Origin of the sequence: Laspinema palackyanum D2c (assembly GCF_025370875.1) — a bacterium.
GTDB lineage: Bacteria > Cyanobacteriota > Cyanobacteriia > Cyanobacteriales > Laspinemataceae > Laspinema > Laspinema palackyanum.
The window spans coordinates 9823-66505 of sequence record NZ_JAMXFD010000028.1; the positions used below are offsets into that span (position 1 = coordinate 9823).

The window sequence follows — 56683 nt, forward strand, 5'->3', positions numbered from 1 at the left end:
CCGTTACCCGATTGGCTGAGCTTTGACCCAGAAACCGGGGCCTTGAGTGGCACACCGGATGAGCAAGATGTGGAGAACCTAGAAATTCGGCTCACGGCGGATGATGGTCAGGGCAATCAGGTCCCGAATACCTTTGCACTGGTGGTTGATGAAGATATCGCAGAAAACCGGGCACCGGAGGTAACGATTCCTATACCGGACCAAAATGCTACAGCCGGAGAAGCATTTAGCTTTGCAATTCCCGAGGAGACCTTTACGGATCCTGAAGGGGACCCGTTAACCGTTACGGCAACCTTGGCCGATGGTTCACCGTTACCCGATTGGCTGAGCTTTGACCCAGAAACCGGGGCCTTGAGTGGCACACCGGATGAGCAAGATGTGGAGAATCTAGAAATTCGGCTCACGGCGGATGATGGTCAAGGAAATCAGGTCCCGAATACCTTTGCACTGGTGGTTGATGAAGGCATTGATGAGAATATTCGGCCAGAGGTCAACCTGAATCCGGAGGCACCCGGGGTGGATACGACAGTGACCTTTGATCCGGAAGCGGAGGGAGTGCCGATCGCCGAAAAGAGTCGGGTGACTGACCCGGATCCAGAAAATAACACCCTCACCAGTGCCACTATTGAGATCGCTAACCTGATCGACGGGGATGCGGAAGAACTCATCGTCGATACAGAAGGGACAAATATTACAGCCACCGTTGAAAATGGCGTAGTAACCCTCACCGGCGATGATGATGTAGAAAATTACGAGCGAGTGCTACAACGGATCCGGTACAACAACACCGCCGAGAACCCCGACCTCACCCCTCGTAATATCGAAATCGTAGTCAGTGATGGAATTAATCAGAGTCCGGTTGCAATTGCAACCGTAGAGTTTCCACCTCCGGCTGCTTTGGAAATCACCAAAACCGTCAGCGATCCAGAGGCGACGATTGGAGAAGAACTCAGCTATACCGTCACCTTAACGAATCAAGGGGGGACGCCCGCCACAGGAATCACGGTGACTGAATCATTACCCAACTGGCTGACCGACGTTACCTTCACGCCGACGGAAGGGAACACCTATGACCCGACTGCGGATGTTTGGACCATTCCTCGGTTAGAAGGGGGAGAAACTACAACCCTGACTATCTCGGGTATCCTCTCACGCTGGGGAACGATTCCCAATCGCGCGCAGATCACAGCCGTTGACCAAGGGCAACCGAACGCAGAGGTGGCATTTGCTGAGGCAATTTCCCCCCTTCCTGGCCCAGATATTAGCTTAAGCAACATGACATTAGGCTATGGGGGATTGGTCATTTACGGTGAGAACCCCGGTGATTTGAGCGGCAGAAATGTCTCTTCTGCTGGGGATATCAACAGCGATGGCTTTAATGACATCTTAATTGGTACGCGCTTTGGCGATCGCCCTGACGGCACCAAAAGCGCTGGGCGAGCGTATGTTCTCTTCGGTGGTCCCGACATCGGCCCCCAAATAGACTTACGGGACCTAAACGGAAGCAATGGCTTTGCAATCTACGGTGTTGACAAAGACGACGCGATCGGACGAGCAGTCAGCAATGCCGGGGATATCAACGGCGATGGCTTTGACGACATTATGGTGGCCTCGCGCTTTGCCGATGGGCCTAATAATGACAGGGAGAACGCGGGAGAAAGTTATATCATCTTTGGCGGTAATCAGTTTGATGCCCCTATAGACCTCGCTACCCTGGACGGTACCAATGGCTTTACTATTTTTGGTCGCGAAGAAGGAGACCAGAGTGGTCGGGATGTCCACGCCGGTGATATTAATGGCGATGGTGTGGATGACCTGCTGATTGGGGCGTTTAGTGCCGATGGGCCTAATAATACAAGGCCGGATGCGGGAGAAACTTATGTCATTTTTGGTGGAGCTGACACTTTTAACGCCGAGATGGACCTTGCCAACTTGGAACTCGATGGGACGAATGGGTTTACCGTGTTCGGTGCTCAGGCGGGTGAACGCAGTGGTCGATCGCCCCGGAGTGCCGGAGATATCAACGGTGATGGTTATAATGACCTGCTGATTGGCGCTCCCCAATCCGATGACGATGGCGGTGACGAGGTTGGAGCAACCTATCTTGTCTACGGGGGTCCCACTTTTAATGCCACGGTTGACCTGGCAGACATAAACGGCACTAATGGTGTCCGCATCTCGGGTATCAATGCTGGTGATTTGAGTGGCCGAGCACTGAGCAACGCGGGAGATATCAATGGCGATGGCTTGGATGACATGATTATTGGCGCTCAAGGGGCCAATGATGAAGCTGGGGAGAGTTATGTGATTTTTGGCTCCACTAACTTACCGCCTACCCTTGACCTGGGTACTCTAAATGGAACCAATGGGTTTACTATCTCCGGTATCAATGCCGGTGACTTGAGCGGCAGGTCCGTGTCTAATGCAGGAGATATCAACGGTGATGGCTATGATGACCTGATTATTAACGCTTCTTTAGCACCGGGTTTGGAGGGTGAACAGGAAGCGGGTCAAAGTTACGTTCTCTTTGGCGGCACTACCTTTAACGCATCCCTCGATTTGGAGCAGATTGATGGCACCAACGGGTTTACCCTCTATGGGATTGAGGCTAACAATCGGACCGGGCGATCGGTCAGCGCTGGCGATGTTAATGGCGACGGGTTCGATGATGTGCTCGTCGGTGCTCCGGAAGGGGATGGTCCCAACGGTACCCGGGATAATGCTGGGGAAACATACATCATGTATGGTGGCGATTTCACAGGTGCTGTCACCCAGCATGGCGGTATCGGTAACGATTCGTTGACTGGAACTGCTGCGGCAGATGTGATCATCGGCGCACAAGGGGACGATACCCTGATTGGTGGCGGGGGTGCTGACGTCATCTATGGCGGTTCTGGAAACCATCTCATCACGGTTGCTGATAGTGACTTCCGTCGCCTGGAGGGCGGCAGTGGAGAGGACTCTCTCCGTCTGGATGGGGATAATTTTGCTTTCGATTTGACGACGATTGCTGATAATCGGATTCACGACATCGAGACGATTGATCTCAATGGTGCCAACAATAGCTTGAACCTGGATCAGATTCATGTTCTTCACCTTTCGGACCGGCGCAATCGTGTGATTGTGACGGGAGAAGAGACCAACGCTGTGACTGCATCGGGCAATTGGGTTGCTGGGGCTGCTCAGGCGATCGGCAACGATACCTACAATGTTTATACCTCGGGCAAAGCCCAGTTGTGGGTGGAGGAGGCGATCGCTCAAGATGGTATTTCCGTAATCGGATGATTATCTCAGTTTGAGCGGTAATGTTCGGGGGGGTTCCTGTAAAGAGGGAACCCCCCCGATTTGCTGATGTTTAATGTTAAGAGACTCAAAAAAACAGACCTCCAGGCGATCGCGAATCAATCCACAACCTGGGCTCCTGGTTCCGAGGGCGATCGCCCTTGATACTCGGAGTTGATTGGGGTTGAATAGACCGATTTTAACCGTTCTTACGGGGTGATTTGATTGGGGGTATCGGGATTAGCCGGGGATTCCTCTCCCGTCGGGAAAGAAGCCACCAATAGTCCAAACAGGACCGCCCCAATCAGCAGTAAAAATCCACCAATCATTTGGGCTTGTCTGACCAGTTTTCGTCCCGTAGGAGTTTCCGTAAAATTGGCCTCTTCGTGAGAGATGGCTTCCTCTGCCACCTGGCGATCGCGTGGGGTTGGGTTTCTAGGTCGATTATTCATCAAACGTTGTCCCTCTATTTTATCTAAGAATTTACTCTTAGTTTCTCTAGTTGAACCCCCCCTGTCATCTATCCCCAGAGTAATTTTAAAAACCCAATTCGGTCATCTTGACCCTAATTTAATCTAATTAAAATTTTCTTTCAAGTTAATAAATTTGATAAAATTGTGTTGAAATTTATACGGAAAATTACAATTTTATAGGGCAGTATCATTACAGTTTAATATGATTTACGCAATTCAATTTATGGGTAATTCGCCAATCGTCCGCCGTATAGATTGTTTTTTGTGTAAATGAATTAAAAAATCTGCGGCTTTATTTAAATCAATAACTTCAACAAAAAATGATAAATTTTACCCAATATTGTAGCATAGAAAGTTTTATATCTAGCTCTTAATTTGTGATAAATTTTGTGATAAGTATTTTCAAAACTTGCTCTAAATCTACTATTCATCTGCCACTTTTTCATCCAAAGCTTGGCGAGCAATTCGGGTGACGTAAAGCGTCACGGCAATAGTAGCGATTAAGCCCAAGATACGAATGCCCCATTGAATACTTGGATTAGTCGGTTGATTTTCTGTACCAATTCTTGCCAAATCCCCAGCTAAAGAGCCAATATAAACATACATCACCGTTCCGGGAATCATGCCAATTGAACCCAAACTATAGTCTTTCAAAGAAACCCCCGTAATCCCAAAGGCATAATTCAATAGATTAAAGGGAAAAATGGGGGAAAGACGAGTCAGGAGGACGATTTTTAACCCTTCTCTGGCAACCGCTTTATCAATCGCCGCAAATTTTTGATTGCCCTCAATTTTTTGGCTAATCCACCCTCTTGCCAGATAGCGCCCGACTAAAAAAGCTGCGATCGCCCCCAAAGTTGCCCCAACAAAAACGTACACCGAACCCAGTACCACCCCAAACACGACTCCTGCACCCAACGTCAGAATCGACCCCGGTAAAAAGGCAACCGTTGCCGCAATATAAATGGCGATAAATGCAATACCACCTACCACCCCCAAACCTTCAATCCAAGTTAACGCATTCAGGAACAGTTGTTGCAGGTTGAATCCGTCTGACCCTCCCCCACTTTCTGCCAAGGCAGGCGTGGTCATTAAAAAATAGGTAACTGCACTTATTCCCACCCAAGACATCCTCTTAATTCTTCTCTGTGATTATATCCGATTTGGGGGCATATTCATTGTTTTAGCAGCATCCGCCGCCGGTGTAATACCAAGTCGATTCAGTAATCATCATGAGATTGGCAGGAAATTTCTGTCCTAAATTTGCAGCAGTTTTGTCACAAACTGCCACTGGAATGCCTCGTTGCAGTAAATGTCCCGCGCCATCATCTAACATCGCTTCTTCTCCGGCATAAATGGCAGTTTTGCCGGTAAAAACACAAGCGCCATCATCAGGAATTGGCACTTTGAAGGAGACAGAATCTAAACTTTCTAAGAGTAGGGGTTCATCCAGATTATAATTCTGAGTATCCAACAGGCGATAAGGACGACGGGCGCGAATTTCGATTTGACCAAACCCGACCCCAATCAAGTGTTGAATGTACTCTTCGTAAGAGAGTGCACCGGATAAGCAAAGGGCGCGTAATCGTTCATCTTGTTGGAGATGAGGAGGAATGGGACGGGTGGCGATCGGGTCACTCATAATCAATCTTCCCCCGGGTTTCAAGACGCGATATGCTTCGGATAATGCCTGTTGCAAATCCGCCGGTTCAAAGATATTAAACAAACAGTTTTGTGCTACTACATCCACGGAAGCATCCGGCACGGGTAAGGCAAACGCATCTCCCGCCAAAATTTGTACAAATTCCGGATTAAACCAGGCATTTTCTTTTGCAGCAATCTGTAAATTTCGCGTCGCCGCTTCCCGCATTTCTGACACGGGATCGACAGCAATCACTCCTCCCGGTTGACGACAGAAATAAGCAAACTGAAGGGCTTCGATGCCACCGCCGACGCCAATATAAAGAACCCTGGGTTCTCCAAATAACTCGGTGGGATGAACCGTTGAACCACAGCCATAGTTCATCTGCTGCATGATTTTGGGAATTTTTAATCCCGGTAATTGCAGCGGTGGAGTGCTAACACAACAGAGTCCCTCTTGCGGGGTTTCGGCAGCTTCGGCGTAGAATTGGGCAGTTGTTTCTAAATAGCTCATAAATTAGGTTGAGGTGAATAAAAAAATCAGCAATTAATTCAAAAATAGCCGATTAACGGAGATAGTTCAACTGAATTTGGTTAATAGCTTCAGTAGGGATTGAGTGCGAGGGGTGAGTAAGGTGCGCCGATAGGCATCGGCAGCTTTTTTAATCGCTTCTGCCTGAGTGGGATAGGGATGAATCACGGTGGATAAGGCACTGAGTCCCTGTTTAGTGGCGATCGCCAAGGTGATTTCACTAATCATTTCCCCAGCATGACGCGCCACAATGGTTGCCCCTAGAATTTGGTCAGAACCGCGTTTATGGAGGATTTTGACAAACCCTTCCGTTTCCCCATCCGCCAAAGCGCGATCGACGTTACTCAAAGGAATGGTAATCGTATTGGTTTCTAAACCCTTCTCTTGCGCATCCTTCTCATACAATCCCACATGAGCAATCTCTGGATCAGTATAGGTCACCCAAGGCATCACTAAACTACTCAGTTTACTTCGTCCTAACCCAAAAGGAGAAAACAAGGTATTTTTAATCACAATTCGCGCCGCTGCATCCGCTGCATGAGTAAATTTCCAGTTCATGCAAATGTCACCCGCCGCATAAATGCGCGGATTGGTGGTTTGCAAATAGTCATCCACAACCACACCCCGACGGGCATCATAATTAACCCCAACCGCCTCTAAATTCAAGCCATCAACATTGGGAGTCCGTCCAGCCCCAACTAGAATTTCATCTACAACTACGGTGTTAATTTTATCATTTTGCCGGTAATGGATGATTTTACCAGCATTGGTTGTTTCCACCTTTTCTAAAGTGCAATCTAGAACTAACTTCAGATTGTCCTGTAATAACTGTTGTTGGACTATTTCCGCCGCATCGGCATCTTCGCGATCAAGCAGATGTCCATGCTTATGAAATAAAGTAACTTGACTGCCAAGGCGTTGAAATGCCTGGGCGAGTTCGCATCCAATAGGACCTCCCCCAATCACCGCTAATCGAGGGGGACATTCGGTGAGGGAAAAGACAGTTTCATTGGTTAAATAACCAGATTCTGCTAATCCAGGGATTTCAGGACGAGTGGCACGAGCACCGGTGGCGATTACTGCTTTTTTAAATGGGAGGCGGGTTGTTTTAACGGCGATCGCGCCACTCTCCACAAACTCAGCCCGTCCTAAAAATACATCAATGCCTAAATTCCGAAACCGTTCCGCAGAATCATGATGGCTAATTCCCGCCCGAATGCGCCGCATTCGCTGCATCACTGCCGCAAAATCAATATCAATAACATCTGGAGACTGAATCCCAAATGCAGTCGCCTCTCGCATCTGCGCCACCACCCGGGATGAGCGAATTAGACATTTAGAGGGGACACAACCGACATTCAGGCAATCCCCCCCCATCAAGCTTTTTTCAATCAGGGCAACTTTTAATCCCAAACCTAACCCGGCAGCACCTGCCGCCACCACCAGTCCAGCAGTTCCCGCGCCAATCACAACTAAATCATAACGGTCCACAGGGGAAGGATTGACCCAATCGATGGGATGAACATGAGACATTAGGGATTGATTGTACTCATCTAACGGTTGGAGAGCTGGTGCTTGTTCAATTGAAATGGTCATTTAGGGATTAATTTGTTAAATTTAAGAGATGACAAAGGGCAAACACCTAGCAACATATCCGGTGTTTAAATCATTATGACAATAACATTTAATTTGGTTGACCATCTTGCTCCCTAAGACTCCTCGCCAGCAAGATGCTCCGACTCATGCCTAAACAGACGGCTTGCACAATTCCGAAAAGCCCCCGTTGCATCGTAAGATTGGGGTCTGGAGACAATTCGGCAAGCAGTTGATTCGTCTCAACCGACTTAAACTCAACCGAAAATAGACCCAATTATTTGCAGCCGGAAATATTTTGGCATAATGGAATTTCTGCCTGGAGGTTTGGCGAAATAGCCAGTCCCTTGCTTGAACCGGCGGCAGTGGCTCTCATTCAGAGGGAAACTTCATCAACCGCGTAAGCTGGGGATTTGACTCAGGATATGCTGGAGTTTCTCAATCCTTTCCACATCCCAGACCCCCGAATCTCAATAAAAACAACACTCAGGAGCGATTCATGGTTCAAACGGTTATTACTCCATTTTCTCATAAAATCGGTTCCCCTTTAACGAAAAATGAAATTACAGTTTTACAAATTAATTTAGGAAAGCGCTGTAACCAGGCTTGCATTCACTGTCATGTAGAAGCCGGACCCAATCGCACCGAAGAACTTTCCTCGGAAGTCTGTGACCAACTAATTGAATTAATTCATCGCTTTGATTCGATTCAAACCGTAGACATCACCGGGGGCGCACCGGAAATGAACTATGGATTTAAGCCCTTAGTTGAGGCATCTCGTGCGACGAAAAAACAGGTAATTGTTCGTTCCAACCTGACAATATTTTTTGAAAAAGGTTTTGCCGACTTACCTGCCTATTTTGCCCAACATCAATTACAAGTTGTGGCATCGCTTCCTTGCTATTTATCTAAAAATGTTGATAAAATGCGGGGTAATGGGGTTTATGAACGCTCCATTCAAGGGATAAAGTTACTCAATGAGTTAGGCTATGGCTCAGATCCTCAGTTAATTTTAAACTTAGTCTATAATCCATCTCTACCCACCTCTCGCGACCAATTTTATTTACCCCCACCCCAAGAGAAATTAGAAGCCGATTATAAAACTTACTTGGCTGAACATTACGGCATAAGATTTAACCAGTTGTTGACCATCACAAATTTACCCATTGGCCGCACCAAGTTATATCTCCAACGCCAACAACTTCATCAACCTTACTTACAGTTCCTAGAGGATAACTTCAATCTCGAAACTGTTCCCCATCTGATGTGTCGCAATGAACTGTCTATCGACTATTTAGGCAATATTTATGACTGCGATTTTAATCAAATGGAAGGCATTCCGGCAAAAACGGCCAATGGCGAAACCCTCACCGTAGCAAAACTATTATCCGCAGGCCGTTTAGATTTACTCACCGAGGTAAAAACCGCTACCTTCTGTTACGGATGCACCGCTGGATGTGGATCGAGTTGTGGCGGCGCTTTGGTAGACTGACAAACCGAGTTGGCAAGGTATTAGTAGGTCTGTCGTTTCTATCCCGCCAGCGACCATCAAAGCCCTAACTCGGGGTGTTATCCCCTAGTTACCGGATAACACCCATCAGACCCGAGTTAGACCGCAAGTGCTGGACCAAAGGCTGCTGAGGATAGTTATAATGCTATTATATTGCCTGTCGCGGTAGTAGCTTACAACTTGTCTGTAGGGCGGTTGCTTAATAGTACACCCAGGACCCAAAAATTTATTTTCTACCATAGAAAACCTATAATTCACGTTTAACTTACCCATTTTGATGATATGCACGAAGTCTTTATCGACTTAGATGAACTGATATTACGATGCAGAGACAAGGTATCGAGAAAATTTATTCAAGAAGCCGTTTCCTGTTATCGTGCTGGTGCATTTCGTTCTTGTATTGTGGCAACCTGGAATGCAGTAGTTTTTGACTTTCTACACAAGCTGAGAGAGTTAGAGCTTTTTGGAGATAAAGAAGCGGAGAGATTACTCCAAGAATTTGATAAATTTAGAAGTTCAGGTAATAAGTTTAAAGAGCTTTGGAAATTTGAGTCTGACATTCCAGAAGTGGCGCTCACAAAATTTGAGTTAATTTCAACTGTAGAGCAATCAGATATTAAAAGGTTGTTTGAAGACCGCAGCCGATGTGCTCATCCTTCCATGACTTCTTTAGAGGAGCCATTTGAAGCAACAGCCGAACTAGCACGTTACCACTTGAGAAGTGCAGTAACCCATCTTTTAGCGCGTCCACCTGTCCAAGGACGTGCTGCTCGTGATAGAATTTTTCAGGATATTGAATCAGAATACTTTCCAACAGATCCAGAATCAGCAAGTAAATATTTTCAAAAAGGTCCTTTGGCTCGTGCTCGATTGACTTTAGTCAGAGATATCGTTCTTGGCTTGACAACAGACTTATTAATAAAAGAGCGCTCAGAAGATGAGAAATTACGTCAATTTTCCGCTCTGAATGCTGTATCAATTATGTATCCTCAACAAACCAGAGATATATTAAATGATAAATTATCTGATATTATCATTAATAAAGTTACAGACGAAAAGTGGGATAAAACCATTATTTATCTGGGCAGCATTACGGCTTGGGACTTCCTGAGTGAACCCTGTAGATTAAAAGCACAATCTTATATAGATAAACTTGAAATTTATCAAGCCAATCAAAGTTTTTTAACAAAATTTTATAAACCAAAGGAATTGTCAGAAAAATTTTTATTGATATTAATAAAAGCCTCTCAAATAGAGTTTTTAAAAGAATTAGTAATCCAAAAATTTCATATCCCTTTAATGGATTTACTTTCATTAAAGGAAATTTGCAAGGATGAAGTCTTTAAAGAAAAGATAATCCTTCCTATTCTACGAGATTTATCTTTGCAAGCTACTTTAGATGAGTTACTATCAATGATAGCTGATTCTTCATTCAGCTCAGATGAAACCATTAAATTTTATATAAATAACAAAATTAAGGACTCTTCTCTAAAGGAATTAATAGAGATTTTATATTATCCCAACCTAGAGCAGTGGGTTTTTGATCTAATCGATTCTGAGTTAGAGGTGAAGATCTCTAAAAGCTATGCTTCAAATTCAGAAAATTTACTTTTATCAAAAAACATAGAGCCATTAATAGAGTTAAAATCTGTTTATAAATATTTAAAATGTGAATTTAAAACGAATGTAATAGATTTAATTAATAAATCTGTTTATCAATCGTTTGAAGAAGTATCATTTAATGATTTTTTATCTTTGCCCCGACAATATTGGAATGTAATTGACGAGGAGCAAATTAAAGTTTTACTAAAAAATAATACTGGAGCTTTAATCAATAAATTTGTAAATTCTAACAGATTTGACTCTGCTGAAACACATTCTATAATGATAGTTAAAATTGCTGAAAACTTAACTCCAGAGCAATGGAAGAATATTTTAGAAGCTTTTTTTGAAAATGATCAGATTTACTTTTCATGGAATTGCTATAAAAATTTTGAAGAATTATTTAAAAAATCTTGTAACCTGAGTAAGGAATTTAGGGAGCATTTAAAGCCTTACTGGATAACTTTTCGCGATGAGCTGAACAGGCTCGATTGGAATCCTAAAAACAGCCCAAAGCAACTTGTTTCTAATAGTAAAAGCCTAAAGGAATTGATCAACAATTATTACGGCTAATACATTCTCCAGTAGTTTGATACACCTAATTTAACAGGTTTGCTTGGAGACAGTCAAGCTCCTGGACCCAGACTAGATGAAATCGATCTGTCTGATTGTCTCAAATTGATAGAAGCAAATTTACTTTTAGCACTTAACCTGGGGGGTCTTTTACTCTCGCCCAAGTGGATGAAGTGTTGTTGAACACTCTGTCAATAATCTACCCTCAAAACAAATACTCAAAAACCGGGTTTCTAACTGTAGGGCTGTTCATGGAAACGAAGGGTCAGAAATCAGGTTTTTGAGCCGCCATTTCCGAAGGGCCAAAACTGAGTCCCTGTAACATCCATTATCCTCTATAGTTTTCCACAGCTTTCGGGAATTCATCCCTTTACCCCAATGAGGATAAACTTATTTTTTCTAGGATTCGGTATCTATTTTTACCGTTGCCCTTCAAAACTCTCTAAAAAGTTTTAAAAAAAATGGATAAACTCCCTAAAAATTTTTTGCTATTTTTTACTGAAAAAATATACGGATAAGGAAGGACATATCGGTCAATATAAATAGAAAAAGCATTCCTTCAATCCAGCCAAAAATGTAGAAAATCTGCCATTTGGAGGATTTCATCCCGACCCCAAAAGATTAAAAATTGAAAAGGGGACTGGCTACGATCGCCTTTAATCCCCACGGATCATTAGATCGCGCCACCCCCACCATAACCCGGTATCAACTAGCGAAATCGGCAGAAAATGACGTAAGAAATTAGCGGAGGAACCGAATCATGTACGAGCGAACCCTTGCCAACCTTCCCAGTAGACGACGACAGAATTCTCATGGCTTCAAAGCGGCCCTAGAACGCCACAATTCAGGATGGATACCTAGGGATGGACAGGAATCGACCGATCGCCAGCGTACACTCACAGAGGCGATCGCCCTCTATCACTCCACCGATCGCCAAACCACTCGGTTTTTAGCCACCGTTCTACAGGAAATGGAAAACGTCCAGGGCAACCCTACAGCCCTTTACCCCACCTTGGCAAGGCATGACGAACTCCTCAGCGATCGCTTTGCTGAACGTCTCTCTCGGGTTGTCATCGGCATTTTACCCACTCTGAACCAAAAACAAGCCATTGAGTTGGCTACAGTCCTGGTTAATCTAGGCGGCCAAATTTGGAACTATTCCGAAGGGAAAAAAGCCCACTTTATCGAAATTGCGATCGCCTGTGGTGAAACGGCCCTCCCCATGTTGCCCTGCAGTCGCCTCCAATCCCACCGCTGGGGAGCCACCCATGATAATCTCGCATTGGCTTATAGTGAGCGCTTACAGGGCGATCGCCTCGATAATCTCGCCCGGTCCTTCTCTCATTATCAACAGGCTGCAGAAGTCTTTATCCGTCACCCCTTTCCTCAACAGTGGCGGCATCTAATGTCTCGACTCTAACAACATCGTAGCGATCGCCGCATCCAGTGGATCACCCTGCTGAGGCGATCGCCCACAAAAAAAGCGAGAACTGGTTTCTCGCTTTTTGTTGCAAAGATAGCCGATAATTTGCCATCCTCAATATCCCAAAACGGTTAATTTGTCAACTACACCGTTGTGGTCGTCGAAGCAGCAAGTTCCTCTAACCGTTCCTGCTGATCCTGACTGATGCAAGATTGAATCACTTCCTCGATATCCCCTTCCAGGGTACTCATCAGAGTAAAATTCTGGCCCAGGCGGTGATCCGTAACCCGGTTATCCTTGTAATTGTAAGTGCGAATCTTTTCCGATCGCGCACCTGTTCCCACCTGCGATCGGCGCATCGAAGTCACCGCTTCCTGTTGTTCCGCCAACTTCAAATCGTACAACTTCGCCCGCAGAATCTGCATGGCTCGTTCCCGGTTTTGAAGCTGCGATCGCTCCTCCGTACAGAAAATCCGGATCCCCGTCGGCTTGTGGAACAAATCCACCGCCGTCTCCACCTTGTTAACGTTTTGACCCCCAGCGCCACCCGATCGCGCCGTCGTCAGTTCAATCTCCTTCGGGTCAATATGGATCTCCACCTCATCCACCTCCGGCATCACCGCAACCGTTGCCGTAGAAGTATGAACTCGACCTCCAGCTTCCGTCAGGGGGACCCGTTGCACCCGATGCACTCCCGCTTCAAACTTGAGCTTGCTATAAACCTGCTCTCCCTGAATTTCCAGGATCGCTTCTTTAAATCCACCCATATCCGCCGTGGACTCACTCAACATCTTCACGCGCCACCCTTGGGTTTCGGCATAGCGCGAATACATCCGCACCAAATCTCCCGCCCAAATACTGGCTTCATCGCCCCCAGTTCCAGCCCGAATTTCTAGCATGATGTTTTTATCATCATTCGGGTCCCGAGGCAGCAGCAAAACCTTCAGCCTGGTTTCAAGCTGGGTTAACTGCTCATCCAGTTCCGCTACTTCCAAGGCTGCCATCTGTTGCAATTCCAGATCGCTACTGGCTTCCTTGAGGACCTGCCTTGCGCCAATCAACTCCGCTTCCGTATTTTTCCAATTTTCATAAGTATTCACCACTGCCTCCAAAGAGGAGCGGGCTTTTGCCACTTTTTGAAACTCGTTCGGGTCTCTGGCGATATCGGGATCCGCCATCCGTCGAGTCAATTCGTGAAAAGTTTGTTCAACAGATTTTAATTTATCGAGTAGATAAGTTTCGGCCATAGAGCAGTCCTCAGTCTAGAAAGTAGGGAGCGCGTGGATTTCTAGCGGTTAGCTGATTAAACCATAGCAAAATATCAATTTGCTATTCCTCACAGCTAACAGCTAAAATACCCGAGCTACTTTTTAGTATTTTGACCGCCATCTCCACTGGTCGAGGTCATCCCGTACTTCCGACGGAAGCGTTCAATCCGTCCTTCAGTATCGATCACCTTTTGGGTGCCGGTATAGTAAGGATGATTTCCGGACCAGACATCTACATGAATTTCCGGCTTAGTCGAACCCACGGTCATGACAACTTCACCGTTGCAAATGACTTTAGCTTCTGGATACCATTCTGGATGAATTCCTGGTTTTGGCATGGTTTTGTTCTCCTTGAACCCGTCGCTTGTTCTGTTTTATTTTAGCTTTCTATGTCATTTGTCATTTGTCCTTTGGGAAAGACTAAGAACCAATGACCAAGAACCAATGACCAATGACCACTGACCAATGACCAACGACCATTGACCAATGACCTTACCGCTTGGAGTATTGAGGGGCCTTCCGAGCTTTGCGAAGACCATATTTTTTCCGTTCTTTGGCACGAGGGTCCCGGGTGAGATAGCCTTCCACCTTGAGAGGATGGCGATTTTCAGGATCGAGTTCGCACAGCGCACGAGCGACGCCTAAACGAATCGATTCCGATTGTCCCGTTAACCCACCGCCCCGGACATTCACCAGGACGTCATATTCATTTTCCAGTCCGAGGGTTTCCAGGGGGGCTTTGGTTGCACCCAGGTACCCGGCGTTGTACTGGAGATAGATTTCTGCTGTTTTGCCATTGATGGTCACGGTGCCGTTACCCGGAACGAGGCGCACTCGGGCGACGGAAGATTTCCGACGGCCCGTACCCCAATACATAACGCGGCCACTTTGTTGGATTCCTTGCATTAAGAATTACCTCCTGGAATAGTGTTGATGGTCAAAGTTTCAGGTTTTTGAGCGGCGTGAGGATGCTCACTCCCGGCATACACATTCAACTTGGTGAACAACTGACGTCCCAAGCTATTTTTGGGTAGCATTCCCTTGACTGCTTGCTCGATGATTCTCTCGGGCAAGCGATTTTGCAGTTTGGCAAAGGTCTCGGTTTTCATGCCGCCCGGTCTACCGGAATGGCGGCGGTAGAGTTTTTGGGTGCGTTTTTTGCCGGTGACTTCAATTTTTTCAGCGTTGACCACGATCACAAAATCACCTGTATCCATGTGAGGGGTATAGGTGGGTTTATTTTTACCGCGCAGGATGCGGGCGATTTCCACAGCCAACCGACCCAGACGCTGGTTGGCGGCATCGATGACATACCACTTTTGCTCGATGGAGCCTTGTGGTGGAAGGTAGGTTTTGTTCATGGTTAGTTTGTAGGTATCAGTTATCAATGAGCTGGGCTAATGGGTTGCAAAGGAGGCGACTACCTCAATGATGCCCCTTGCTTCGCCGGACCTTGGACTGAATATTGAATGAAAGCTCTATGGCAGCTTCATAACGGAGGGACTCAGGACAAACTCTGGCATCGTATCCCACCAAATGTCAGGGGGAAAGGGAGATTCAGGATAGGCCACTCGCAATAAGCATAGACCTTGGGCGGGGGAAGCATATTTAACTTCGGAGCGACGCTCATTCACCCACAGGTCTTTGAAGGATGAAGGGTCTCGCTCCGATGTCCCGACCTCAACCAGCAAGCCAACCAGTAGCCGCATCATCCCATAGAGGAACCCATTGGCTTGCACTTCGATCTGAACGAATGGACCCTGGCGATCGCATTTGGCTTCCTGTACCTCTACCCAGGAATGCTGGCGCTGCGACCCAGCCCGGTGAAAGGCTGCCAAATGATGATGACCCACCAAAGGGTTCAGGGCTTCTTGAATCAAAGATTCATCCAGGGGTGCATAATAATAATGCCAAGAAAACGGGCGCACGAACAAGTTCGGTTGCTTGTCGGTATAGAGGATGTATCGATAACGACGGGAAACCGCCGAAAATCGAGCGTGCCACTGGGAGTCTACCGCCGCCGATGCCCGGATCAAAATATCGTTGGGGAGACGGCTATTGAGTAGCCCCGCCCATCGCTCCGGTGGAATCGGACTGCTGGCTTCAAAATGAGCCACTTGAGCGGCTGCATGAACCCCTGTATCCGTTCTTCCGGCAGCAATCACGCGAGTGGGTTGCTTGAGGACCCCGGCCAGTACGGTTTCGATTTCCTCCTGTACCGTCCTTTGGTTTGGTTGCCGTTGCCACCCATGAAAATGAGTGCCCAGGTATTGAATGACCAGGGCAATTCTTTGGGTCAGCATCGTAGGATTGGAGGATTTATAGGAAACATGAGGGTTTAGCGCGAAGATTTTAGAATTAAAAAGACTAAAACCTGGGCGTCTAAAAATCCTGAGATTCGCTTAGACTAGCTCGATAATTGCCATGTCGGCATTGTCTCCTCTGCGGGAAACCGTTCTCATGATTCGAGTGTAACCGCCTTGGCGATTTCCATATCTCTCTTGAGCTTTTTCAAACAGGGCATGAACGAGCTGTTTATCATACACATAACCCATCGCTTGACGACGAGCGGGTAAGGACCCATCTTTGGCTAAGGTAATCATCCGTTCAGCTTCGGAGCGAACGGCTTTAGCTCGAACTTTAGTGGTCGTGATGCGACCATGACGAAGTAGCTCTGTAGTCAGCGCTCTGAGCAAAGCTTTACGCTGATCGGCAGGCTTACCTAATAGGGGAACGCGACAACGGTGGCGCATAATCAAGTATCAACGATGTAAGTTGAACGATAAAGGATGAACTATAAATTATAAGCGCTTACCCTGACTTTAGGGAAGTCAAAAGTGTGAAGTGTAAAGGATGAAGTCAGAGGGTTTCAGACTTTACACTTAACACTTGACACTTGGCCGCTTAAGTGCTGGTTTTAGCTGACTTTTCTTGGGGCAAGGTAATCCCTAAGCGCTTTTGCAATGCTTCGATGACTTCTTCTGCCGACTTTTGACCGAAGTTTTTGATTTCTAAGAGATCTTCTTGACTGTAGTCGAGTAGATCAGCGACTGAGTTAATTTGCGCCCGTTTGAGACAGTTGTAAGCTCGCACGGAAAGTTGCAATTCTTCAATCGGAATTTGACTGGTCGGGTCGGCTTCGGTCGGCGATTCTTCGAGCATTGACTCGATCGTGATATCTTTGAGTGGAGAAAACAGATCCACTAGGATGCTGGCCGATTGACTCAACGCCTCTTGGGGCGAAATTGAGCCATTGGTCCAGATTTCCATGATCAATCGGTCTTTCTCCAAAGAGCCGCCTACCCGTGCATCTTCAACACTGTAGTTGACCTTGCGAACGGGCATAAATACAGCATCTATCAACAGAAAGTCTAAAGCCGCGTTTTCATCTCGACTCCGGTCCACTGCTCGATATCCTTTGCCCTTTTCCACCCGAAATTCCATTTCTAAGGTAGAACCCTCGGCAACGGTGGCTATATACTGGTTGGGATCCATCGACTCGACCTCTGAGGGTAAATCAAACCGACCTGCCGTTACCGTTGCAGGACCTTGAACCAGTAATCGTCCGATTTGCGGTTGCGGTGAGTAGCTTTTGAGGACGACTTCCTTCATGTTCAGTAAAATTTCCAGAACATCTTCTCGGACGCCATCAATTGTGGCAAACTCATGATTGACACCGGCAATTCGGACGGCGCTTACGGCTGTCCCTTCCAAGTTAGAAAGTAGCACTCTGCGCAGGGCATTCCCTACCGTTGTGCCTTGACCCCGTTCTAACGGTTCCAGTAAGAATTTGCCATACTGGGACTGGTCTCTTTCGGTGTTTGACTCTACACACTCAATCTGAAACTGCGCCACGGAGTGACCTCCCTTCTCCTCGATCCATCGAAGGCCAGTTTAGCCTCCCTCGTTTAATGCTGACTCGCTCCTCATTGACTGAGGATTTGACTATCACTCGGAGTGATGATTCAGGAGTTATTTGTTTTAAATCCCTCATCTCCACTCAATCCTGATGTCCGAATCTTGTTTGTCTGACTTCGTTTTTTCCAAGGCTAATTGAGCCAATGTTTAAACTCTACGGCGCTTGGGTGGACGGCAGCCATTGTGCGGAATGGGGGTAACGTCCCGAATCAAGGTGATTTCTAGGCCCGCACCTTGGAGGGCACGGATGGCAGTTTCTCGGCCTGAGCCGGGACCACTAACCATGACCTCAATTTGACGCATTCCCTGCTCAACTGCACGGCGTGCTGCGTTCTCGGCTGCGGTTTGAGCGGCAAAGGGAGTTCCTTTTTTCGCGCCTTTAAAGCCACTAGAACCACTGGTTGCCCAAGAAATTACTTCTCCGCTAGGATCGGTAATTGTGACAATGGTGTTATTAAAGGTGGACTGAATGTAACCCACGCCATTAGGCACATTCCTTTTTTGCTTCCGCGAGCCAGTTTTTTTGGTTGTTTGTCGCGCCATATCGATCGCAATAGTGAAGGTTTAAATGACTGAGAGTCAGTAAGAAGTTCGGCTCGATGAAGCCGAACCTGATTCGAGATTGAATCGTTCTTACTTCTTGGAAGGGGCTTTTTTCTTGCCTGCCACGGTGCGCCTTCCGCCTCGACGGGTTCGGGCATTGGTCCGAGTTCTTTGTCCCCGCACCGGGAGTCCCATGCGATGACGGCGACCCCGATAGCAGCCGATGTCCATCAAACGCTTGATGTTCATGGACTCTAAGCGTCTGAGATCCCCCTCGACTTCGTAATTTTTTTCTAAGTCTTCCCGGAGGGTGGTGACTTCGGCATCGGTTAAATCTTTGACTCGGGTATCTGGATTGACTCCAGTCCGCTCCAAAATTTTTTGGGCTCGCGTTGGCCCAATCCCATAAATGTATCGTAGACCTATCTCAACTCGCTTATCGCGAGGAAGATCTACTCCGGCAATTCGTGCCACGCTTGTTTTCTCCCTCTTACTGGTTAGTATGTTTCTACAACGGTAAGCTATTCTAAATGCCAGAATTTAGGGCATTTGAATGGATTGGACGGGTTTTAATTTAACCCTGACGTTGTTTGTGCTTTGGATTGGAACAAATCACCATGACTCGACCGCGACGACGAATGACGCGGCACTTCTCGCAAATCTTCTTGACGGATGCTCGGACTTTCATTTCTCTTTGAGCAGCGCTACAAACTTCATATTATATCAATTTTTGTCAGAAATGACAAAAATAGGACCGACTTGTTTTTATCAGGATTTTTAGGGATAAGCTAGAAAGAATCCTTACTTCTTACGAAGACGGTAGGTGATGCGACCTTTGGTTAAGTCGTAGGGGGTCAGTTCTACTTTGACGCGATCGCCGGGAAGAATTTTGATGTAATTCCGGCGAATTTTCCCCGAGATGTGAGCGAGTACGTTAAACCCATTATCTAGGTCTACCCGAAACATCGCATTCGGGAGGGATTCAGTCACCGTCCCTTCCATCTCGATTAGATCTTGTTTAGCCAAGTTTTTTTTACCTCAATGCTAGAAATACAGTCAAGAGCGCTCGGGCGATCCATCGCGATCACAAGGCGATCGCACTGAAGAAAGATTTTTCACGAATAGCTGAGTGAGCAGCCCGTCACATATCTTAGCAAAAATCGCGCCGGATCGACCCAGGCCCGGGGGAAGTTACACCAGTCACTACCACTGGAAACAGCAGCGATCGTAACTGAGTAACTCCGGCATTTGAACCCCGTTTCCCGGTGGCATTTTTTTCAACTGGTGACTACTTTTTTCAGAATCGCCGCAACTGCCTCGATAGGCGAATTGCCATTGATAGCAATCAGCCGACCCCGCTCTCGATAATAGTCAATCACCGGAATCGTTTGGGCATAATACACCCGTAAACGACGGGCAATAGTCTCATCCCCATCATCGCTGCGTCCTCGGCCATGTAACCGATCAATCAACTGTTTGTCGGGGACTTCCAAACTAATGGCTGACTTACACTCTTGCTGAATATCATCCAGAAGATGATCTAAAAACTCAGCTTGAGCCACATTCCGGGGAAACCCATCCAAAATCCATCCCGTTTGAGTGGCATCCGGTTGAGTTAGGCGATCGCGAATTAGATCTAACAGCAGCGAATCCGGGACCAACTCCCCACGCTCCATATAAGCCTTAGCCTGATTTCCCAGATCAGTCTGTTGCTCAACGGCGGCCCTCAAGATATCCCCCGTTGAAATATGGGGAATATGATGAGATTCGGAGAGGATCTGAGCTTGAGTTCCCTTCCCCGCTCCAGGAGGACCCAAAAAAATTAGTCTTGTCACTATTGCTTCACCATTCCTTCATAGCGCTGGGAGATCACATAGGTTTGAATTTGTTTGGCCGTATCGATCGCCACCCCCACCAGAATCAGCAGAGAAGTTGCTCCAAACCCCTGGAAAGTCCGCACACCCGTGGCACTTTCTACAGCAGTTGGGACGATCGCCACCATCCCCAGAAAAATCGCTCCCAAAAACGTTAATCGGTTCAGTACCCGCTCCACATATTCCGTCGTCGCCCTTCCTGGACGAATCCCCGGAATACTAGCCCCCATTTTCTTCAAATTTTGAGCCATATCTACGGGATTGACAATCAATGAAGCGTAGAAATAGCTAAAAAACAGAATTAACGTCAAATAAAACGCCCCATAAACAAAAGGAGCTGGACCATTTGGACTCAAATAAGACGAAATGGTAATCAGCAACTCATTCTTCGTAAATTGAGCCAAAGAAGCTGGCAAAATTAACACGGCCGATGCAAAAATAATCGGCATCACCCCCCCTTGATTTAACCGCAAAGGAAGATAGCTACTTTTTTCCCGGTAAAGCTTCCGTCCGACCTGACGACGGGCCGAAATAATCGGAATTCGTCGGGTCCCTTCTTGGACAAAAACAATCCCAACAATCGTAATTAAAAAGACCAGCATCAGAATCAAAACCGGACCAACAATCGCTTGGTCTTCCCGAGCCTGGGCCAGAGTTTGTCCCAAAGAATTCGGGAGAACCGCCACAATATTGACAAAAATCAATAAAGAAGCGCCATTGCCCACCCCGCGTTCCGTAATCAGCTCAGATACCCACATCACAAACATGGAGCCAGTGGTCAATGCCACCGCAGTTTGGACGTAGAATAAAACACCTGGATCCGGGGTTTCGGCAAAAGCGCCAACCCACAGAGCAATGCCGGTACTTTGCAGCAATGCCCATCCCAAGGCGACATACCGAGTAATCTGAGAGATTTTGCGCCGACCTGCTTCCCCTTCATTTTTTTGTAAATCTTCTAAAGAAGGAAGAGCTGAGGTCAGTAATTGCATAATAATGGAGGCATTAATATAAGGCAGGATCCCTAGGGCAAAAATCCCTAAAGCTCGCAAGCCACCCCCAGAAAACAGGTCCAAAAAACCAATCAGCGGGCTGCCATCAATATTGGCCTGAAATGCCTCACGATTAATCCCAGGAACTGGAATCCAAATGCCTAAGCGCACCAAAACTAACATACCAATGGTGAGGAGCAGCCGACCTCGCAGGCCCGCTGCTCTAGCCATCTGCATGAAAGTCTCCTGAGCGGTTGGTGCTTTATCTCGACTAACAACCATTAAGGAGTACCTCTACTGTTCATTGCAGCGCTCCGTGTCCTTGTCTAGGATCAATGCCCGTAAGGTCATATCACCTGATAGATTTGGCATCACTGGTTTCACAAGTTCCACCGGCAGCTTCAATCTTGGCTTTAGCCCCTGCGGTAAACGCAGCAGCTTTTACATTCAGCGGAACATTCAGTTCCCCATCTCCCAAGATTTTCAGCGGCCCATCATTGGTGGTGACAATGCCCGCTTCCATCAGGGACGCTAACGTCACTTCACTGTTAGCGGCCAATGATGCCAACTTACTTACGTTAATCGTAGTGTATTCTTTGCGATTGACGAGCGGAAAGTGCTTGAGCTTAGGCAAACGGCGGTACAGGGGCTGTTGTCCCCCTTCAAACCCAGGACGGGTGCTACCCCCGGCTCTAGCTTTTTGACCTCTCATCCCTTTACCGGCGCTGGCCCCTTGACCGGCAGAAATACCGCGAGCCAAACGCCGTTTGCGTTTTTTAGACCCGGCCTTGGGTCCTATTTCATGAATTCTCATTTTTCTCCCCTGTGTCTGTAACTTGACTCGGTTCAGGCTGATGGCAATGGATTAGGCGTACAGCTTGTCAACGGAAATGCCACGCTCATCAGCGACTTCAGACAAGGTTCGCAGACTCACGAGGGCGTCGATCGCAGCTCTAGCATTGTTCAGGGGGTTGTTAGACCCCAACTGTTTGGCAAGAATATTGCGAACTCCGGCTAATTCGAGGACGGTCCGCACTGCACCCCCGGCAATTACCCCGGTCCCTGGTGCGGCTGGACGCATCATCACTTTGGCTCCGGTGGCACTGCCATCGACACGGTGAGGAATGGAGTTAGCTTTGGTCAGGGGCACTTCAATCAGGTGCTTTTTGCCATCGGCGACGCCTTTTTTGACGGCGCTGATCACGTCACTGGCTTTACCCACACCGACTCCGACTTGACCGCGTTCGTTACCGACGACAACGATCGCCCGGAAGCTGAGTTTTTTACCACCTTTGACGACTTTGGTAACCCGGCGAATCTGTACGACCCGCTCTTGCCAATCTGTTTCTTTTTCCCGAGTGCGGGCGTTTTTTTTACGACGTTCTGCCATAGTTTTTTGTCAGGAATGATTGTTGCTATTCGTTCGGGGTTGGTGCGTTTGCGGTCGCTCGGTGTTGATCGCTCTTGTGGACGAAATTATCCCGTGCGACGGGCAACGCGCCACTGCCGAAACTTAGGCGACTTTAGAACTTTTTAGAACTCTAAACCCGCTTCACGGGCCGCTTCTGCGAGGGCTTTAACCCGACCGTGGTACAGGTTACCACCGCGATCAAAGACGACCTTTTGAATGCCTTTTTCCCGGGCGCGATCGGCGATTAGTTTGCCGACTTTGGCCGATGCATCACAAGTGGCTCCGGTTTCTAATTCGGCTTTCAATGCCGGATCAAGGGTGGATGCAGCCGCTAGGGTTTGGTGTTGGGTATCGTCAATCACTTGAGCATAAATATGCTGGTGAGAGCGAAATACAGATAACCGAGGACGTTCTGGGGTGCCGATGACCCGACGTCGCACGCGCCGATGACGGCGTTCAATAGATTCACTGCGAGTCAGCTTCATAGTTTATTTCTTCCCTGTCTTCCCTGCCTTGCGTCTGACTTGTTCGCCTGCATAGCGAATTCCCTTACCTTTATAGGGTTCGGGGGGACGGACGTCCCTAATTTTGGCGGCAGTATTGCCGACAATTTCTTTGTTGATGCCGCTGATAATCACGTTGGTGTTATTTTCAACGGCGACAGAGATGCCTTCGGGGGGGTTAATTTCTACGGGGTTGCTATACCCAACGTTGAGAATTAGGTTGCGCCCTTGGACTTGAGCACGATAGCCCACCCCTTGAATTTCCAGTCGTTTTTGAAATCCTTCGGAGACCCCTTGAACCATGTTGGCGATCAAGGTACGGCACAATCCATGACGTTGACGGGCGGCGCGAGACTCGTCCCGACGGGTGACTTGGATGCTTTCGCCTTCTTGTTCAATGATGACTTCAGCGGGTAGCTCTCGGGAAAGTTCGCCTTTTGGCCCCTTAACGGAAACCTTTTGCCCATCAATGGATACAACGACTTTGGCCGGTATATTAATGGGGCGTTTACCAATACGAGACATAGTTTTCCTCTTTCTTTACTTGTCGAGATTTAAGCCGTAAGGTCAGAATTGAAGGGGGCAGGGTGCTGCTTCCCCTTGCAGTAGATTCTTCGACCGATTCACGGAAAAAATCTCAAACTACCAGACATAGCAAAGCACTTCACCGCCTACACCTTGACGACGGGCGTCTCGGTCGGTCATGATGCCCGATGAGGTGGAAATGATGGCAATTCCAATGCCGCCTAATACGCGAGGTAATTCTTTCCGATTGGAATAGACTCGCAAACCGGGCTTACTGACCCGTTTTAAGGCTTTGATAATAGGTTGACGATTTTTGCCTTTGTATTTCAAGGCGATCGCCAGTTTTTTATCGACCCCTTCCCCAACTTCTTCAAATTCGGCAATAAAGCCTTCTTCTTGAAGAACTTTGGCAATGGAACGGGTCATGTTTGTGGATAGAACTTCTGTTTTTTGGTGCCGTGCTAGGCTTGCATTGCGGATGCGTGTTAGCATGTCTGCAATCGTGTCGTTAGCCGCCATTTTTCGCTCCTTATTCCCCTGTTAATTATCCTTCTTTGAAGGGCATTCCCATTTCTTTGAGTAAGGCGCGGCCCTCTTCATCCGTTGTTGCGGTTGTGATGATGGATATGTCCATACCCCGAATTTGGTCAATCCGGTCATACTCTACTTCTGGAAAGATTAATTGTTCTCTGACGCCCAAGGTGTAATTGCCTCGCCCGTCAAAGCTTTTGGGACTAATGCCGCGAAAGTCCCGAATCCGAGGTAGTGCTAAACTGATCAGGCGATCAAGGAAAGAATACATCCGATCGCCCCGGAGGGTGACCATCATTCCCACAGGCATTCCTTGACGGATTTTAAAGCCTGCGATCGCCTTTTTCGCCCGCGTCACCACGGGTTTTTGTCCCGCAATTGTAGCGATTTCGGCCAAAGATGATTCTAGCGCTTTCGCATTGCTAGACGCTTCCCCTAAGCCTCTGTTAATGGTGATTTTCACCACTTTGGGCACCTGATGGATATTTTGGTATTTAAACTGTTCCATCAGTTTGGGGACGATCGTTTCTTGGTACCGCGTTTTGAGTTGAGTGGTCATGAGTTTTACATCCTTAATCCCTGGTCTTGGTCAGGGCATCCTTATTTTTGAAGATATAGAGCGGTGGGGTAGGGCAAGAATCCCTTACCCTTCGTCCCTTGCCTAATCAATAATTTCCCCGGTTTTTTTGAGCATTCGCACCTTCCGTCCGTCATCGGTGAAGGTGTAACAAATCCGGCTTGCCACTTTTTGCTTTTCAGAATAAAGCATGACATTTGAGCTATGAATGGGAGATTCAAAAGTCTCAATCCGACCCGATTCTCCTTCTTGCTGAGGTTTAACGTGCTTTGTCTTCACGTTAACGCCTTTCACAATTACTGTGCTCTTAGTCGGAAAGGTTTTTATGATTTCTCCAACCTTTCCTTTTTCTTTCCCGGCAATAATCTGCACCGTATCGCCGGTTTTGACGTGCATTTTATAGCGGGTCAGGGGAATGTTCCGTTGTTTTTTAGCCATTTACAGCACCTCCGGCGCTAAGGATACGATTTTGGTGTAATTTTTATCGCGCAATTCGCGAGCAACCGGGCCAAAAACGCGGGTTCCCTTGGGGTTACCATCGGGGTTAACAATCACGGCGGCATTGTCATCAAAGCGAATGCTCATCCCACTATCGCGACGTAATCCTTTGCGGGTGCGAACTACAACCGCACGCACCACATCAGATTTTTTAATCGGCATATTGGGAATAGCATCCTTGACAACGGCGATAATCACGTCACCAACGCCTGCATAGCGGCGGTTGCCCCCGAGGACGCGAATACACATTAACCGTTTAGCACCGCTATTATCGGCAACGTTGAGATACGACTCTTGTTGAATCACCTTCAGTCTCCGTGGTTCTTAGATTTGGGCGGCACTATTGAGAATCTCAATCACTTGCCAGTGTTTTGTGCGACTGAGGGGGCGAGTTTCCTGGATGCGGACGCGATCGCCCTCTTGGCATTGATTTTCCTCATCATGCGCTTTGTAGCGCTTGGTTTTGACGACAATTTTGCCGTACTTCGGATGAGGGCTTCTATTTTCGATCGCCACCACGACGGTTTTATCCATCTTGTTGCTGACGACTACACCAACTCTTTCTTTAACTGCCATGTCACTTAATTTGTTATTCGGCGGTGGATTCGGCGTTAGCCCGTTTGCGTGCGCCTTCCAGTGTGAGCAACTGAGACAGTTGGTGTCTCTTGTGCTTGAACAGGTGGGTTTTTTCCAACCGGCGCGTAGCTTGTTGCAGTCTGAGCGTAAATAATTCCCGCTTCAGGCTCAAAATCTGCTCGTTGACTTCCTCATCGCTCAAGTTGGCGATGTCTGCCATTTTGGGAAAAGCCATTCTCTTACTCCCCTTCTCGCGAAATGAACTTGGTTTTAATCGGTAGCTTGTAATCCGCCAACCGCATGGCTTCCCGGGCGGTTGCTTCAGGAACGCCACCAATTTCAAACATAATGCGACCGGGTTTGACCACAGCCACCCAAAATTCAGGAGACCCCTTACCGGAACCCATCCGGGTTTCTGCCGGACGCATGGTCACAGGTTTATCTGGGAAGATGCGAATCCAGATCTTGCCACCCCGACGGATATACCGGGTCATGGCTCGACGGCTGGCTTCAATTTGGCGGGAGGTAATCCAACAAGGTTCTAAGGCTTGTAGGGCGAATTCACCGAAGTTAATTTCATTACCCCGAGTCGCCAGTCCTCGCATCCGCCCGCGCTGTTGCTTGCGAAATTTCGTTCTTCTAGGACTTAACATGATGTGGTAATCGGTAATGGTTCATAGAGCCTGCAAGGGAGGCGATAGCGTGCGGGCGAGCCTTGGCTTGCCGTTGGTTCAAGCGTTCGCTCCCTACCATTGCTGAATCTCTTACCCTTCATTGGAGCGGTCTTCAAATTGCTGACGGCGTTTTTTGCCGCCTCGGGGCCGAGGACCTGCACTGGCTGCTGCGGCAACCTCCAGTTCTTGTCCGGGGATGATTTCTCCCTTGAAGGTCCACACTTTGACGCCGAGAATTCCATAAATGGTACTGGCAGTGCGGTAGGAGTAATCAATATCGGCCCGTAAGGTATGCAGAGGCACTCTCCCTTCCCGAGTCCACTCGGTCCGAGCAATTTCTGCACCGTTGAGACGTCCGCTGACTTGGATTTTGATGCCTTCAACGCCAGCTTTTTGAGCGCGTTGAATGGCTTGGCGCACGACGCGACGGAAGGAAACCCGTCGTTCGAGTTGGCTGGCAATGTATTCAGCAATCAAGGTGGCATCGGCATCCACTCGGGCCACTTCCACAACATTGATGCGGATTTGGCGGTTGCTGCCTAGCATTTCTTGCAGTCCGGTCCGTAAGGACTCGATACCACTGCCACCGCGACCCACAACCACGCCCGGGCGGGCGGTGCGAACTTCCAGGTCGATCTGATCGGCTTTGCGCTCGACCCGAACGTCGGAAATGCCCGCGTTGTTTAGGGTGCTGTGGACATATTGGCGAATTTTGTAGTCTTCTTCTAAAAGTTCGGGGTAGCGATTGCTATCCGCGAACCACCGGGAGCGGTGTTCTTTGGTCACACCAAGCCGGAAACCCGTTGGGTGTATTTTCTGTCCCACGTTCTGTGCGTCCTCTACTTACCGTAAAAACTAACCCGTGTTTCGTAAACCGTGAAGTCAAGACTCGCGGCTCACTTGGCACGTTTACGTTTGCTGTTCTATTCGTCGTCAAGCTCGGGAGCGACGGCAACGGTGATGTGACAGGTCGGCTTGCGAATCATATAAGCCCGTCCCTGCGCCCGAGGCCGGAATCGCTTGAGAACCGGGCCACCATCGGCATAAGCTTGAGAAACCCATAAGGTGGCTGGATCGAGTCCGCTGTTATGCTCTGCGTTGGCTGCTGCCGATCGCAGAACTTTACGAATCGGATCGCAAGCACGATAGGGCATGAATTCGAGGATGATCAGCGCTTCGCGATAGGAGCGACCTCGAATTTGGTCCAGGACTCGCCGTACTTTGTACGGAGACATCCGAATATAACGCGCGATCGCTTTGACTTCTGTTGAGGTATCAATAGCCATTATGTTTCTCCGTTGTCCAAAGTCCTTTGTCGTTTGTCGTTTGTCCTTTGTTGTTATTAAAGAACGTTTGACATCAGACTCCGAACTGGCGCGTGCCGCTCTACTTTTTATCGCCGTTGACTTTTTTTATCGCCTTTGGCGTGTCCCCGGAAGGTCCGAGTCGGGGCAAATTCCCCTAATTTATGTCCAATCATCTGTTCGTTGATATAGACCGGAACGTGCTGACGTCCGTTATGGACCGCGATCGTGTGCCCGAGCATATCAGGAATGATGGTCGAAGCTCGTGACCAAGTTTTAATGACATCTTTTTTGCCGGTGGCATTCAATGCTTCGATTTTACTCAGCAAATGATCGGCTACAAAAGGTCCTTTTTTCAGTGAACGACTCATAAGTCAGTGATAATTTCTCAAAAATGAACCCAGAAGAATTAAAGAATAAAGTATTAATTCGTTTATTCTCAACTCTTTTGTCTTGATGATTAAGACTGCCGACCGCCCTTGCCGCGCTTGGAGGTTTTCCGACGCTTGCGGACGATTAAGGCGTTACTTAATTTTTTCTTCTTGCGGGTCTTCCCACCTAAAGCAGGTTTACCCCAAGGTGAAACTGGCCCACTTCTACCAATCGGTGCTCGTCCTTCACCCCCACCATGTGGGTGGTCTACGGGGTTCATGACGCTGCCTCTAACTTCGGGACGGCGACCGGACCAACGTTTCCGGCCTGCTTTACCGAGGCTGATGTTTCTAACGTCGATGTTGCCGACTTGTCCGATGGTGGCGTAGCACTCTTTCCGGAACATCCGAACTTCACCGGAGGGTAATTTCAGGGTGACGAAATCCCCTTCTTTGGCTTGCACCTGAGCCCCTGCACCAGCGGAACGCACGACTTGTGCACCGCGACCGGGGGTCATTTCGACGTTATGAACGACCGTACCCAAAGGCATCTTTTCCAGGGGAAGGGCGTTACCCACTTCGATGGGCGAGTCCGGTCCGGAGATGATATGAGTGCCAACTTGTAATCCTAAAGGATGTAGGATGTAGCGCTTTTCACCATCCTGATAGAAGAGGAGGGCGATCCGGGCGTTACGGTTGGGGTCATATTCGATTTCAGCGACTTTGGCGGGAATATTATGTTTATCCCGACGAAAGTCGATTTGCCGATAGAGGCGTTTGTGTCCGCCCCCGCGATGACGGCAGGTGATCACGCCGCGATTGTTCCGACCTTTTTTCCGGTGCTTTGACTTGGTTAGGGATTTTTCGGGAGTGTCGCGGGTGATTTCGTCAAACTCGGAGACACTGTACTGGCGTGTGCCAGGTGTGTAGGGCCGATAAGTACGGATACCCATAATTTAAAGTTTTGGTAACACTGCTTGATTTGCCATTGAATCCCATAAGCGCTTGGTGCAAGTCCAGTGGGGAGGGTGGGGGTACCGCCCACTCCTAACCCGGTATGGGTTACACTTCTGGGAAGAAAATGTTTTGCAGGGAATCACCCTCGGCTAAGGTCACGATCGCTCTCTTATAATGAGGCTTATACCCGACAAACTTCCCAACTCTGCGCTTTTTCGGGGGTCTGTGCATGGTATTGACGCTGACGACTTTAACCTCAAATAGGTGTTCGATCGCTGCTTTGATTTGCGGTTTGGTGGATTTGGCATCTACGTCAAAGACGTATTTGTTCTGCTCCATCAGCAGGGTCGCTTTTTCGGTAACGATTGGCGTCCGGACCAAATCGGCCAGCTTTCTGAGATTATCTTCAGCCACCGTAAACCTCCTGAACTTGGGCGAGTGCTGCTGCTGTGGTGACGATTTTATCAGCGGCAAGTAGGTCGTACACATTTAACTGGTTGACGGCAAGCAGTTTGATGGTCTCTACGTTACGGGCTGACAAATAAACGTTGTCGTCTCGTTGGTCAACGATTAACAATACTTTCGAGTCTGGCTCGACACCCCACCGGGCGATCGCACTGAGGAGATCTTTGGTCTTCGGACGGGGCAGTTTACCTGCCAATTCCTCGACGACGATTAGGTCTTCGCTGCGGCTGATGAGCGCTGTTCTCAAGGCGAGTTGGCGCTCTTTGCGATTCATTTTGACTTCATAATCTCTGGGTTTGGGTCCAAAGATGACGCCGCCGCCTCTCCATAACGGAGAACGAATTGAACCGGCCCGCGCTCGGCCTGTCCCTTTTTGTCTCCAGGGCTTTCTACCCCCCCCTCTGACTTCCGCCCGGGTTTTGGTCGATGCCGTTCCCTGACGCGCCTGGTTCAGTTGCCGCGTTACCGCTCGATGCAAGATATGCTTGGCGTTCTCTTCAGAAGCAACTCGCAAATCAATGCTCGCTTCGGCAACGGTATCGCCTTCCCAGTTTCTGACTACACAATTAACCATATCTCTCTATTCCCGTTTTCTATGCTTTATGAATGGGGAATTCATTCTTTTTTCACCGGGCTGCTATTTAGCTCGGCCTACATAATTGGCTGGCTTAATATTAAGCAGTGCACCGGGTTTTCCCGGAAGCGCTCCCTTAATCAGCAGCAGGTTTTTTTCCGCATCCACTCGCACAATTTGTAATTGGCGAGTTGTGACTTGGGTTCCACCTAAACGACCGGCCATCCGTTTCCCTGGATAAACACGCCCCGGAGTCGTACCTGCACCTGTAGAACCGGGTGCTCGATGGTTTTTTGAACCGTGGGACATGGGTCCGCGTTTGAAGTTATGCCGTTTTTGATATCCGGCAAACCCCCGACCGATACTGAGTCCGGTCACATCGACAATCTGGTTAGCAGTGAATCCTTCTACGGTCATTTGCTGTCCCAGTTCAAAGCTGCTGACATCATCAATGCGATATTCACGCAGGTGACGCAGCGGAGGCGCTGATGATTTGACGAGATGTCCCAGTTCCGGCTTATTAATGGCCTTGGTGGTGGTTTCGCCATATCCGACCTGAATGGCGGTGTAGCCATCGGTCTGTTTCGATTTGATTTGTGTCACGGTGCATGGACCCGCTTGGACGACGGTTACGGGAATTGCTCTCCCTTCTTCGTCAAAGACTTGGGTCATGCCGAGTTTTGTGCCCAGAATACCGACAGCCACGGGTTTATGGTCTCCCCTTACTTAAGCACTACAAGTTTCTCGGATCCTGATGAGTTCACCTAAGAACTCGGATCCGAATCGGGTTTCGACGCCAAACCAGTCCAAAGGTTGCCTCCAACAGCACAGCAGGAGACCTTCAGGCTTCTAGGAAGCCTTTAACTACCTTCGGGCTAGGTTTGATGAGTTGGTCCGTTAGGGTGAGCGGTTGCTCGTTTGTGTTGCCTTTGACCGCACAGACTTAAGCAATGATTTACTCAGTATCTCTGCGAGGCACTCGATCGCTCTAGCGGGTCAGACATCGTTTCGGAGTGCAGACTGGCTAGGGGCGATCGCAACTAAATTTAGCTTTTCTCAACTTTCCGCTAAGGAGTAGTTGTCACTCTGTTGGTCTGGACTAACCACTATAGCGCAAAATCGGCTTTTGGGCCGCACTGGGTTTCCAATTTGAGAGCTTTGGCTTAAATTTAGCGACAATTTAATACTATAGCCGATGTTAAATACCTTGTCTAGTCCGAATTAAATAAAAATTCGAGAAATTTTTTATTTTTTTTCTGGGATCCCCGGGTTTGAAGTCAGAGACCGATGACAAGGCCCCGATGACAAGGGACCAGGGACATAAGACATCAGACCAAATCTATTCTAATCCCTCCCAGGGATTAAACTATACTTTTTTAAAAAGCCTGATTGCGGTAGAAAGAGAACTTGTGGCCCGGATATCACCCATCGGGAGGTGCGGGGTTTGATGGGTGCATGAGCCTGGATACTTTAACAACGGATCAACAATCAGTATTAGGAGCAAATCATTATGGCACTGATTATCACGGGCAAAAAATTCATTCGCGATCTGGAACAGAACGGGTCCTTAGCGCTGTATGTGCCTTTGGAAGGGGGATTTGAGGGTCGCTATCAGCGGCGAGTTAGAGCCTCTGGTTATATCAACATCACGCTATCCGCCCGAGGATTAGGAGATTTAGCGGCCTATTTAACCGGGGTGCATGGGGTTCGTCCACCGCATCTGGGCAAAAAAGACATCCGCACTTATTTTATTCCACCCATCGTGACCTCGCAATTGGAGCAGTTACCCCCTAAATCTAAAGGGTTGGTGGTGTGGTTGATTGATGGAATCGTGCTGTCTAATCAGGAGTTGTCCTATTTGACGGAGTTGCCGAAGATTGAACCGCGCGTGAAAGTGGTGGTGGAAGTGGGGGGCGATCGCACGGTCACCTGGAATCCCCTGAAGGATCTGTTGGTTCCCGCTCGCGCCAGCTAAGATCAGGGATCATTTGCCTTGTCTTATATGTAGACGCGAGCGATCGCGTCTTTTTTAATCCTGGGCGATTTCCCGGTTTGGAGGGCTTTGAGTTAAGCTATGAACAAGAGGGGAGTGGGGCGATCGCCCCCGGATGACTGAGACGATCGCAGCACTCCTCATCTGAATTGTTTGCACAGACTTAGGGCTATTCTGATGCTAGATAACCGCGACTATACACTGATTATTGACAAAAGTGGCAGTATGTCCACCCCGGACCAACGAGGGGGACGAACCCGATGGCAAGAAGCACAGGAGTCTACCCTAGCATTAGCCCGAAAATGCGAAGAGTTAGACCCCGACGGCATTACAGTTTACGTTTTTTCAGGCCGGTTTAAGCGCTACGACAATGTAACAGCAGCTAAAGTTGAGCAGATTTTCCAGGAAAATGAGCCTGCGGGTCGCACCGACTTAGCTGGGGTTTTACAAGATGCGCTGAATAATTACTTTAAACGCAAAGCTGCGGGTCAAACCCAAGCGAATGGGGAAACGATTTTAGCCATCACCGATGGGGAACCGGACGATCGCAAAGCGGTGATGAAAGTGATTATTGAAGCCTCTCGCCGCATTGATAAAGATGAAGAATTGGCGATTTCTTTCATTCAAATTGGCAATGATCGCACCGCAACTCAATTTCTCAAAGCCCTGGATGATGATTTAGTCAATGCCGGGGCTAAGTTTGATATTGTGGATACTTTAACGATTGATGAGATGGAAGACATGACTTTGACTGAAGTTTTGATGAATGCCATCATTGATTAATGGATAAGCAGCTTGTCCTCCACCCAGGCTGGGCTGCCTGCGATCGCCTCACTCATAAAACTTAATGAACTGAGGAAAATCTCCAGTGAAGATGGGCCTGATTTCTGAAAAATTAGGACAATTTATCTGATGTGAGATAAACCTATCAAGTCGCTTTCATTCGATGTAGTTTAATTGATTCAGTAGAAAAATATCATGGTAGACAATCGCGATTATACTCTAATTATCGATAAAAGTGGCAGTATGTCCATCCCGGATCAACCAGGGGGTAAAACGCGATGGCAAGTGGCTCAAGAGTCCACCCTAGCCTTAGCTCGAAAATGTGAAGAATTTGACCCGGATGGGATTACCATTTATGTGTTTTCTGGCCGATTTCAACGCTACGATAATGTGACCGCAGCCAAGGTGGATCAGATTTATCAAGAAAATGAGCCGATGGGACGGACTAACTTAGCTGCGGTTCTCCAAGATGCGGTGAATCAGTATTTTCAGCGCAAATCATCCGGTCAAACGAAACCCAATGGAGAAACCATTCTCGTGGTGACTGATGGGGAACCCGACGATCGCAAAGCGGTGATGGAAGTAATTATTAAAGCCACCCGCCAGATGGACCGAGATGAAGAATTAGCCATTTCCATGATTCAAGTTGGAAATGATGCTCAAGCGACGCGCTTTTTAAAGGCGTTGGATGATGATTTGCAAGGCGTTGGAGCCAAATTTGACATTGTAGATACGATTACGATGGATGATATGGAAGAAACGCCTTTGAAAGAGGTTCTCTTGCGGGCGATCGTCGATTAAGTTACGGTCATCTTATTCTCCTACCGCTTTCTCCTACGGCTGCGGCGGAAATTTTACCCTTTTTGAGCTTAAAACAACCCAACAATTATGTTAGAAAATCGAGATTATACGTTGATTGTGGATAAAAGCGGTAGTATGATGACTCCCGAGGGAAGCGGGGGAAAAACCCGCTGGTCCTCAGCAGAAGAGTCTACCTTTGCTTTGGCGGCGAAATGCGAACAGTTAGATCCCGATGGGATTACGGTCTATGTGTTTTCTGGGCGGTTTCAACGCTATGATAATGTAACTTCAGCAAAAGTTGCCCAAATTTTCCAAGAAAATGAACCTTCGGGAAGAACCGATTTGGCATCGGTTTTAAAAGATGCGGTGAATCAGTATTTTAAAAAGAAAGCGTCCGGTGAGGCGAAATCCGGTGAAACAATTCTGGTGGTTACTGATGGAGAACCGGACGATCGCAAGGCGGTGATGCGGGTGATTGTGGAGGCAACTCATCAGATGGACCGGGATGAAGAATTAGCCATTTCCATGATTCAGGTGGGAAATGATGCTCAAGCGACTCGATTTTTAAAGGCACTAGATGATGATTTGCAAGGCGTGGGAGCCAAGTTTGACATTGTAGATACGATTACGATGGAGGATATAGAAGAAACGCCTTTGAAAGAGGTTCTCTTACGGGCGATCGCCGATTAAGTTACGGTGCTCTCATCCTCTTACCGCTGCGGCGGAAATCCTAACCTTTTTGAGCTTAAAACAATAAAACAATTATGTTGGAAAATCGAGATTACACCTTGATTGTGGATAAAAGCGGGAGTATGATGACCACCGATGGTGGCGCGACCAAAACCCGCTGGTCCTCGGCAGAAGAATCTACCTTTGCTTTGGCGGCGAAATGCGAACAGTTAGATGCCGATGGGATTACGGTCTATCTGTTTTCCGGGCGCTTTCAACGCTATGATAATGTAACTTCGGCGAAAGTTGCCCAAATTTTCCAAGAAAATGAACCTTCGGGAAGAACCGATTTGGCATCGGTTTTAAAAGATGCGGTGAATCATTATTTTAAAAAGAAAGCGTCCGGTGAGGCGAAATCCGGTGAAACAATTCTGGTGGTTACCGATGGAGAACCGGACGATCGCAAGGCGGTGATGAAAGTGATTATAGAGGCGACTCGTCAGATGGAACAGGATGAAGAGTTAGCCATTTCTATGATTCAGGTGGGAAATGATACCCAAGCTACGCGATTTTTAAAAGCCTTGGATGATGAGTTGCAAGGGGTAGGGGCGAAGTTTGATATCGTCGATACAATTACGATTGAGGACATGGAGGATTACACCCTGTCGGAGGTGTTGCTGAAGGCGATCGGGGATTAGATTTCAACAGTGCCCTTCTTGACCTCCTTCCCAGGTTATCCCTGGGAAGGCTCCAGTTGGAGGCTCGGGATCCTGTTTGTAAAAGGTACTTTCTTAAATCTGCAACCCCTTACCCCTTCTCTAGTTCGGGGTACAGTCAAGGTTAGAAACCGGGTTTTTCAGGAAATTTCTGCCATTTAGCACTCAATCTTAGCCAAAAACCCGGTTTCTTGTCCTTGGGCTTTAATCCTGAACCGATAAAAAGATTGAATATTGTATTTAAAATAAAAGAAACGGGAGTCGTCCTAAGTTGTTCGATTAGGAGAGGAATTAAGGGTATGGATCCAATTGAGAAGTTATTAGAGCAAATCAAGGCAGAGAATCAGACGCCGAGGCCACAATCTCTGGAGCAAGTGGAGGCAAAACCGGCAGCCAAAGCTGGCCCTTCTCCAACGGCCAATCCGCCCAAGTTGATGTATAATTTAGATAGTTTGTTAGAGAAAGTTCAGTCGGAAGCGAAGGAACCCAAAGTGCAGCCCTCCTTGAATGTTAAGCCGATAGAGATTGAATGGGAGTCAACTTCTAAGGGACTGGGTGGACATTTAGACCAGTTATTTGGGGATGTCAAGCAGGAGTTGGAGGCCCAAGAACAGGCGGAACAACTCAAACGAGAACAAGAACGCCAGGAAGAGGCGAAAAAACTGGAACGTCTCAAGCAGAAACAGCGTGAAGGGTTAGCCAAACGAGCACAGGAGTGGTTGAAGAAGCTAGATCCTTATTCTGATGAAGGGTTTTGGTTCGGACAGTTTGCGGAACATTATTCCTCGAAGTTGGAGGCGGCGATCGCCTATTTAGAGGCAAACCCGTCCGAGAAAAAGGGGGAGGGATAGAGGCATTTTCCCGGCCGGTGAAAGGAATTCCCACGCTAGATATAGAGTCAAAAGAGTGGGATTTACCTAAATCTGGAAAGAAAGCCCAGTCGCCCTCAACCTGGAGTTACTACCGGAACAGCGTTAACCCATTCCTGCCAACTATTCCCCTAGAAATAAATTGGTGCAAGCCCTCCCAATATGTAACTGCTCGCATTAGCATAGAGGTGTGAGCAACTTGAACGACCCGTTAACATCCCTATCTGAAGGCCATTGGTTTAAGCTAATCTGCGGTGCCAGTTTTCAGCATTTGCAGTTTGTGCGAAATATTACTTTGGCCTATTGCCTAGCTGGTGCGGACTGTATTGATGTTGCCGCAGATCCAGCGGTGATTGCTGCTGCCAACGAGGCGATCAAAAAGGCTGTCACCCTCGGACAAGTCGCTCAAAAGCGAGGCAGTCGCCATCATTTCGCGAAGAGGCAAGTACCTCGACCCTTACTGATGGTGAGCTTAAATGATGGGGAAGACCCGCATTTTAGAAAAGCAGAATTTAATCCCCAAAAGTGTCCTCCGGATTGTCCTCGACCTTGCGAAAGTATTTGTCCAGCGCAGGCGATCGCCTTTCCCCCATCAGCCTTAACCCTTGCACCCAAACCCGGTGATTTATCCTTTAAGACCACTCCAAATTCACCGGAGTTTCAGCAGAAGGTTGGGGTCATAGAAGACCGTTGCTATGGATGCGGACGATGCCTCCCCGTTTGTCCGATCGGACAAATTGTCACCCGTTCGTATGTCTCGACACCGACAGCGATCGCCCCATCGGTGTTATCTAAAGGCGTCAACGCTGTAGAAATTCATACGCAAGTGGGTCGAATCGAGGATTTTAAACGCCTGTGGAGTGCAATCGCCCCTGAAGTCAACCAGCTTAAGGTCGTTGCCATTAGCTGTCCCGACGGGGAAAACCTGATTGATTACCTCTGGTCCATTTATCACGCCATCTCTCCGGTCCCCTGTGCGCTGATCTGGCAAACCGACGGACGTCCGATGAGCGGAGATATCGGCATCGGGACCACTCGCGCTGCCATCAAATTAGGCCAAAAAGTTTTAGCTGCGGGTTTACCGGGATTCGTCCAACTCGCCGGGGGTACCAATCAGCATACGGTTTCTAAACTCAAATCAATGGGATTGTTGCGCCAGGGTCGAGTTACGGCGAAAGAGGATTCAACCCACTCCTATCTTTCTGGAGTTGCTTATGGCAGCTATGCTCGCGTCCTCTTATCCCCCATTTTAGAACGGGTGGAACAACAGTGGGGAGAGACTTTCTCCGGGAGTTACGCCCTAGAAGACTCCCCGGATTTACTGTGGGAAGCTGTAGATTTAGCTGATTCCCTTGTTTCTGAGATCAAATTTGGCTTACAATTACAGAATACTACAAATAATACAAGCCCATGATAAACCACCCTTAATGGATTTCCAACGTTTGACTCCTCCATTTTCTGTTTTTACCTTTTTGTCCTGCTCAGTTATCGACGCCAGAATTTATGGTTAATTCTCAGGGAAATCAACCGATTGACAACCCGATCCAACCCCAAGCGCAGAGTGGAGTGGAAAACGTCGATCTCGGAAGAACGCAGATTACCGATGATCTCAGCCAGTTGCTGGAAATTCTGCCTGAAACCATTCGCGAACACTTAACAACCCACTCATCTCTGAGTAGCTTAATTGAAGTGGTGATGGATTTGGGACGGCTTCCGGAAGCGCGTTTTCCCAATAAAGCGGAATATATCAGCGATATCCCCGTCACTCGTTCGGACCTCAAATATGCGATCGAGCGAGTCGGTCACTTTAGCGGAGATAATCGCGCCGGTATTGAACAAACCCTGCACCGGATCAGCGCCATTCGCAATCGCACTGGGGAAATTATCGGCTTAACTTGCCGGGTGGGACGGTCTGTCTTCGGCACGATTCACATGATCCGCGATTTAGTCGAAAGCGGACAATCCATTTTAATGTTAGGCCGTCCGGGGGTGGGGAAAACGACGGCATTGCGCGAAATTGCGCGGGTGTTGGCGGATGAACTGCACAAACGGGTGGTGATTATCGATACCTCCAACGAAATTGCTGGAGATGGGGATATTCCGCATCCGGCGATCGGGCGGGCGCGACGGATGCAAGTGGCGGCACCGGAATTTCAACATAAGGTGATGATTGAGGCAGTGGAAAACCATATGCCGGAAGTGATTGTCATCGATGAAATCGGGACCGAACTGGAAGCATTAGCGGCCCGAACTATTGCGGAACGCGGGGTGCAGTTGGTCGGAACCGCCCACGGTAACCAGATTGAAAACTTGATTAAAAACCCCACCCTGTGCGATTTGGTGGGGGGAATTCAGTCCGTGACCCTCGGTGATGAAGAGGCGCGGCGTCGGGGGTCTCAGAAAACGGTTTTAGAACGCAAAGCACCTCCGACTTTTGAAATTGCGGTGGAAATGAGTGAACGGAAGCGCTGGGTGGTTCATGAACGGGTGGCGGAAACCGTAGATACTTTACTGCGGGGACGTCAGCCGGATCTCCAAGTGCGGACGGTGAGCGAAAGCGGGAAAGTAACGATTACCAAGGAGTTACAGCCGCAAACTCCCACAACCACAACCAAAACGACTGCAGCGGTGCGTCCGTTTGGGAGTGCGGGATTGCGCGCCAGTGGGAAGATGCAGCCGTTACCCTTGCAAACTTTGCCGGAGTTGGGGCGCAGACCCCAGGCGGTGCCCGAGGAAAAGTCCTTTGAGCAGATGCTGAATGAGTCGTTGTATCCCAGCGATCGCTTTGCTTCTGCGGCAGATTATGGGTTTGAGGAAATCTCACCCTTGGCGGGCCCGAATGGGGAAGATTTGCCGTTGCACGTCTATCCTTATGGGGTGAGTCGTCATCAGTTGGATCAGGTGATTCGTACTCTGGCCCTGCCGGTGGTGGTGACGAAGGATATTGATAGTGCGGATGTGGTGTTGGCGGTGCGATCGCACGTTAAAAACCATTCTAAGTTGCGGCAAATGTCCAAAAACCGCCAGGTTCCAATTTTCACGATTAATTCCAGCAGTGTTCCGAAAATTGCTCATTCCTTACGCCGGATGTTGCATTTAGAGGAAGGCAGTACGCCGGAACTATCCGATGTGTCTCTGTTTGCCCATAGTGGTAGCGATGATGAAATCGAGGCCCTGGAAGAAGCGCGTCTGGCAGTAGAACAGATTGTGATTCCCAAGGGACAGCCGGTGGAACTGTTACCCCGTGGGGGTCAAGTCCGCAAGATGCAGCATGAGTTGGTGGAACATTATCGGTTAAAGTCTTGCAGTTTTGGTGATGAACCCAATCGCCGTCTGCGGATTTATCCAGCATAAACCGTTGTCCCGACTCCGTGAAAAAACGCCTCTCCTGTTCTAGGAAAGGCGTTTTTTTGGTTTCCTACTAAATCCGGGGGTCTTGGGTGCAAATCTGCGGGATAGGAGGGCGATCGCCAGGGAAGGTGCTTGGACTGATGGGGTTCTGGTCCCCCAAAAAGGCCCCTTATATTACAGTTCGCAACAATCAATGACTCTTCCCGATGAAATGGCTTTAATAGAGACAGAACCTCAAGCCAGTTCCCCAGGTAACTCATGACGACTTGCTCAATTAATTTGCAACAGTGCGAAGAAAATTTACTCAGTTGGAAGTCTGCGGTGAATCATACGGCGATCGTGATGGAAACAGACGATCGCGGGCGAATTACCGAGGTGAATGATAAATTTATAGAAATCTCCGGATATAGTCGCCAGGAAAGTCTTGATCGCACCCCCGCAATGCTTAATTCTGGCTTTCACCCACCGGAATTTTTTACCCAACTCTGGCAGGCGATCTCTCAAGGTCAAGTGTGGCGCGGTGAAATAAAAAACAAACGCAAAGATGGCTCAGTTTATTGGGTAGATACAACCCTTACTCCGATTCTGAATAGCGAGGGAATTCCCCACAAATATATTGCCCTTCAATTGGACATCACGTCCCAAAAGGAAACCGAAGAAAAATTGACCTTTACTCAACGAAGGTTCCAGCAATTGGCAGCTAACTTACCCGGCGTGATTTATCAATTCCTGATGTGTCCCGATGGAACGGTATTTTTTCCTTACATGAGTCCGGGATGTCGGGATTTTTTTGAAATTGATCCGGAGTCAATTGAAAAGAATGCCCAGGTATTAGTTAACCTAATTCACCCGGATGATTTCCCCAGTTTTTCTAGTTCAGTCGCTATTTCGGCTGAAACCTTAGAACCCTGGCACTGGGAGGGTCGATTTATTAACCCCTCGGGTAAAGTGGTCTGGATTGAGGGTCATTCTCGACCAGAAAAGCAAGAAAATGGGGATATTTTATGGGATGGATTGCTGATTGAAATTACTGAGCGTAAAATTGCCCTAGAAGCCCTCAGACAGTCCGAACAAAGACTGGGATTACATTTCCAGCAAACGCCTCTAGCGGTGATTGAATGGGATTTGAATTTTGAGGTAATGGACTGGAATCCGGCGGCGGAAAAAATGTTTGGGTATTCCAAACATGAAGCGTTGAACCATCATGCAGTGGAACTGCTTGTTCCGGAAAGCGCCAGAGAGCAAGTTGACCAAGTTTTTCAGGCGTTGTTACAGCAAACTGGGGGGACGCGCAGCACGAATGAAAATTTTACGAAGTCCGGGGAAATTATGGTCTGTGAATGGTATAACACGCCGCTGATTGACCCGAATGGGACGGCAATTGGGGTGGCTTCTTTGGTGGAGGATATCACGGAGCGTCAGCACTATCAAGATGCACTGAAAGCGGCGAATGAAGCGTTAGAACAGCGGGTGGAGGAGCGCACGGGACAGTTACAGGAGGCGATCGCCAAGTTGCAAGGAGAAATGGCGTCGCGGGAATTGGCGGAAGAGAAATATCGCAGCATTTTTGAAAATGCGATTATGGGGATTTTTCAGACAACTCAGGCGGGGGAATATATCAGTGCAAATCCAGCTTTGGCGAGGATTTACGGGTATGAGTCACCCCAGGAACTGATGCAGGAACTGCGGAATGTGGATGATCAACTCTATGTAGAGAAAAATCGTCGGAATGAGTTTATTGAGGCGATCGCTCAAAATGGAAAAATTTCTGATTTTGAGTCTCAGGTTTACTGCAAAAATGGCGGAATTATTTGGATTGCCGAGAATGCACGGGCGGTCCGAGATGAGACGGGAATGTTACTTTATTATGAGGGAACGGTAGAAGAGATTACGAAGCGCAAGCAGACTGAGGCAGCATTGCGGCGATCGGAGGAACGGTTACAGGAAAAAGCGTTGCGAGAAGCGTTGCTCAATCAACTCACGGAACAGATTCGCCAATCCTTGGATTTAGAGACTATTTTGGCAACAACGGTGGAAGAAATTCGGGAGTTGTTGCAAATTGAACTCTGTTATTTTAGTTGGTATCGACCGAATGGAATGCCTGGGGAGGGAATGCGATCGCCGCTGCAATCCCAGGATTGTCTGGTCCTGAATTGGGAAACGGTGAAAGCAGCGCGATCGCCGGGGGTAGTGAGTCCGTTAGGATTCTATGCTGTGAGTGAATCTTGGTCCCATCAATGTTTGCAACTCCAACCGATTCGCATTGATGGGGTGGAATCCTATCCCGATAAAACGGTGGTAGAGATTTTTCGCGCCTGGGGGTTTAAATCGGTGCTTTGCTTGCCGTTACAGACGCATTCGGGTCAAGTGGGGGTTTTAAGTTGCGTCCATTGTAGCCGGGAACGGACTTGGAATGAGAGCGAAGTCGTGTTAATGCACTCAATTAGCGATCGCCTCACCATTGCGATCGACCAAGCGCAACTCTACGCTCAATCTCGCGCAGCAGCGCAGCAAGCGCGGGACCAAGCGCAACGTCTTGAACAAGCATTATATCAACTCACCGAAACCCAAACTCAACTGATTCAAACGGAAAAAATGTCCAGTTTAGGCCAAATGGTGGCCGGAATTGCCCATGAAATTAATAACCCGGTTACCTTCATTCATGGGAACGCCATTCACGCCTATCAGTATTTTAAAGAACTTCTACCCCTGCTCAAACTCTATCAGCACTACTATCCAGAACCAGTTCCGGAAATCCGCGATTTACTTGAAGAACTGGATTTACCCTTTATCTTAGATGATTTGCCGAAAGCCCTCCATTCGATGAAGTTGGGAACCGAACGAATTCGCCAAATTGTTTTATCGTTGCGAAATTTTTCTCGGTTAGATGAATCCCAAAAAAAGCCGGTTGATATTCATGAAGGCATTGACAATACCTTGTTAATTTTACAACACCGAATGTCTCAGATTCAAGTGGTGAAAGGATACGGAAACTTACCGTTAATTGAGTGTTATCCGGGACAATTAAACCAAGTGTTTATGAACATTCTTGCCAATGCGATCGATGCGGTGGAAGAAGGCAAAGGATTAGCTGTAAAAACGGGAAATAGTAAATTTTCAGAGGCCAACTCAACTGCCCAAAATCCCTCTCCCACCATTAGTATTCACACTGAACTCACCGAGGATGATTTTGTCGTAATTCGGATTAAAGACAATGGTTCCGGACTGACGGAAACGGTAAAAAATCGCTTATTTGACCCATTTTTTACCACCAAGCCAGTGGGTAAAGGCACTGGCTTAGGATTGTCGATTAGCTATCAAATTATTGTGGAAAAACATCGGGGAATTTTAGACTGTCAGTCCCAACCGGGACGGGGGTCCGAGTTTGTGATTAAGATTCCCAGAACAACGGGTAATAAATAAGTCGAGACTAAAGGCTGCACTCTCGTTGAGTCACCTCATGGCGATAGCGAAACATATCCCGCAGACGTGCATCTACAAACCACCCCAACATCAAATCAGGAACCCACCCACCGGGTATGGCATAATCGATCGCATCAATTAACCGAGTTTTCCCATTTTCCGCGATAAATTCATGACGATGAATCCATTGCTCCATCGGTCCTTCCACTTGTTCATCAATAAACAATTGATAGGGTTCACAAACTGTATGCCGCGCCAGCCAAGGTACAGGAATCGGGCCTAAAAAAATTTTAAACTCGGAAATCGCCCCCACTTCTAAACCCCCTTCCCGACGGACAATTTCCACCGGCTGCCAAGGGGGAGTTAGCTGTTGTAAAATATCCGGTCTTTCATGAAAGTTCCAGACCACTTCTACGGGAGCATTAATTAGACTAGAATACTTGAAATGTAGCATAAATCACGGGTGTTTTTTAGTTAACTTTCGGGTTCGCTGCTGATTTCAACATCTAGGGTGTCTTCATCGATCTGCAAGTATAAAACATTCGGTTGGCAGCAAATTTGACAATCTTCGACATAAGTCTGATAACTTCCTGCACTCAAATCCACAAAAATTACATTATCTTCGCCACAATAAGCACAATAATATTCGGCTGTAGTTTGCATAAAGTGGGATTGTCATAAAAATCATGAATGATTTAATGTTAACATCAATTATTTAATTCAGTTCGGATAGAGATGCACCCCAAATTTTGCCAGAGATGCAGTCTATATGAGCGATCGCTTTTCTGATGGGCTTTATTTTTCCCCGGCAACTGCTGTACTCTAAGGAGATCATCCTCAATAGTTTTCTGATGGTGCCATTGGACTCTAACCCTTACGCGATCGCCTTCCATACTAGCAGTCCCGAACTGGGTCTAGCGTTGAGCAATTTTGCGGAAACCCACCGCTGCCAAACCTGGGAGATGGGGCGATCGCTTGCCACCCACCTGCATTCCTATCTTGCCGAGTTTATCTCCCCTCAGACTTGGCAGGATTTCGCCTTTCTTGCCGTTGCCAAAGGACCGGGTAGCTTTACCGGGACCCGGATTGGCGTCGTCACCGCCCGAATTCTCGCCCAGCAACTCTCTATTCCCTTATTTGCCATTTCTAGTTTAGCGGCAGTCGCCTGGTCCCAAACTCGCCATCAGACGGACCACCAACCGAGGGCGATCGCCCTGCAAATGCCCGCCCAACGGGGTCAGCTGTTCACCGCCATTTATGAAATCACACCCACCGCCGCCCTTCCCCTGCTGGCAGATACCGTTCTGACTCCACAACAATGGGAAGAGACTCTCGCTGCTTGCGATCGTCCCTATCAACTCATCCAAGTCCCAGAAAATTTAGGGTCTACGGTGTCCAGTCTTTTGGAACTCGCCCATTTGGAATGGCAACAGGGGAAACGCCCGCGCAGTTCCGAGGCCCTGCCCTTTTATGGACAGCATCCAGTGGACCAGTAAAGGCGATCGGCAACAACAAAACCGCCTGTTGCAGCTTTATCGGTATAGCCGAGGTTAGAAACCGGGGTTCTGTCAAAAACCTGGGGCAATTCGCAACAATTTGGGCGAGAACCCCGGTTTCTTGTCCAGTTTATTTTAATTTTTCATACTATAAATTTAGCCCGCGCCGGGCTCTGGGGAACCCTGAGCTAGTCGAAGGGTCGAAGCACGGGCCCTTCGACGGAGCTGCGGGACAGGCTTTGTTTGTAGAGCCCCACCCTTGAGGGTGCGGGGCCAGGGCCGTTATTTCTTACTCTGGAGAACCAGGAGGTACAGTTGCTGCCCCTTTCTGCTTCGCCCGGTCTTCGCGTTTTTTGCGGTCTGCCGCTAAAATGTCATCCATGACACTGCGCGCTTGAATCATTTTCTCTAAATTGCTTCGGTAGAGGTCGAGGTCTTTAGAGAGTTTATCTGGAGGCAGATTCAGCGCAGTACAGATGCTCTGAACCGCATCTTGACGGGATTTTTCGTTTTTCACCAGTTCTAAGTCAGCTTGTTCGAGAAGGGTAAACAGACCCACGGCAAACAACCGGCTGTACTTAAAGTTGGGTTTAGCGGCGATCGCCCCGAGGAGACCTTGGAAATCTCCTTCCATTTCGGGCCGGGGGGAACGACTGAGTAACGCCACCATTTCCTCACCAGAATGGCGACTGGCTATTTCCTCTAACCATTGGGCATCTTGCCGATACTTCTGGGGATCAGCTTCTAACCCCTTGCAGATGCCATTAAAAATCGAAATTTTATCCTCTTCAGGTCGATATCCTTGCATAAATCGGTCAAAGGTGGTTACGACTCCGAGGGCATAAATGGGGTCATAATTAAAATCCACATTCACCGACAGCAAGTGCATTTCCACCATCAATTCTTCGACGACCCGTCGATAAATCGAGTTAATCGGACGGGTGTGAATGGTATAGAAGGCTCGCTTGGTATCTGATACGGTGCGGACGTTATTCACGGGGTGCGTTTTTAAGGAGAACTTCCTTTCATTTTCTCTCGTAAACGCACTTTTGCCAACCAACATCCGGGGGATCGCCCTAGGGATCTGGCCCACCATGCTTTAAAATGCAAAATCAACCGGAGAGTTCCGGTGGGATTTTTCATGAAAACTTTGCAATTTTTAAATTAAAGATGACCCTGACATCGGAGTTAATCGCCCTGGGGCAATACTTAGCGGGGGAATTTGATAATCGAGAACAGGCGATCGCTGACCCGGCATGGTATGTCCATCTGCACCTCTGGCAGCGTCCGGTTCCAGTCCAATTATTTCCTGAACCCAGTCTGACCCTATTTGCCGAACAAGCTAATATTCTCCATCTCGATCGCCCCTATCGGCCTCGAATCATGCAACTGCGACAACTTCCCCAAGGTGACAGTCCACCCCAGTTAGAAGTGCAGTATTTCATGCTCAAAGACCCGAATCAATTCCGGGGGGCTGGTCGCCAACCCCATCTCCTCAAACAGCTAAATCCGGCACAAGTAGAACTCTTGCCCGGATGTACCCTCACCGTCAGCCAGAAATGCTTAACTGACGGGACCTATCATTTTGCTGCATCCTTGCCCTCGGGAGCAAGATGCTGCTTTCCCTATCAAGGAGAAACTCGCCAAGTGGAACTCGGTTTCGAGGCATCCCCGACTGAACTATTCAGCTTTGACAAAGGCATCGACCCCAATACGGGAAAAGCCTTGTGGGGGGCCGTGTTAGGGCCATTCCACTTCACCAAGCGTCACGATTTTTCCGGGGAACTCGTCGGACTCGTAAGATGAAAGCCGCAGAGCGTTGAGAAGTGCCGGGGATGCCAAACCTAGTCAGAAATTGTCCGGCCCGTTTCTCCAATCCCCTTCCCGCATTAAGTCGCCATGCTCCGGGGTCCTGCTTCCAGCGCTTCTTCTTCGGTTTCGTAGATTTCAAAGACTGAATCCATCATCGTGACTTCAAAAACCAATTTGGCCTCTGGATGCACGTTACAAATACGGAAACTGCCTTTAACCTTGTCCGCATCTCGCATCCCTGCTACTAGCGACGTCAGACCAGAACTATCAATAAAGTTAACCTGCCCTAAATTAACGACAATATGACGACTCAGTTTAGAAATGCACTCCTGTAATTTGAGGCGAAATTGCCACGCGGTGGTAATGTCTAGGCGACCCGTTGGGGCCAATACAATCACCGTTGTTCCATCCTGGGTCGTATGGGTTTTTTGCTCGATATGAATCACAGGCCCTCCCTCAATACGCTAGTTGCCTACCTCGCTTTCGTAGTTTAGCAAAATCGGAGCCATTGCCCCGATTGAGCTTGACCGAAATTAGCCAAACTGGCTGCTAGAAAAATAGCACAGCGGGGGTTCAAACGATTGGCGGCCTCATAGCTAAAGTCGGTTAAAAACCGACTAAAAACGTTAGCCCCTAAGACTTTCAGTCGGTTTCAACCGACTTAATCTGTTAGGCGGGGGTTTAAACCCCCGCCAGGTGTTGCCTTTAATTACCCGTCCACTCCGCCCAATTTTGCGGTTTCAAAAAGGTTTCGTAGAGTTCCGCTTCTGGGGTGTTCGGTTCTGGTTGATAGCAGTATTCCCAACGAACCAAAGGCGGCAGAGACATTAAAATCGACTCGGTGCGCCCATTGGTCTGGAGTCCAAAAATCGTGCCGCGATCGTACACCAGGTTAAATTCGACATACCGTCCCCGGCGATACAGTTGGAAATTGCGTTCGCGATCGCTATATTCCATGCCCGAACGACGCTCAACAATGGGCCGATAAGCGGGTAAAAACGATCGCCCGCAATCTTGAGCAAAGGCAAACAACGCTTCCCAACTGCGCTGGGGAGGGGTGCCAATTTGGCGACTATATTCCGCTGCGGGTCCTGTGGGGTCTGGGCCGCGATAGAGTTCGCTTTGACCATCTTGGTAGTCGAAAAACAGGCCACCCACCCCTCGGGTTTCGTCGCGATGCTTCAGGTAAAAATATTCATCACACCAGAGTTTGAAAACCTTGTAATACTCATCATGGTGGCGATCGCAAGTTGCTTTCAAGGTTTTGTGAAAATGGGCCGCATCTTCAGCAAATGGATAATAAGGCGTCAAATCGGCCCCGCCTCCAAACCACCACACCGGCCCTGCTTCAAAATATCGATAGTTTAAATGAACCGTGGGAACGTAAGGATTGCGGGGGTGCAACACCATCGAAGTCCCCGTGGCATAGAAGCGATGGCCTTCAGCCTCGGGACGTTGTTTTAAAATAGAAGGCGGCAGATGATCGCCCCACACTTCAGAAAAATTCACGCCCCCTTGTTCAAAGATGTTGCCCTCGCGCATCACCCGAGAACGGCCCCCGCCCCCTTCCGGGCGGTCCCAAGAATCTTCTTTAAATGTGCCAAGGCCATCGAGTTCTGCCAACCCTTGACAAATTTCATCTTGTAGCGACTGCATAAACTGACTGACTCGTTCTTTCGAGTCATCCGGTGGCAAATTCTGAGTAGAGGTGGCCTCAAAAGTCGAAGAAACTGTCATAATGTCAAATTATTTTCTGCTGCGGGATAGAGATCTGCCTGTCAAGAGCGATCGAAATCTCAGCGGTGGATAACGCGATCGCACCCTTGATGAAATCTTTAGCCCTTCTCTCGATCAAGCTGACCGACTCTTGGAAAAATCCTATCTTAATCTCTGCCCTTATCCACTGCCTTTAAAAATTCTACATATTACTACAAAAAAAGATACATTAGGAAAACACCTAGTGTTTCAGCAGGCAACTCGTTCTAGGGGAAGCAAACAACCCAGGCGATCGGGCAGTAATTGCGCCTTCCCAACCGGGAAACCACAGCCACTCAACGAGCCAAAACTCAACCCCGACCTTCCCCTAAAATAACGACTGTCTGCCTGATCCGTCCGAGAGAGGAGAAACAGGCAAACCAATGACTCAACCCCTAACGTCCCAAGCTGTCTTAGAAGTCTTGCAACCCGTGCAAGACCCCGAACTCCAAAAGAGCTTGGTAGACCTGAACATGATTCGCAACGTCAAAATTGACCAAGGCAACGTCAGCTTTACCTTAGTCCTGACCACCCCCGCCTGTCCCTTGCGAGAATTTATCGTCGAAGACTGCCAAAAAGCCGTCCGCACCTTACCCGGAGTCGAAGAAGTCAGCATCGAAGTTACCGCTGAAACTCCGCAACAGAAATCCCTCCCCGATCGCCAAGGCATCGCCGGAGTTAAAAATATCCTCGCCATCTCCAGTGGCAAAGGCGGCGTCGGCAAAAGCACGATCGCCGTTAACGTTGCCGTTTCCCTCGCCCAATCCGGGGCCAAAGTCGGACTCCTCGATGCCGATATCTATGGTCCCAACGACCCCACCATGCTCGGACTCGGCGATGCTCAAGTCATGGTCCGCCAAGGTCCCCAAGGAGATGTCCTCGAACCAGCCTTTAATCACGGCGTGAAATTAGTCTCAATGGCCTTTTTAATCGACAAGGACCAACCCGTCGTCTGGCGCGGTCCCATGTTAAACGGCGTGATTCGGCAGTTTCTCTATCAAGTTGATTGGGGAGAACTCGACTACCTGATCGTAGATATGCCTCCCGGAACCGGCGATGCCCAACTAACAATGGCTCAATCCGTCCCAATGGCAGGAGTCGTGATTGTCACCACCCCCCAAACCGTCGCCTTGTTGGATTCCCGGAAAGGGTTAAAAATGTTCCAACAATTAAACGTGCCGGTCCTAGGAATTGTCGAAAATATGAGCTATTTCATCCCGCCCGATATGCCCGACAAAAAATACGATATCTTTGGCTCGGGAGGGGGACAAAAAACCGCCGATGAACTGGGGGTTCCCTTATTAGGGTGCGTCCCCTTAGAAATTCCCCTGCGCGAGGGCGGGGATAACGGCGTCCCGATCGCCATTTCTGCCCCAGATTCCCCCTCCGCCAAAGCTCTGAGGGAAATTGCCAACCGAATTGCCGGTAAAGTGTCTGTCGTAGCCCTAGCCTAAGCGTAGATAGAACAAACCAACCCCATCTCCCCTGTTGTTGGTCTTATTTCACTGGTCTGATGTCTGATGTCTTATGTCAGTGGTCATCATAGGGATAGATGGGAGAGGAAACGACTTCAGTCGTTACGACACCAAACATCTCCCCCATCTCCCCCATCTCCCCCATCCGCCCCATCAACCAATGACATAAGACATAAGACATAAAACCCACCTCCCCCATTACCCCCTTGAAATATGTTTCAAAAGTCCGTAAGTCGATCGCGTTGGAGAGCCTGGGTACAACCCTGGCTAGAGTTTGACGGGCCCTTATTGATCTTGCCGGTCGCCTTAACTATATTTGGCGGGATTATGATCCGCAGTACCGAACTCCACCTCGGGTGGACCGACTGGTGGCAACACTGGTTGGTGGGAGGAATTGGACTGCTTTTGGCTGTGAGTTTAGCGCGATGGCCCTACGATAGCCTGATTCAATTAAAGTGGGTGATTTATGGTGTGACCAATATATCCCTACTAGCGGTTATGTTTATTGGGACCACTGCTCTGGGTGCACAGCGTTGGATTACCATCGGTGGATTTAACATTCAACCGTCAGAATTTGCCAAAATAGGGATGATTATTACCCTAGCGGCACTCTTGCATGAACGGCCCCCCGATACTCTGGGTTCTATGTTCAAAACCCTAGCAATTACTGCGGTACCTTGGGGCTTAGTCTTCATCCAACCCGATTTAGGGACCTCCCTAGTCTTTGGAGTGATTACCCTGGGAATGCTGTATTGGGGCAACACCAATCCGGGTTGGATCATCCTCATGATATCCCCCCTCGTAGCCACGTTTCTGTTTAGCCTTTATTTACCAGGATGGTTTGCTTGGACTGGCTTAATGGCTTTAATTGGCTGGCGTACCTTACCCTGGCCTTTTTTAGGGGCGTTGGGAACGGTGGTGATGAACCTGATTGTGGGTCGAATCGGGAGCCTATTATGGAACATCCTCAAAGATTATCAAAAAGAACGATTGACCACCTTCCTCACCCCGGAAAAAGACCCCCTCGGGGCTGGATATCACCTGATCCAATCTCGGATCGCCATTGGATCTGGGGGACTGCATGGGCGGGGACTTTATAATGGAACCCAAACCCAGCTTAACTTTATCCCGGAACAACATACTGACTTCATCTTCTCCGCCATTGGCGAAGAATTTGGATTTATCGGGTCGATGGTGATCCTCCTGTCCTTTTGGTTCATTTGCCTGCGCCTAGTCTTGGTTGCCCAAAATGCGAAAGATACCTTTGGCGGATTGTTGGCGATCGGGGTTTTATCGATGATTGTGTTTCAGGTGGTGGTGAATATTGGCATGACCATTGGACTCGCGCCGGTGACGGGGATTCCCCTCCCTTGGCTGAGTTACGGTCGCTCCGCCTTGCTGACCAATTTTATTGCCCTGGGTTTGGTTGAATCTGTCGCCTATCATCGGGAAAAAACGAAGAAAAAGTTTTAGGATCCGGTGATTTTGGCGAACCCTTGACGAATGACTCCAAAACCATTCACCATAACGGATGAGGACTCAGTTTCCCTGAGTCGTCAGCAGAATCCCTTAACTCTAAGCATCTGGAAAACATTATGATTTTGCCTGGATCGGCTGTTCGTGTTAAAAATCCCGATGATACTTACTACGACTTTCAAGGACAAGTGCAACGCCTCACCGATGGTAGGGCGGCTGTCCTGTTTGAAGGTGGAAATTGGGATAAATTAGTCACCTTTCGCCTCTCGGAACTTGAACCTGTAGATGCCACTGCAGGGCGCAAAAAAAGCAAATAGTTGACGCTAAATCATCGTTCAGGGTTGATGAGATTTGACTCTTCAACCCTGTATTTTTTCTCCCATTAAAGATATTTTAAACTTTAAGTAATTATGCGTCTACCTTTACCGCAATTTGCCCATGAACATCGTCACCCGGACCATATTGCTGAGGTGATTGAAACGGCAACAACGGAATTTTTAGCCCAATGTTTAGACCCAGAAGAGTTAAATTTTCCTTTAATGCCGCCCTTTGGTAGCTGGGTGAAATCTTTGGATGAAGAGTCAGGAAATCAGATTTATGGGGTGGTTTATTTTGCCACGACCAGTCCAATTGATTCGGTACATCGGGCTAGGGCGCTGGGTTTGTCTTTAGAAGGTTTAAGGGAACAGCAACCCCAGATTTTTGCCATGCTTAAAACCGAGTTTCGGGCTGCGATCGCCGGGTTTTGTCCCCACATTGACAACCCAAATGGATCACGCCGTCCCACAGGAGTTGTCTATCAATATATTCCCCCCCGTCCCCCGCAAATTCACCAAGCCGTCTATCGCTGTCAACCCTCAGAAATTGTTCACTTTACCCAACAATTTGATTTTCTCCGCACCCTCTTACAAGTTCCCGGTGCACCCGTAGACGCCCTGACTGCCGCAGCCATTCGCGAGGTGTATCAATTACGCGGTGCCGATCGCGATTGGTTAGTCCAAGCCGGACGCACTCTGAGCGTTTTACTCAAGGATGATTACGATCGCCTCCGCCTAATTTTAAGTCAAATTCATCCCTAGATAAATTTCCAGGATGGGTGAGTTTGTAACGCACCCTGAAGGGTGCGGGTATTTGGATTAAAACTTCGTTACATTTTGTTACAAATTGGTTAAAATCGAGAAGCAGACTCCTCTTGCGGTTAATGGCGAGAGTCGCACTGCGCCTTCTCAACAAACCTCTCGATAGTTAAACCGATTTATGTTTTATCCCGACTACGATCCGCCCTTGTTCTTAAAAAATGGGCTGGCCATGACCCTGCATACTGCCTTAGTCGCAAGTCGAGAGTGGGAACAGGCGATCGCCGACCCCGAACCCCCCTATCAGGAAACCCACTTTACTGGCGCAGGAGGAGTCCCCATTTATGGCTGGGTGGCCATTCCCGATCGCCCTCGCGGAACCATTGTTGCCACCTATGGCATCACGGGAGAACTTCCCCAACAGTGGTTTCTGAGAGTTCTGGGACGGAAAGCCTTTGCCCGAGGTTATGCAGTCGTCTTCTTTGACTGGCGTGCTCATGGCAAAACCGCTGAATTATCTCCCACCCTGACTTCCGATGGACTGTATGAGGGGGAAGATTTTGTCAGGATTGCGGCAAAAGCTAAATCAATGGGATGTCCAGGACCTTTCTGGTTTCTCGGATATTCCCTCGGGGGACAATTGGCGCTATGGGGAGTCAAAGCGGCCCAGTCGATCGCCGATTGGGGAAAAGATTTAGATTTGGACCCCTCGGAACTAGGGGGTGGGGCGGTGATTTGTCCAAACCTGGATTCTAATCGGTCCCTGTCTTATTTAGTGAAACAACCCTTTGGGAAGTATTTGGAGAAGGCGATCGCCAAGGAGTTGAAGAAACTCGCCTGGAAACTGCATCAGAGGCATCCGAATGACATTGACCCCGAGGCGATCGCCCGCGCTAATAGCATTTGGGGATTTGACCATGAATTGGTGATTTCCCGCCTCGGGTTTGCCTCAGTCGAGGAGTATTACGCCGCCAGCAGTCCCCTGGGAATTCTGCCGGAGTTCACCAAACCCACCTTGATTTTGTATGCGGCAGATGACCCGATGTTTCATCCGGCGATTGTGCCCGAGTTAAAGGAAATTTGCGACAGTAACTCGGCGATCGAGCTTTTGCTAACTCGGTATGGGGGTCATGTGGGCTATGTCAGTAATTTAGCTACCCAGAAAAAAGCCGGAGATAGCGATCGCTGGTGGGGGTGGAATCGCGTCTTAGACTGGTGCGATCGCCAAGGGGAGGGATGCGCTGAGACAATCACTCAGGGGCGATCGGCCCTCAACCCGAGTTTATCCGGGGTTACCAAGGGTTAGGGCGTCGGTCCCCTCTTCAAAATAAGGGACAAGAAACCCGGTTTCTGGCGCAGATTTGGTCCGAATGGGGATAAATTTTCTACAGAAACCGGGTTTCCAACCGCTAGGGAACTGATGCCCTAGTTAGAGTTACCGCAGATGCGATCGAGGGCACGTTTGCCGCCCCATCGTTCTACCAATTGGTCATCGTACTCGTCGGAGACTTCCAAAACTGCATTCACCGAGGATTCCAGTTCTTTTTTATCGCAAGTGGATCCCACAATACTATGCTCAAACAGGATATCACCCTTCCCATCGATGCCAAAAGCCCCGAAAATCATATTGCTATTCTGTTCTAGGAGAAAGCGCATCAGATCCGCAGTCAGTTCCGCCTCCGTCACCACATAGGCGCGGGTATTGATTACGGAGTCCTCTTCTCCCCAGGGTAAAATCAGGACTTCCACCAGGGCGGAACCCATAAATAGCCCCAATCCGGGGATATCTTGGCGAGCACAGGGAAATTTGCCAAACAATTCTTGCATCCAGAGGGCGACTTTGTGATAACAGGCTTCTTGTGCTGAGGTTTGAAATTGCATTTGGATTCTCCTTCTTAGTTAGAGTCGCTATTGAGTGCTTTGTCTTATCTTCCCAGGTTGGGTGACTCAGTTTTTAGGATGAAGCCACCTTTAATGATGGAATAACTGGAGTATCGGGGTGAAAAACAGCGGATGCGATCGCAATCACAGGAGTAGGGTAAAGTATTTCACTTGGGTTGGAGGATGGCGATCGCACAGGACCGTTCAAAATCCGCTGATAATACAACAAGTCAACCGGGAAATCACTGAATCTCCCTACTTTAATTCAAGTTTTCATCGAGGCTTTAACCATGAGTACATTTGCTCCCACCCACAAACTGATTGCCCCTGCTGGAGAAGAAACCCCTGTGATGCTTTTTTCCCAGAGTGAAAGCCACAAATACCAGGTGATGAGCGAAATTGAGTATCTCGAAGGCAGCGAAGCGATCTATGAGTGGCACCCCTCCCAGGGGGTGACGTACCGAGGATTTGTACTCAATGGTTTAAAAATTCTGCCCTTAGAAGTCAGTCAAGGGTGGCAATATTCTGAGGCGAACTCGGCGGCGAAATAGGGGGAAGGGGGTGGCAAGTTTAGAAGAGATTGGGCGATCTATGATTCCAATAAAATAGCCCGCTTAAAGGCGGGCTTTGTTCCGTTAACAGCAGATTGAAACCTGCCATCACCTCATTCATGGCTTACCCATAAGACTCTTCCGGTTCCATTCCCGTTGGTTTCAAAACCGGCTGCTTAGAAATGGATAACATTTGTAAAAAGGTAAAGGTCAAATACATCGGATTCAGTAACAAATAGCGCTTCCACAACCGTCCCGGTTCCTGAATCAATCGGTAGAACCATTCCAGTCCCCGTTTCTGCATCCAAGGCGGTGCCTGAGATACGGTCCCCGCATGAAAATCAAACGCGGCACCGACTGCCATCAAGGGCATGGATAAATGATTGTGATACTCATAAACCCAAACTTCTTGACGAGGACAACCTAACCCGACAAAGGTAATGGTTGCACCGCTATTGTTGATCCGATTAACCACTTCCTCCTTTTCTTCGGGAGTTAAGCGGCGAAATTTAGAGGGTTCTGCACCTACAACTTTTAACCCGGGAAACTTAATCGGTAATTTCTCCAATAAGAGGTCCAAGGTTTCCTGTTTGCTGCCGTAAAAATACACCGGCAATCCTTCCATTGCAGCCGCTTCTAGGACCTTTAAAGTTAAGGTGGGACCATAGACGCGATCGGGTAGCTTAATCCCATGAATCCAGTTAAGCGCCCACCGAACTGGCTGTCCATCGGGGGTTACCAAGTCAAATGCATTTAAGCGGCGACGATGAACGGGATCTGAAAAACCTGTCATCACCCCATGAACCGCCAAAGCAGTCATTGCTAGAGGCGATCGCGCCTTCGCTGCATTAATAATCGCTTCCACCCCATATTCATAATCAATAGCCGATATTTCAACCCCGAGTACCGGGTATTTCCCTCGATTAATCACCCCAATCACCTCATAGTAAGAAATCGGTAAGTTTTAATCCCTAGCAATTAGCGCGGAGGCTAATTGCTAATTTTTTTAGTAGAAGACCCTGAAAAGATTTTCTCAGATTTTAACGCTTCAGTCCCAATAATCCCAGACTAACCCTGCCAACGAGACTGGTTAAAGTCGTAGATTTCTTGAAAAATATCTCTGACACTAGGATAGCTTAATTTCCACTCGGGATAGTGGGATTTGAACTTACTTAAATCGCTGATATACCAGATATGATCCCCCATGCGGTTGGTCTCAGTGTAGCTGGTTTCCATCTTCTTGCCGGTAATCTCCTCACACATTTGGATCCCTTCCATAACCGAGGTATTACTCTCGCGACCCCCACCCAAGTTGTACACTTCAGCAGTCCGAGGTTTTTTGAAAAAGGTGTCCATCGCCAGGATGACATCAGTACAGTGGATGACATCGCGGACTTGTTTGCCTTTATAGCCGATCACGGTGTAAGGCGTCCCTGTCATGGCGCATCTCATCAAATAAGAGGGGAACCCATGCAATTGAGCCCCAGAATGTTGGGGTCCACTGAGGACTCCACCCCGAAACACCGCACTTTTAATATTAAAATAGCGCCCATACTCTTGGACCAACAGATCTCCGGCAGCTTTCGAGGCCCCAAACAGAGAATGCATACTTTGGTCAATGCTCATGTCTTCGGGGATCCCGTTTTGGTAGGGGTGAGAGGGGTCCAGTTCCCAGCGAGTTTCTTGTTCAACCAGGGGTAAAGTATTGGGGCGATCGCCATACACCTTATTGGTGGAACAATGGGCAAACACCGCCTCGGGACAAAACTGCCGGGTTGCCTCTAGCAAAACCAGGGTTCCATTGGCATTAATCGAGAAATCCGTAAAAGGTTCCTTCGCCGCCCAATCATGGGAGGGTTGCGCTGCCGTATGGACAATCAGGGCGATATCTGATTTGTACTTAGAAAAAATCCCATTAATGGCTTCGGGATTGCGGATATCAACTTCGTTATGTTCGTACTGAGCCCCGAGTTCTTTGCTGATTCGTTCTCGGTTCCAACTGGTAGAGGCTTCCTGTCCAAAGAAGTATTGACGCATATCATTGTCAATCCCGATGACTTTGTAACCGGCTTTTCCATAAAACAGGGCAGCCTCGGAACCAATCAATCCGCCGGATCCTGTTACGATAACTACAGACATTCTGTTCTCCTGCTGTGTTGAGTTTTTAGGCGATCGGCCAGTGGTGTTGCTGGCGCTTATTCCACCCTAGATTATAGGGAGGTGCGGGATACTCGTCACCCGGTTACCCAGGGCTTCTTCTGCCTAATTTATTCTAGGGGCGATCGCTAATTTTCCAAGTCTAGGCTTAATTGCCACTCGAACGGTGCAAAACTTGAGTATAGACAGACTTGGTTTTTTCGGCTAATTTT

General features: G+C 48.3%; 67 protein-coding genes (1 of these 67 cut by a window edge). 21 read left to right on the top strand and 46 right to left on the bottom strand.

Translation table 11 applies throughout. The annotated features are described in order from the left end of the window. Positions 1-3285 (top strand): putative Ig domain-containing protein (locus NG795_RS23210; protein WP_367291005.1); only part of this gene is annotated, 3285 nt, incomplete at its 5' end. A 206-nt stretch (positions 3286-3491) separates the two neighbouring features. On the opposite strand, the gene NG795_RS23215 is transcribed toward NG795_RS23210, so the two are convergent. The 4 genes from NG795_RS23215 to NG795_RS23230 form a co-directional block, all read right to left on the bottom strand. After that, complete coding sequence (locus tag NG795_RS23215; RefSeq protein WP_367291006.1) at positions 3492-3734, bottom strand: hypothetical protein; 243 nt, start codon at positions 3732-3734, stop codon at positions 3492-3494. Between the two features lie 444 nt (positions 3735-4178). Continuing rightward, a complete protein-coding gene (locus NG795_RS23220) occupies positions 4179-4847 on the bottom strand; it encodes a TVP38/TMEM64 family protein (RefSeq protein ID WP_367291076.1) in 669 nt (222 codons plus the stop codon). A 91-nt stretch (positions 4848-4938) separates the two neighbouring features. Beyond that, on the bottom strand, positions 4939-5910 hold the full coding sequence (gene arsM, locus NG795_RS23225) for an arsenosugar biosynthesis arsenite methyltransferase ArsM (protein WP_367291007.1): 972 nt from the start codon (positions 5908-5910) through the stop codon (positions 4939-4941). Between the two features lie 66 nt (positions 5911-5976). Further along, positions 5977-7524 (bottom strand): mercuric reductase, encoded by a 1548-nt coding sequence (locus tag NG795_RS23230; RefSeq protein WP_367291008.1) that lies wholly within the window; start codon positions 7522-7524, stop codon positions 5977-5979. A gap of 496 nt (positions 7525-8020) precedes the next feature. Here NG795_RS23230 and arsS point away from each other — a divergent pair, with 496 nt between their 5' ends. The 3 genes from arsS (at position 8021) to NG795_RS23245 (ending at position 12626) form a co-directional block, all read left to right on the top strand. Beyond that, complete coding sequence (gene arsS / locus NG795_RS23235; protein WP_367291009.1) at positions 8021-9013, top strand: arsenosugar biosynthesis radical SAM (seleno)protein ArsS; 993 nt, start codon at positions 8021-8023, stop codon at positions 9011-9013. A 300-nt stretch (positions 9014-9313) separates the two neighbouring features. Next, positions 9314-11206 (top strand): hypothetical protein, encoded by a 1893-nt coding sequence (locus tag NG795_RS23240; protein ID WP_367291010.1) that lies wholly within the window; start codon positions 9314-9316, stop codon positions 11204-11206. A gap of 760 nt (positions 11207-11966) precedes the next feature. Beyond that, positions 11967-12626 carry a hypothetical protein gene (locus NG795_RS23245; RefSeq protein ID WP_367291011.1) on the top strand — a complete coding sequence of 220 codons (660 nt, stop codon included), beginning with the start codon at positions 11967-11969 and terminating at the stop codon, positions 12624-12626. A 146-nt stretch (positions 12627-12772) separates the two neighbouring features. On the opposite strand, the gene prfA is transcribed toward NG795_RS23245, so the two are convergent. The 31 genes from prfA to rplC all read right to left on the bottom strand — a co-directional run bounded on the left by prfA (position 12773) and on the right by rplC (position 30892). Then, a complete protein-coding gene (gene prfA / locus NG795_RS23250; RefSeq protein WP_367291012.1) occupies positions 12773-13876 on the bottom strand; it encodes a peptide chain release factor 1 in 1104 nt (367 codons plus the stop codon). A 116-nt stretch (positions 13877-13992) separates the two neighbouring features. Then, positions 13993-14235, bottom strand: coding sequence for a 50S ribosomal protein L31 (gene rpmE, locus NG795_RS23255; RefSeq protein ID WP_367291013.1), 243 nt, complete (start codon positions 14233-14235; stop codon positions 13993-13995). Positions 14236-14389: 154 nt separating this feature from the next. Next, on the bottom strand, positions 14390-14803 hold the full coding sequence (gene rpsI / locus NG795_RS23260; RefSeq protein ID WP_367291014.1) for a 30S ribosomal protein S9: 414 nt from the start codon (positions 14801-14803) through the stop codon (positions 14390-14392). Further along, positions 14803-15258: a 50S ribosomal protein L13 gene (gene rplM, locus NG795_RS23265; RefSeq protein ID WP_367291015.1), complete on the bottom strand. Its 456-nt coding sequence runs from the start codon at positions 15256-15258 to the stop codon at positions 14803-14805. Before rplM ends, rpsI begins: the two co-directional genes overlap by 1 nt. Before the next feature lie 117 nt (positions 15259-15375). Continuing rightward, positions 15376-16200: a tRNA pseudouridine(38-40) synthase TruA gene (truA, locus tag NG795_RS23270; RefSeq protein ID WP_367291016.1), complete on the bottom strand. Its 825-nt coding sequence runs from the start codon at positions 16198-16200 to the stop codon at positions 15376-15378. Between the two features lie 99 nt (positions 16201-16299). After that, positions 16300-16650: a 50S ribosomal protein L17 gene (rplQ, locus tag NG795_RS23275; protein WP_261248920.1), complete on the bottom strand. Its 351-nt coding sequence runs from the start codon at positions 16648-16650 to the stop codon at positions 16300-16302. A 151-nt stretch (positions 16651-16801) separates the two neighbouring features. Then, positions 16802-17752 carry a DNA-directed RNA polymerase subunit alpha gene (locus tag NG795_RS23280; protein WP_367291017.1) on the bottom strand — a complete coding sequence of 317 codons (951 nt, stop codon included), beginning with the start codon at positions 17750-17752 and terminating at the stop codon, positions 16802-16804. A 210-nt stretch (positions 17753-17962) separates the two neighbouring features. Continuing rightward, entirely contained in the window at positions 17963-18358 is a 396-nt protein-coding gene (gene rpsK, locus NG795_RS23285; protein WP_015148991.1) for a 30S ribosomal protein S11, read from the bottom strand. A gap of 90 nt (positions 18359-18448) precedes the next feature. Further along, positions 18449-18832, bottom strand: a complete 384-nt coding sequence (rpsM, locus tag NG795_RS23290; RefSeq protein WP_367291018.1) for a 30S ribosomal protein S13 — start codon at positions 18830-18832, stop codon at positions 18449-18451. A gap of 100 nt (positions 18833-18932) precedes the next feature. Beyond that, positions 18933-19046: a 50S ribosomal protein L36 gene (gene rpmJ / locus NG795_RS23295; protein WP_006618079.1), complete on the bottom strand. Its 114-nt coding sequence runs from the start codon at positions 19044-19046 to the stop codon at positions 18933-18935. A 113-nt stretch (positions 19047-19159) separates the two neighbouring features. Continuing rightward, a complete protein-coding gene (gene infA / locus NG795_RS23300; protein ID WP_008191178.1) occupies positions 19160-19384 on the bottom strand; it encodes a translation initiation factor IF-1 in 225 nt (74 codons plus the stop codon). Between the two features lie 251 nt (positions 19385-19635). Next, a complete protein-coding gene (locus tag NG795_RS23305; RefSeq protein WP_367291019.1) occupies positions 19636-20193 on the bottom strand; it encodes an adenylate kinase in 558 nt (185 codons plus the stop codon). Continuing rightward, the gene (secY, locus tag NG795_RS23310; RefSeq protein WP_367291020.1) at positions 20193-21503 is read right to left on the bottom strand and encodes a preprotein translocase subunit SecY; all 1311 of its coding nucleotides are present in this window, start codon (positions 21501-21503) and stop codon (positions 20193-20195) included. The genes NG795_RS23305 and secY overlap by 1 nt, the downstream gene beginning before the upstream one ends. Before the next feature lie 70 nt (positions 21504-21573). After that, positions 21574-22035: a 50S ribosomal protein L15 gene (gene rplO, locus NG795_RS23315; RefSeq protein ID WP_367291021.1), complete on the bottom strand. Its 462-nt coding sequence runs from the start codon at positions 22033-22035 to the stop codon at positions 21574-21576. Between the two features lie 51 nt (positions 22036-22086). After that, positions 22087-22611 (bottom strand): 30S ribosomal protein S5, encoded by a 525-nt coding sequence (rpsE, locus tag NG795_RS23320; protein ID WP_261209067.1) that lies wholly within the window; start codon positions 22609-22611, stop codon positions 22087-22089. A gap of 143 nt (positions 22612-22754) precedes the next feature. Further along, the gene (rplR, locus tag NG795_RS23325) at positions 22755-23117 is read right to left on the bottom strand and encodes a 50S ribosomal protein L18 (protein WP_367291022.1); all 363 of its coding nucleotides are present in this window, start codon (positions 23115-23117) and stop codon (positions 22755-22757) included. Between the two features lie 3 nt (positions 23118-23120). Next, positions 23121-23660, bottom strand: a complete 540-nt coding sequence (gene rplF / locus NG795_RS23330; protein WP_367291023.1) for a 50S ribosomal protein L6 — start codon at positions 23658-23660, stop codon at positions 23121-23123. A gap of 117 nt (positions 23661-23777) precedes the next feature. Beyond that, positions 23778-24179, bottom strand: coding sequence for a 30S ribosomal protein S8 (gene rpsH, locus NG795_RS23335; RefSeq protein ID WP_015148983.1), 402 nt, complete (start codon positions 24177-24179; stop codon positions 23778-23780). Between the two features lie 25 nt (positions 24180-24204). Beyond that, positions 24205-24750 carry a 50S ribosomal protein L5 gene (gene rplE / locus NG795_RS23340; protein ID WP_367291024.1) on the bottom strand — a complete coding sequence of 182 codons (546 nt, stop codon included), beginning with the start codon at positions 24748-24750 and terminating at the stop codon, positions 24205-24207. Positions 24751-24852: 102 nt separating this feature from the next. Beyond that, the gene (gene rplX / locus NG795_RS23345; RefSeq protein WP_367291025.1) at positions 24853-25206 is read right to left on the bottom strand and encodes a 50S ribosomal protein L24; all 354 of its coding nucleotides are present in this window, start codon (positions 25204-25206) and stop codon (positions 24853-24855) included. Further along, positions 25207-25572: a 50S ribosomal protein L14 gene (rplN, locus tag NG795_RS23350; RefSeq protein WP_015148980.1), complete on the bottom strand. Its 366-nt coding sequence runs from the start codon at positions 25570-25572 to the stop codon at positions 25207-25209. Between the two features lie 18 nt (positions 25573-25590). Beyond that, entirely contained in the window at positions 25591-25842 is a 252-nt protein-coding gene (gene rpsQ, locus NG795_RS23355) for a 30S ribosomal protein S17 (protein ID WP_261209064.1), read from the bottom strand. Positions 25843-25855: 13 nt separating this feature from the next. After that, entirely contained in the window at positions 25856-26077 is a 222-nt protein-coding gene (gene rpmC / locus NG795_RS23360; RefSeq protein WP_367291026.1) for a 50S ribosomal protein L29, read from the bottom strand. 4 nt (positions 26078-26081) lie between these two features. Next, entirely contained in the window at positions 26082-26495 is a 414-nt protein-coding gene (gene rplP / locus NG795_RS23365; protein ID WP_261200424.1) for a 50S ribosomal protein L16, read from the bottom strand. A gap of 111 nt (positions 26496-26606) precedes the next feature. Beyond that, positions 26607-27341, bottom strand: coding sequence for a 30S ribosomal protein S3 (gene rpsC, locus NG795_RS23370; protein WP_367291027.1), 735 nt, complete (start codon positions 27339-27341; stop codon positions 26607-26609). Between the two features lie 98 nt (positions 27342-27439). Further along, positions 27440-27802 (bottom strand): 50S ribosomal protein L22, encoded by a 363-nt coding sequence (gene rplV / locus NG795_RS23375; protein WP_015148975.1) that lies wholly within the window; start codon positions 27800-27802, stop codon positions 27440-27442. Between the two features lie 107 nt (positions 27803-27909). Beyond that, positions 27910-28191, bottom strand: coding sequence for a 30S ribosomal protein S19 (rpsS, locus tag NG795_RS23380; RefSeq protein ID WP_367291028.1), 282 nt, complete (start codon positions 28189-28191; stop codon positions 27910-27912). An 89-nt stretch (positions 28192-28280) separates the two neighbouring features. Beyond that, positions 28281-29144, bottom strand: a complete 864-nt coding sequence (gene rplB / locus NG795_RS23385) for a 50S ribosomal protein L2 (protein ID WP_367291029.1) — start codon at positions 29142-29144, stop codon at positions 28281-28283. Between the two features lie 109 nt (positions 29145-29253). Next, entirely contained in the window at positions 29254-29562 is a 309-nt protein-coding gene (locus NG795_RS23390; RefSeq protein ID WP_015148972.1) for a 50S ribosomal protein L23, read from the bottom strand. Continuing rightward, the gene (gene rplD / locus NG795_RS23395; protein ID WP_367291030.1) at positions 29555-30187 is read right to left on the bottom strand and encodes a 50S ribosomal protein L4; all 633 of its coding nucleotides are present in this window, start codon (positions 30185-30187) and stop codon (positions 29555-29557) included. The genes NG795_RS23390 and rplD overlap by 8 nt, the downstream gene beginning before the upstream one ends. Positions 30188-30250: 63 nt before the next feature. Further along, a complete protein-coding gene (gene rplC, locus NG795_RS23400; RefSeq protein WP_367291031.1) occupies positions 30251-30892 on the bottom strand; it encodes a 50S ribosomal protein L3 in 642 nt (213 codons plus the stop codon). Positions 30893-31697: 805 nt separating this feature from the next. Here rplC and NG795_RS23405 point away from each other — a divergent pair. After that, the gene (locus NG795_RS23405; protein WP_367291032.1) at positions 31698-32162 is read left to right on the top strand and encodes an NAD(P)H-quinone oxidoreductase subunit N; all 465 of its coding nucleotides are present in this window, start codon (positions 31698-31700) and stop codon (positions 32160-32162) included. Positions 32163-32216: 54 nt separating this feature from the next. Here the strand turns inward: NG795_RS23405 and NG795_RS23410 are convergent, their stop codons facing one another. Beyond that, positions 32217-32339, bottom strand: a complete 123-nt coding sequence (locus tag NG795_RS23410; protein WP_367291033.1) for a hypothetical protein — start codon at positions 32337-32339, stop codon at positions 32217-32219. An 18-nt stretch (positions 32340-32357) separates the two neighbouring features. On the opposite strand from NG795_RS23410, the gene NG795_RS23415 reads away from it, so the two are divergent. From NG795_RS23415 to NG795_RS23450, 8 genes are all read left to right on the top strand, one after another. Next, entirely contained in the window at positions 32358-32963 is a 606-nt protein-coding gene (locus NG795_RS23415; protein ID WP_367291034.1) for a vWA domain-containing protein, read from the top strand. A 195-nt stretch (positions 32964-33158) separates the two neighbouring features. Further along, positions 33159-33764 (top strand): vWA domain-containing protein, encoded by a 606-nt coding sequence (locus tag NG795_RS23420; protein ID WP_367291035.1) that lies wholly within the window; start codon positions 33159-33161, stop codon positions 33762-33764. Between the two features lie 87 nt (positions 33765-33851). Then, positions 33852-34454 carry a vWA domain-containing protein gene (locus NG795_RS23425; protein ID WP_367291036.1) on the top strand — a complete coding sequence of 201 codons (603 nt, stop codon included), beginning with the start codon at positions 33852-33854 and terminating at the stop codon, positions 34452-34454. Between the two features lie 74 nt (positions 34455-34528). Then, complete coding sequence (locus NG795_RS23430; RefSeq protein ID WP_367291037.1) at positions 34529-35131, top strand: vWA domain-containing protein; 603 nt, start codon at positions 34529-34531, stop codon at positions 35129-35131. Positions 35132-35448: 317 nt separating this feature from the next. Continuing rightward, positions 35449-36000 (top strand): salt stress protein, Slr1339 family, encoded by a 552-nt coding sequence (locus NG795_RS23435; protein WP_367291038.1) that lies wholly within the window; start codon positions 35449-35451, stop codon positions 35998-36000. Positions 36001-36208: 208 nt separating this feature from the next. Then, positions 36209-37432 (top strand): circadian clock protein LdpA, encoded by a 1224-nt coding sequence (ldpA, locus tag NG795_RS23440; RefSeq protein WP_367291039.1) that lies wholly within the window; start codon positions 36209-36211, stop codon positions 37430-37432. 89 nt (positions 37433-37521) lie between these two features. Continuing rightward, on the top strand, positions 37522-39372 hold the full coding sequence (locus tag NG795_RS23445) for a R3H domain-containing nucleic acid-binding protein (protein ID WP_367291040.1): 1851 nt from the start codon (positions 37522-37524) through the stop codon (positions 39370-39372). A 255-nt stretch (positions 39373-39627) separates the two neighbouring features. After that, positions 39628-42792: a PAS domain S-box protein gene (locus tag NG795_RS23450; RefSeq protein ID WP_367291041.1), complete on the top strand. Its 3165-nt coding sequence runs from the start codon at positions 39628-39630 to the stop codon at positions 42790-42792. Between the two features lie 7 nt (positions 42793-42799). Here NG795_RS23450 and NG795_RS23455 read toward each other — a convergent pair whose 3' ends face one another. Next, positions 42800-43246, bottom strand: a complete 447-nt coding sequence (locus NG795_RS23455; RefSeq protein ID WP_367291042.1) for an SRPBCC family protein — start codon at positions 43244-43246, stop codon at positions 42800-42802. Positions 43247-43266: 20 nt separating this feature from the next. After that, positions 43267-43455 carry a CPXCG motif-containing cysteine-rich protein gene (locus NG795_RS23460; protein WP_367291043.1) on the bottom strand — a complete coding sequence of 63 codons (189 nt, stop codon included), beginning with the start codon at positions 43453-43455 and terminating at the stop codon, positions 43267-43269. Positions 43456-43643: 188 nt separating this feature from the next. On the opposite strand from NG795_RS23460, the gene tsaB reads away from it, so the two are divergent. After that, on the top strand, positions 43644-44288 hold the full coding sequence (gene tsaB / locus NG795_RS23465; RefSeq protein WP_367291044.1) for a tRNA (adenosine(37)-N6)-threonylcarbamoyltransferase complex dimerization subunit type 1 TsaB: 645 nt from the start codon (positions 43644-43646) through the stop codon (positions 44286-44288). 289 nt (positions 44289-44577) lie between these two features. Here the strand turns inward: tsaB and psb29 are convergent, their stop codons facing one another. Continuing rightward, entirely contained in the window at positions 44578-45285 is a 708-nt protein-coding gene (gene psb29 / locus NG795_RS23470) for a photosystem II biogenesis protein Psp29 (protein WP_367291045.1), read from the bottom strand. Between the two features lie 173 nt (positions 45286-45458). Here psb29 and NG795_RS23475 point away from each other — a divergent pair, with 173 nt between their 5' ends. Then, the gene (locus NG795_RS23475; protein ID WP_367291077.1) at positions 45459-46094 is read left to right on the top strand and encodes a chromophore lyase CpcT/CpeT; all 636 of its coding nucleotides are present in this window, start codon (positions 45459-45461) and stop codon (positions 46092-46094) included. Between the two features lie 83 nt (positions 46095-46177). Here the strand turns inward: NG795_RS23475 and NG795_RS23480 are convergent, their stop codons facing one another. Next, positions 46178-46546, bottom strand: a complete 369-nt coding sequence (locus tag NG795_RS23480) for an STAS domain-containing protein (protein ID WP_015148893.1) — start codon at positions 46544-46546, stop codon at positions 46178-46180. A 259-nt stretch (positions 46547-46805) separates the two neighbouring features. Then, positions 46806-47837 (bottom strand): oxygen-dependent coproporphyrinogen oxidase, encoded by a 1032-nt coding sequence (gene hemF / locus NG795_RS23485; RefSeq protein ID WP_367291046.1) that lies wholly within the window; start codon positions 47835-47837, stop codon positions 46806-46808. 401 nt (positions 47838-48238) lie between these two features. On the opposite strand from hemF, the gene NG795_RS23490 reads away from it, so the two are divergent. Continuing rightward, positions 48239-49309 carry an Mrp/NBP35 family ATP-binding protein gene (locus NG795_RS23490; protein WP_367291047.1) on the top strand — a complete coding sequence of 357 codons (1071 nt, stop codon included), beginning with the start codon at positions 48239-48241 and terminating at the stop codon, positions 49307-49309. Between the two features lie 76 nt (positions 49310-49385). Here the strand turns inward: NG795_RS23490 and NG795_RS23495 are convergent, their stop codons facing one another. After that, a complete protein-coding gene (locus NG795_RS23495; RefSeq protein ID WP_367291048.1) occupies positions 49386-49511 on the bottom strand; it encodes a hypothetical protein in 126 nt (41 codons plus the stop codon). A gap of 32 nt (positions 49512-49543) precedes the next feature. On the opposite strand from NG795_RS23495, the gene rodA reads away from it, so the two are divergent. The 4 genes from rodA to NG795_RS23515 all read left to right on the top strand — a co-directional run bounded on the left by rodA (position 49544) and on the right by NG795_RS23515 (position 53188). After that, positions 49544-50803, top strand: coding sequence for a rod shape-determining protein RodA (gene rodA, locus NG795_RS23500; protein WP_367291049.1), 1260 nt, complete (start codon positions 49544-49546; stop codon positions 50801-50803). Positions 50804-50925: 122 nt separating this feature from the next. After that, positions 50926-51123 carry an NAD(P)H dehydrogenase subunit NdhS gene (locus NG795_RS23505; RefSeq protein WP_015148897.1) on the top strand — a complete coding sequence of 66 codons (198 nt, stop codon included), beginning with the start codon at positions 50926-50928 and terminating at the stop codon, positions 51121-51123. Positions 51124-51216: 93 nt separating this feature from the next. Next, positions 51217-51885 (top strand): HAS-barrel domain-containing protein, encoded by a 669-nt coding sequence (locus tag NG795_RS23510; RefSeq protein WP_367291050.1) that lies wholly within the window; start codon positions 51217-51219, stop codon positions 51883-51885. A gap of 178 nt (positions 51886-52063) precedes the next feature. Continuing rightward, positions 52064-53188 carry a YheT family hydrolase gene (locus tag NG795_RS23515; RefSeq protein WP_367291051.1) on the top strand — a complete coding sequence of 375 codons (1125 nt, stop codon included), beginning with the start codon at positions 52064-52066 and terminating at the stop codon, positions 53186-53188. 119 nt (positions 53189-53307) lie between these two features. Here NG795_RS23515 and NG795_RS23520 read toward each other — a convergent pair whose 3' ends face one another. Beyond that, entirely contained in the window at positions 53308-53763 is a 456-nt protein-coding gene (locus NG795_RS23520) for a T3SS (YopN, CesT) and YbjN peptide-binding chaperone 1 (RefSeq protein ID WP_015148900.1), read from the bottom strand. A 290-nt stretch (positions 53764-54053) separates the two neighbouring features. Here NG795_RS23520 and NG795_RS23525 point away from each other — a divergent pair, with 290 nt between their 5' ends. Next, positions 54054-54314 carry a hypothetical protein gene (locus tag NG795_RS23525; RefSeq protein WP_367291052.1) on the top strand — a complete coding sequence of 87 codons (261 nt, stop codon included), beginning with the start codon at positions 54054-54056 and terminating at the stop codon, positions 54312-54314. A 124-nt stretch (positions 54315-54438) separates the two neighbouring features. Here the strand turns inward: NG795_RS23525 and NG795_RS23530 are convergent, their stop codons facing one another. The 3 genes from NG795_RS23530 to NG795_RS23540 all read right to left on the bottom strand — a co-directional run. Then, a complete protein-coding gene (locus tag NG795_RS23530; protein ID WP_367291053.1) occupies positions 54439-55245 on the bottom strand; it encodes a WecB/TagA/CpsF family glycosyltransferase in 807 nt (268 codons plus the stop codon). Between the two features lie 137 nt (positions 55246-55382). Continuing rightward, positions 55383-56453 (bottom strand): NAD-dependent epimerase/dehydratase family protein, encoded by a 1071-nt coding sequence (locus NG795_RS23535; protein ID WP_367291054.1) that lies wholly within the window; start codon positions 56451-56453, stop codon positions 55383-55385. A 166-nt stretch (positions 56454-56619) separates the two neighbouring features. Then, a protein-coding gene (locus tag NG795_RS23540; protein WP_367291055.1) for a glycosyltransferase family 4 protein crosses the window boundary here: on the bottom strand, positions 56620-56683 show its final stretch. It continues 1151 nt past the right edge of the window; 64 of the gene's 1215 nt are visible here — the last part of the coding sequence; the start codon falls outside the window, past its right edge; it ends in the stop codon at positions 56620-56622.

Bases quoted from the DNA above. Each gene is read 5' to 3' on its own strand.
- NG795_RS23425 (WP_367291036.1), top strand. From the start codon at position 33,852: ATGTTAGAAAATCGAGATTATACGTTGATTGTGGATAAAAGCGGTAGT.
- NG795_RS23455 (WP_367291042.1), bottom strand. From the start codon at position 43,246: ATGCTACATTTCAAGTATTCTAGTCTAATTAATGCTCCCGTAGAAGTG.
- rpmE (WP_367291013.1), bottom strand. From the start codon at position 14,235: ATGCCAAAACCAGGAATTCATCCAGAATGGTATCCAGAAGCTAAAGTC.
- NG795_RS23505 (WP_015148897.1), top strand. From the start codon at position 50,926: ATGATTTTGCCTGGATCGGCTGTTCGTGTTAAAAATCCCGATGATACT.
- rplB (WP_367291029.1), bottom strand. From the start codon at position 29,144: ATGGGTATCCGTACTTATCGGCCCTACACACCTGGCACACGCCAGTAC.
- secY (WP_367291020.1), bottom strand. From the start codon at position 21,503: ATGGTTGTTAGTCGAGATAAAGCACCAACCGCTCAGGAGACTTTCATG.
- NG795_RS23220 (WP_367291076.1), bottom strand. From the start codon at position 4,847: ATGACCACGCCTGCCTTGGCAGAAAGTGGGGGAGGGTCAGACGGATTC.
- NG795_RS23230 (WP_367291008.1), bottom strand. From the start codon at position 7,524: ATGACCATTTCAATTGAACAAGCACCAGCTCTCCAACCGTTAGATGAG.
- rpsS (WP_367291028.1), bottom strand. From the start codon at position 28,191: ATGAGTCGTTCACTGAAAAAAGGACCTTTTGTAGCCGATCATTTGCTG.
- arsS (WP_367291009.1), top strand. From the start codon at position 8,021: ATGGTTCAAACGGTTATTACTCCATTTTCTCATAAAATCGGTTCCCCT.
- rplO (WP_367291021.1), bottom strand. From the start codon at position 22,035: ATGAGAATTCATGAAATAGGACCCAAGGCCGGGTCTAAAAAACGCAAA.
- hemF (WP_367291046.1), bottom strand. From the start codon at position 47,837: ATGACAGTTTCTTCGACTTTTGAGGCCACCTCTACTCAGAATTTGCCA.
- tsaB (WP_367291044.1), top strand. From the start codon at position 43,644: ATGGTGCCATTGGACTCTAACCCTTACGCGATCGCCTTCCATACTAGC.
- rpsK (WP_015148991.1), bottom strand. From the start codon at position 18,358: ATGGCGCGACAAACAACCAAAAAAACTGGCTCGCGGAAGCAAAAAAGG.
- truA (WP_367291016.1), bottom strand. From the start codon at position 16,200: ATGCTGACCCAAAGAATTGCCCTGGTCATTCAATACCTGGGCACTCAT.
- NG795_RS23450 (WP_367291041.1), top strand. From the start codon at position 39,628: ATGACGACTTGCTCAATTAATTTGCAACAGTGCGAAGAAAATTTACTC.
- rplQ (WP_261248920.1), bottom strand. From the start codon at position 16,650: ATGCGCCACCGTTGTCGCGTTCCCCTATTAGGTAAGCCTGCCGATCAG.
- NG795_RS23240 (WP_367291010.1), top strand. From the start codon at position 9,314: ATGCACGAAGTCTTTATCGACTTAGATGAACTGATATTACGATGCAGA.
- rpsH (WP_015148983.1), bottom strand. From the start codon at position 24,179: ATGGCGGCTAACGACACGATTGCAGACATGCTAACACGCATCCGCAAT.
- arsM (WP_367291007.1), bottom strand. From the start codon at position 5,910: ATGAGCTATTTAGAAACAACTGCCCAATTCTACGCCGAAGCTGCCGAA.
- NG795_RS23515 (WP_367291051.1), top strand. From the start codon at position 52,064: ATGTTTTATCCCGACTACGATCCGCCCTTGTTCTTAAAAAATGGGCTG.
- NG795_RS23445 (WP_367291040.1), top strand. From the start codon at position 37,522: ATGGTTAATTCTCAGGGAAATCAACCGATTGACAACCCGATCCAACCC.
- NG795_RS23510 (WP_367291050.1), top strand. From the start codon at position 51,217: ATGCGTCTACCTTTACCGCAATTTGCCCATGAACATCGTCACCCGGAC.
- rpsQ (WP_261209064.1), bottom strand. From the start codon at position 25,842: ATGGCAGTTAAAGAAAGAGTTGGTGTAGTCGTCAGCAACAAGATGGAT.
- rplR (WP_367291022.1), bottom strand. From the start codon at position 23,117: ATGAAGCTGACTCGCAGTGAATCTATTGAACGCCGTCATCGGCGCGTG.
- NG795_RS23405 (WP_367291032.1), top strand. From the start codon at position 31,698: ATGGCACTGATTATCACGGGCAAAAAATTCATTCGCGATCTGGAACAG.
- NG795_RS23520 (WP_015148900.1), bottom strand. From the start codon at position 53,763: ATGCAATTTCAAACCTCAGCACAAGAAGCCTGTTATCACAAAGTCGCC.
- rodA (WP_367291049.1), top strand. From the start codon at position 49,544: ATGTTTCAAAAGTCCGTAAGTCGATCGCGTTGGAGAGCCTGGGTACAA.
- prfA (WP_367291012.1), bottom strand. From the start codon at position 13,876: ATGGCCGAAACTTATCTACTCGATAAATTAAAATCTGTTGAACAAACT.
- NG795_RS23475 (WP_367291077.1), top strand. From the start codon at position 45,459: ATGACCCTGACATCGGAGTTAATCGCCCTGGGGCAATACTTAGCGGGG.
- rplP (WP_261200424.1), bottom strand. From the start codon at position 26,495: ATGTTAAGTCCTAGAAGAACGAAATTTCGCAAGCAACAGCGCGGGCGG.
- NG795_RS23495 (WP_367291048.1), bottom strand. From the start codon at position 49,511: ATGTCTTATGTCTTATGTCATTGGTTGATGGGGCGGATGGGGGAGATG.
- rpmC (WP_367291026.1), bottom strand. From the start codon at position 26,077: ATGGCTTTTCCCAAAATGGCAGACATCGCCAACTTGAGCGATGAGGAA.
- NG795_RS23420 (WP_367291035.1), top strand. From the start codon at position 33,159: ATGGTAGACAATCGCGATTATACTCTAATTATCGATAAAAGTGGCAGT.
- rplV (WP_015148975.1), bottom strand. From the start codon at position 27,802: ATGGCTATTGATACCTCAACAGAAGTCAAAGCGATCGCGCGTTATATT.
- rplM (WP_367291015.1), bottom strand. From the start codon at position 15,258: ATGAACAAAACCTACCTTCCACCACAAGGCTCCATCGAGCAAAAGTGG.
- rplE (WP_367291024.1), bottom strand. From the start codon at position 24,750: ATGACCACTCAACTCAAAACGCGGTACCAAGAAACGATCGTCCCCAAA.
- NG795_RS23430 (WP_367291037.1), top strand. From the start codon at position 34,529: ATGTTGGAAAATCGAGATTACACCTTGATTGTGGATAAAAGCGGGAGT.
- rplX (WP_367291025.1), bottom strand. From the start codon at position 25,206: ATGGCTAAAAAACAACGGAACATTCCCCTGACCCGCTATAAAATGCAC.
- rpmJ (WP_006618079.1), bottom strand. From the start codon at position 19,046: ATGAAAGTCCGAGCATCCGTCAAGAAGATTTGCGAGAAGTGCCGCGTC.
- NG795_RS23415 (WP_367291034.1), top strand. From the start codon at position 32,358: ATGCTAGATAACCGCGACTATACACTGATTATTGACAAAAGTGGCAGT.
- rplF (WP_367291023.1), bottom strand. From the start codon at position 23,660: ATGTCTCGTATTGGTAAACGCCCCATTAATATACCGGCCAAAGTCGTT.
- NG795_RS23460 (WP_367291043.1), bottom strand. From the start codon at position 43,455: ATGCAAACTACAGCCGAATATTATTGTGCTTATTGTGGCGAAGATAAT.
- rplD (WP_367291030.1), bottom strand. From the start codon at position 30,187: ATGGTTAATTGTGTAGTCAGAAACTGGGAAGGCGATACCGTTGCCGAA.
- NG795_RS23525 (WP_367291052.1), top strand. From the start codon at position 54,054: ATGAGTACATTTGCTCCCACCCACAAACTGATTGCCCCTGCTGGAGAA.
- NG795_RS23245 (WP_367291011.1), top strand. From the start codon at position 11,967: ATGTACGAGCGAACCCTTGCCAACCTTCCCAGTAGACGACGACAGAAT.
- NG795_RS23535 (WP_367291054.1), bottom strand. From the start codon at position 56,453: ATGTCTGTAGTTATCGTAACAGGATCCGGCGGATTGATTGGTTCCGAG.
- NG795_RS23215 (WP_367291006.1), bottom strand. From the start codon at position 3,734: ATGAATAATCGACCTAGAAACCCAACCCCACGCGATCGCCAGGTGGCA.
- rpsI (WP_367291014.1), bottom strand. From the start codon at position 14,803: ATGCAAGGAATCCAACAAAGTGGCCGCGTTATGTATTGGGGTACGGGC.
- NG795_RS23435 (WP_367291038.1), top strand. From the start codon at position 35,449: ATGGATCCAATTGAGAAGTTATTAGAGCAAATCAAGGCAGAGAATCAG.
- rpsE (WP_261209067.1), bottom strand. From the start codon at position 22,611: ATGGCAGAACGTCGTAAAAAAAACGCCCGCACTCGGGAAAAAGAAACA.
- NG795_RS23490 (WP_367291047.1), top strand. From the start codon at position 48,239: ATGACTCAACCCCTAACGTCCCAAGCTGTCTTAGAAGTCTTGCAACCC.